We start from the raw sequence: 57,671 nt of genomic DNA, 5'->3' as shown, positions 1-57,671 counted from the left end.
ATTCTCCAATATATTTAGCTACAGCTACTACTTTATCTTCTCCTTCAATTCTCATCAAAGTTACACCTTGGGTATTTCTCCCCATTTCTGAAACACCTTCAACGCTAAGTCTTATAATTATCCCTGCCATTGATATAAGCATTATTTCATCACTCATATCTACTACTTTTGCAGAAACTAATGGACCAGTTTTATCTTTTACATGATAAGTCTTAATTCCTTTTCCACCTCTGGTTTGAGTTTTGTATTCTTCAAGGGAAGTCCTCTTTCCATATCCATTTTCACTTATTACCAATAGATATTTGCCTTCTTCTACCAAATCCATTCCCACTACTTGATCCTTTTCATTTAAATTTATAGCTTTAACTCCAGCAGCTGTTCTTCCCATTTCACGAACATCTTTTTCATGGAACCTTATTGACATTCCATCTTTAGTCACAAGTATGAATTCTCTATTTCCATGAGTTTTTCTCACACTAATAAGCTCATCATCTTCTTTTAAAGTAATTGCTATAAGACCATTTTTCCTAATATTCTTGAATTGTTCAAATCTTGTCTTTTTAACAATTCCTTTTTTAGTGACAAATACTAAATTACTTTCTGGATCATATTCTCTTATTGGTATGACTGCATTTATTTTTTCACTTCCACTTAAATTTAATAAATTAATTATAGCCATACCTTTAGATTGTCTTTTGCCTTCCGGTATCTCATATGCTTTCAGAGCAAATACCCTTCCTTCATTGGTAAAGAAAAGAATAGTATCATGAGTTGAAGTTATAAATAAATGTTCAACAAAATCTTCTTCTCTTGTAGTTATAGCCGTGATTCCACGTCCACCTCTTTTTTGGGTCTTATAGGTATCTTCAGGCAATCTCTTTATATATCCAAGATGAGTTAATGTAATAACTACATCTTCTTCTTCAATCATATCTTCAATATCAATCTCATCTTGGGATGGCATGATAGCTGTTCTTCTTTTATCCCCATATTTATCCTTTATATCCAATAATTCTTCTCTTATTATCTGATATATCAATCTGTCATTGGCAAGGATTTCTCTATATTTATTTATTTCTTTTATTAGTTCTTCATATTCTTCCTCAATTTTTTCTCTTTCTAATCCAGTAAGTCTTCTAAGTCTCATATCAAGAATAGCTTGGGCTTGTTTTTCTGAAAGTCCGAAACTAGTCATAAGTTTTTCTCTTGCAATACTTTCTTCTTTTGAACTCCTTATGATATTTATCACTTCATCTATATGATCAAGAGCAATTTTAAGTCCTTCTAATATGTGTGCTCTTTCTTCTGCTTTATTTAAATCATATTGAGTCCTTTTTATAATTATCTCTTTTTGATAATCCAAATAATGTCTTAGAACTTGCCTTAAATTAAGTATCTTAGGTTCATCATTTACTAAAGCAAGCATTATCACACCAAAAGTTTCTTGCATTTGAGTATGCTTATATAAATTGTTTAATACTACATTGGGATTTGCATCTCTTTTTAGCTCAATTACTATTCTCATACCTTCTCTATCAGATTCATCTCTTAAATCAGATATTCCTTCAAGCCTTTTATCCCTAACTAATTCTGCTATTTTTACAATTAATTTAGCTTTATTTACCTGATATGGAATTTCTGTAACTATTATTTTGTTTTTCCCTTTTTCATTGGTTTCTATTTCTGCTTTAGCTCTTATGATTATTTTGCCTCTTCCTGTTCTATAAGCAGATTTTATTCCTTCTTTTCCCATGATCATAGCTCCAGTTGGAAAATCAGGTCCCTTTATAATTTTCATAAGACTTTCTATATCTATATCAGGATTATCTATCATGGCAACAATTCCATCTATCACTTCTCTTAAATTGTGAGGAGGAATATTTGTAGCCATACCAACAGCAATACCAGAAGAACCATTGACCAATAAATTTGGAAATCTACTTGGAAGTACTACAGGTTCTTTTAAAGATTCATCAAAATTTGGTCTATAATCTACTGTTTCTTTGTTTATATCTCTAAGCATTTCTACAGCAAGTTTTGTCATTTTTACTTCCGTATAACGCATAGCAGCAGCACTGTCGCCATCTACAGAACCAAAGTTTCCATGACCATCCACAAGAGTGTATCTTATATTAAAATCTTGGGCAAGTCTCACCATAGCATCATATACTGATGTATCTGAATGTGGATGATACTTACCTAAAACATCACCGACAACTCTGGCAGATTTTCTATACTGCTTATCTGGAGAAAGCCCAAGTTCATTCATAGCATAAAGTATTCTTCTATGAACAGGCTTAAGTCCATCTCTAACGTCAGGAAGTGCCCTACTGACTATAACACTCATTGCATAGTCTAAATAGGACTTTTTCATTTCTTCTTCAATATCTACTGATATAATCTTACTTTCTTCCTTGTCCATCATAAACCTCCTTAAAATCCAGTAAACAAATAATTTTTTTAACTACTATATGTCTAAATTCTTTACATATTTTGCATTAGTTTGTATAAATTCTCTTCTAGGTTTTACTTTATCTCCCATAAGCATTGTGAAAATTTCATCTGCTGCTATAGCATCCTCTAAATTTACTTTAAGTATGGTCCTAGTCTCCGGATCCATAGTAGTTTCCCAAAGTTGTTCTGGATTCATTTCACCAAGACCCTTATATCTCTGAACAGGATATTTTTTATCTCTTCCTATTTCATTCATTATATTATCTAATTGATTATCACTATAAGCATAATATATTTGTTTTCCCTTATTTACTTTGTATAGTGGTGGTTGTGCAATATAAATATGTCCTTCTTCAAGAAGTGGTCTCATATATCTGAAGAAAAATGTAAGCAGCAATGTTCTGATATGAGCACCATCTACATCCGCATCTGTCATGATAATTATTTTCCCGTATCTTAACTTTTCAATATTGAATTCACTTCCAATTCCACATCCAAAAGCAGTGATCATAGCTTTTATTTCTTCAAAACCAAGTATTCTGTCAAGTCTAGCCTTTTCAACATTCATTATTTTACCTTTAAGTGGAAGTATGGCTTGGTATTTTTTATCTCTTCCTTGCTTAGCACTTCCTCCAGCCGAATCCCCTTCGACTATAAAAATTTCAGTTTTATTTATATCATTTTCTTGACAATCTGCCAATTTTCCAGGAAGAGTTGTATTATCTAATATACTTCTCTTTCTAGTTAATTCCCTAGCCTTTCTTGCAGCTTCTCTCGCATGAGATGCTTTAAGGGCTTTTTCTATGATTATTTTCGCATCTTTTGGATTTTCTTCTAAAAATCTTTCTAGATTCTCAGAAACCAAACCATCTACTATCCCTCTTATTTCACTATTTCCAAGCTTAGTTTTGGTTTGACCTTCAAATTGTGGATTCATAAGTTTTACTGAAAGAACAGCTGAAAGTCCTTCTCTTGCATCTTCACCTTGAAGATTTTCATCTTTTTCTTTTAAAAATCCATACTTTCTTCCATAGTCATTTATGGCTCTTGTAAGAGCAGACTTAAAACCACTTAAGTGAGTTCCACCTTCTTGAGTATTTATATTGTTGGCAAAAGTAAATGTGTTTTCTGAATAGCTATCTGTATATTGCATAGCTAACTCTACGGTACAAGAATCTCTTTCACCTTCAAAATAAATTATATTTTCATGAATAGGAGTTTTATTTCTATTTACATACTCTACAAAGGCTTTTATTCCACCTTCATAGTGAAATACTCTTTTTTTATTATCTCTTTTATCTTCTAATTGAATTTTTATACCCTTATTTAAAAAAGCCATTTCTCTAAGTCTAAATTCTAGAGTATCAAAACTAAAATTAACTTCATCAAATATTTCATCATCTGGTTTAAAAGAAATAGTAGTTCCAGTTTCATCTTCGTCTACTTCTCCTATGATTTCTAGTTCAGTAGTAGCTATTCCTCTTGAAAATCTTTGTCTATATATTTTCCCATTTCTTTTAACTCTTACTTCAAGCCATTCAGAAAGAGCATTTACTACAGATATACCTACACCATGAAGTCCTCCAGATACTTTATAAGCTCCATTGTTGAACTTTCCTCCAGCATGAAGTATGGTGAGAACTGTTTCTACGGTAGATTTTCCAGTTTGCGGATGAGTTTCAACAGGAATACCACTTCCATTATCTTCTACAGTTACAGAAAGATCTTCATTTATGGAAACTAGAATAGTATCACATACACCAGCCAACGCCTCATCTATACTATTATCTACTACTTCATAAACCAAATGATGAAGACCTTTAGGACCGGTACTTCCTATATACATTCCTGGCCTAAGTCTTACTGGTTCTAATCCTGTAAGTACTTGAATCTGGTCTGCTGTATATTTTCTTCCGTTGTTTTCTTTGGCCATCAATTTGTACCCCCAATCTGTGTTTTAAAATTCATATTATTGTTATTTCTTTTAAATAGAGTGGATGAAGATATACTTGATGTATAAATTATATCTTTTTCTTCTCTATGAATTAAAATATAGGTTTTTACTTCTTTATCATCAGTTTTATATAAATATCCTTTTTTCCTTATGTTTTCAATATATATTTTAGTATCTTCTGATTCTAAAACAGATTTGCTATCTATTATTGCAACAATTTCTTTAACAGGTATAGTTAAATTTTTCCCTATATGAAGAAACATCGTATCTAGCTCCTTTTTTTAAATTACTTTTCCATTTTCTATATAAAATATTCTTTTATCGAGTCCTTCAAATTCCTTTAAGTCAATAGTATCAGTAGAAGTGATTATAATTTGCAATTCTTTAAAAGTATCTAACAAATATTTTCTTCTATTGCTATCAAGCTCCGAAAGTACATCATCTAATAACAATACTGGAGAATCTCCTTTTTCTTCTTGTATAAGATCTATCTCTGCCAATTTCATAGATAATATAGCTGTTCTTTGTTGTCCTTGAGAAGCAAATATTTTAGAATCTATATCATTTATATATATTTCTATATCATCTCTATGAGGTCCCGTTTCTGTGTTTCCTCTAAACACATCACTTTTTAAATCTTTTTTTAGTTTTTCCTTAAAACTCTTTTCAATCAATTTTTTATTTTTAGAAGATATATCTACATTGGATATATATTTTAAGAACAATTGTTCTTCTCCATTGGTTATACTTTCATGAATTCTATTAGCTATAATAGATAACTTTTCTGTGAATTTTATCTTTTCCATTAAAATATCTGTACCTATCTTGGCCAATTGGAAATCAAATATTTCTATCAATTGCCTATTTTCTTCAATATTTTTAGTGTTTTTAAGAAGATTATTTCTTTGGAGAAGAATTTTATTGTATCTATTTAAATTGTATTTATATACAGGTTTTAATTGTGATATTTCTCTATCTAAAAAATTTCTTCTCTCATAAGGGCCATCTTTTATTATTTTCAAGTCTTCAGGAGAAAATATAACTACATTCAATCCACTGAAAAGTTCTCTGTTTTTTTCAAGTTCTATTTTATTTATTCTTATCCTTTTAGGTTTATCTGTTTCCATTTTTATTTCTATAAATTTATCTACATCTTTTCCTATTATTTTAGCTCCTACATAGCATTTATCTTTTTTAAAATTTATCATATCTTTGTCTCTATTGGTACGAAAAGATTTTCCGAAAGAACAAATATATATAGATTCCAATAAATTTGTCTTTCCCTGTGCATTTTTCCCTAAAAATATATTGACTCTGCTGTTAAAATCTACATCTACTTTCATATAATTTCTAAAATTTATAAGACTAATACCCTCTACATACAATTATAACACTCCTTAAGCAAGGCCCATAATATTATATCACAACAAAATCATCTACATCTTTTATTTTTATTTTATCTCCCCTTCTTATTTTTTTTCCTCTTTCCGTAACCACTTCTCCATTTATTTCAACTTTTTTCTCTTCTATCAATATCTTTCCTTGGCCTCCTGTTTGCACTACACCTATATATTTTAAAAATTGATCAAGTTTTATATATTCAGTATCAATTTTAATTTTTTTCATATTTTATACCTCTTCTTTCTAATAGTCATCCTTGGCAAGTCTTACTGGCAATACCAAATAAGTATAGTTTTCTTCTCCTAGCGGTTTTATTATACAAGGATTTAAACTTCCCATAAAAGACATTTCTACTTCTTCCACATCTATGGCTTTTATTCCATCTATTATATATTTTGAATTAAAGGCAATTTTTACATCTTCTCCGTTTATCTCCACTGGCAATTGTTCATTTACATTTCCTATTTCAGAATTAGATTTTATTATAATTTTATCTTCGATTACATTTAACTTTACAAGATTAGCTTTTTCTTCTTTAGCTAAAAGCGAAGCTCTTTCCAAACTATCTTGAAGTTCTTTTCTATTTACTTTAACTTTAGTTTTATGTTCTTTCCTTATAATGTCCTTATAATTTAAAAATTGACCTTCCAACAATCTTGAAAATACCACAGTGTCACCTAAGTTAAAAACTATATGTCCAGGAGTTAAAATAATTTTTACATCATCTTCTTCATCTTCAAGTATTTTGTTTAACTCATTTAAAGTTCTTCCTGGAACTACTACTTTCATATTTTCATTTGAATTTACTTTAATATTTTTTAAAGCTAATCTATATCCATCAAGAGCTACAAAAGATGCATCATTGCCATTTACTTCAAATAATACACCTGTAAGAATTGGTCTTGTCTCATCTTGAGTTGTAGCAAAAACTGTTTGTCTTATAGTATTTTTTAACAAATCTTTAGGTACGTTTATTGTTAATTGGTCTATTAATGTAGGCAATTCAGGATATTCTACAGATGAGTTTCCTATTAAATTAAATTCTGAACTTCTACAACTTATATTCATCTTATTTTCATCCGTACTTATTTCTATTAAATCACTTGGCAGCTTTCTTACTATATCTCCAAATAATCTAGAATTTATAACTATAGAACCTTCTTCATAGATATTTGCATCTATATAAGATTCTATTCCTATTTCTAAATCCGTACCTGTAAGTTTAAGCTTTCCATCATTTGCTTCCAATAAAATTCCATCTAATATTGGTAAAGTTGTTTTACTAGAAATACCTTTTTGAACTATATTTACATATTTAACTAATTTGTTTTGTTCTATTTGTATTCTCAATTGAAAATTCCTCCTTTTTTAGATGTTTACATAGAGATAGAATGATTAAAATACATTAGTAATAGTAGTAGGGGCTGTTTATATGTGGATAAGTGTGTTTAAAACTTATAATTTACAAATTTAAATGATTTAATAACATGTTGATAAGTTTTTTATTTAGATAAGATTTATCCACAGTAAAAAAACTAATTAAAAAACAATAAATATACACATTCTATTAACAGCTTATCTACATTTTATTGTTGATTATTCTCCCTTTATTTGACTTATTACACTTTCTACTTTTCTTTTGAAGTTTGGATCATCTTCCATATCAGTTGATATTTTGTCACAAGCATGAATAACAGTAGTATGATCTCTTCCCCCAAATTCGTCCCCTATTTTTGGAAGTGATAAGTCTGTGAGTTCTCTACACAAATACATGGCTACTTGTCTAGGATGTGCAATAGATCTAGTTCTTTTTTTGGAATTGAAGTCTTCTATTTTTATATTGAATTCTTTAGAAACTGTTTCTTTTATTAAATCTACAGTTATTTCTCTGGGTTTGGAACTTGAAATAATGTCTTTTAGTGCTTCTTCTGCTAGTTCTACTGTTACTTCTTTGTTAGTCAAGGAAGAATATGCGACAATTCTTATAAGTGCTCCTTCAAGTTCTCTTATATTTGATTGAATTTTTGTAGCTATGTATAGCATTACATCATTTTCAACATTTATATTTTCTACTTTTGCTTTTTTCTTTAAAATTGCTATTCTAGTTTCTAAATCCGGTGGTTGTATATCTGCTATAAGTCCCCATTCAAAACGTGATCTCAGTCTATCTTCTAATGTAGGTATTTCTTTTGGAGGTCTATCACTAGATATTATTATTTGTTTATTTGCTTCATGGAGAGCATTAAATGTATGGAAAAATTCTTCTTGAGTTCTCTCTTTTCCAGCTATAAATTGAATATCATCGATTAAAAGCACATCTACATTTCTATATCTGTTTCTAAATTCATCATTTCTATCATCTCTAATTGAGTTTATAAGTTCATTGGTAAATTTTTCGCTAGATACATATACGACTTTGGATTGGGGATCTTGATTTAATATATAATGTCCAATGGCATGCATTAAATGGGTTTTTCCAAGACCTACGCCTCCATATATAAATAATGGATTGTATGCTTGGGCAGGAGCTTCAGCTACTGCTAAACTAGCTGCATGGGCAAATCTGTTGCTATTGCCGATAACAAAAGTGTCAAAGGTATATTTAGGATTTAGTTGTCCTCTGTTGGAGTTATCATTATTTTCTATAACAGAAGTTTGTCCTATATTTGTAGATATTTCTTCTCCTGGAATGATAAATTGTATATTATAGTCTTCGTTTGTTACTTGTTTTATTGCATTTTTTATGAGATTTAAATACCTTCCTTCTAATATACTTTTTGTAAATTCGTTTGGAGCAGCTAGAACGATATTGTCTTCTGAAATAGAGACAGGTTCAGTTGATTTAAGCCAAGTATTAAAACTAACTTCTGTAAGTTCTACTTTTATTATTTTTAAAGTAGCATTCCAAATACTCTCTAAATTAGAATTCATTTCAAACCTCCTATTTATTAAGAAATTATTGCCAATTATAAAATGTTTATAACTAAAATAAAAAGAAATAAAAAAATTATCAACAAAATTATCCACAGATAGTATGTGTTTGAAATTATTTTTTACAAAGAATCATAAAAAAAATTTTTGTGGATAAGCTATTGATAAAATGTGAATAATAAATGAATAGTATATATTTCTTATTTATCCACATGGTGTTGAAATAAAAATATGTGGATAAAGATTTTGAAAATAGCATGTTTTAAGAGATTCAAACTTATAAAAGATATGAATTATCCACATATTATCCACAAATTGTGAATAAGTGTGGAAAAGTTAATAAAAATTTATTTAATTCACATCCTCTTTTAATGATATCAAAAAAGTGGATAAGTATCAATGAAAAATATAAAGTTATCCACAATAAAAACAAGTTGTTAATTTTTATTTTGTTATTTATTATATGAACTAAAATTCTTGACATTAATTGTAGCTACAACTATAATCAATAGTAGTATTTACGTTTTCTATATAGAGAAAACACTTGACTTTCACATATTTCTATTTAGATAGATGAAGGAGGGGTGTAGATTATGAAAATGACTTATCAACCAAAAAAGAGACAAAGAAGTAAAGAACATGGTTTTAGGAAAAGAATGAGCACTAAACAAGGTAGAGAAGTTATAAGAAGAAGAAGAAGAAGAGGCAGAAAAAGATTGACAGCATAAGGCCGCAGATAGGTGGCCTTTTATTTACATGTGGCATTTAAACTGATTTAAGGAGCATTGCAATGGATAAGAAGTACAAATTAAGAACTAATATTCAATTTAAAAGAGTTTATAGCAAGGGAAAAAGTTATGGAAATCGGTTAATGGTTCTCTACATTTGCAAAAATGGATTGGAATACAATAGGATTGGTTTTTCTGTGACGAAGAAAATTGGAAATAGTGTAGAGAGAAATAGAGTGAAAAGAAGAATGAGAGAAGTTTATAGATTGAACTATTATAAAATAAAGACAGGTTATGATTTGATATATTTACCAAAAAATATGGCTAAAGAGTCTAGTTATGATGAAATTGAAAGTGCAATGCTTCATCTTTTAAAGATTGCTCATTTGTTGAAGGAATAGGTGAAAAAAGTGAAGAAATTGGCGATAATGCTAATAAAGATTTATCAAAAAACTATTTCAAGATATCTTATTCCATATAGAAGTTGTCGATTTTATCCAACTTGTTCAGATTATACTATTGAAGCTATTGAAAAATATGGTTTTTTTAAAGGCGGATTTATGGGTTTTAAAAGAATATTAAGATGCAATCCGTTTAATCCTGGAGGATATGATCCGGTAAAGTGATAGGGGGTTAATGAATGTCAAAATTTTTTGCAAAACCTTTAGGTGCACTTTTGAAACTTGTATATGATTTAGTTTCCAAAGCTGGTGCTGAACCTAAGTACATTTCTTTTTATGCTGTTGCCATAATACTAACTACTATTATATTTAAGTTTATATTACTTCCTATTGGACTTAGTCAAACAAAGTCCATGAAAAAAATGCAAGATATTCAACCGAAATTGAAAGAAATGCAAGATAAATATAAAAATGACCCACAGACCATGCAAGCAAAAACTATGCAGGTGTATAAAGAAAACAAAGTAAATCCATTTTCTGGTTGTCTAATACTGATAATTCAATTGCCAATAATATTGGGATTTTTTAATGCACTAAGAGATCCTGTAACTTATGTATTTAAGAGTAAAGAAGTTTATGCAGCTTTAAGCAAGACATTTTTATGGATTACTGATTTAGAACAACCTGATCCATATTTATGGGGGTTGCCATTGATAGCCGCATTGACAACTTATATATCAAGTTTAACTATGAATACTGGTCAAAATATTGATCCTCAGGCTCAAGCTACTCAGAAAACTATGAATATTATTCTTCCATTTATGATATGGTGGGCAGCTAGATCTTTTCCAGCTGGTTTAGCTTTGTATTGGGTGGTAAGCAACATATTCCAAATAGTACAACAAATAATTTCTAATAGGTCTTTGGGTAAGATTAAGGAGGAATAAAACTGACATGAGGTCTGTTGTTAAAGTATCTAAAACGATAGAAGATGCTATTGAAGAAGCTGTGAGAGAGTTAGGTGTTGATAGGGAAGATGTATATACTGAGATTGTCGAAGAACCAAGTAAAGGTTTGTTTGGACTTATTGGAGCTAAGGATGCCAAAGTAAAAGTTACTGTTGTAAGCGATCCTGTAGAAATTGCAGAAAACTTTATAGATATGCTTATGAATAGTATGGGAATTAGTGCAAGAAGTAGTGTTAAGAGAAAGAATTCTACATTATATGTTGATATAGATGATATAAGTTCTACAGATATGGGTATTCTAATAGGTAGGAGAGGAAATACCTTGGATGCAGTTCAATATTTATTGAGTTTAATAATCAATAAAGATAGAGAGAATTATATTAAGGTATTGGTAGATACTAAAGGTTATAGAAAGAAAAGAGAAGAAACATTGATTAGACTTGCTCATAAAATGGCTGACAAAGCTAAATACAGCAAAAGACCTGTGAGACTTGAACCTATGAATCCTTATGAGAGAAGAATTATTCATTCGGCACTTCAAAATGTTGAAGGTGTAACAACTCACAGTGAAGGTGAAGAACCTTATAGAAGAGTCGTAATAGAATCTAACTAAACCCAGTATTATACTGGGTTTCTATTATATTAGAGGCAGGTGAAATAAATTGGATACTATTGCTGCTATTTCAACAGCTATGGGAGAAGCGGGAATTGGCATAGTTAGAATGAGTGGAAAAGAATCATTAAGTATAGCAAGTAGTGTTTTTAAAGGAAAAACCATAGAAAATCTCAAAGAAGCAGTAAATAGAAGACTTACTTATGGCCAAATATATGATCCAGAAGATGAAACTGTTGTAGATGAAGTTTTGATAGTTTATATGAAAAAACCTCAGACTTATACAAGGGAAGATATTGTTGAAATATATTGTCATGGTGGAGTAATTGCTGTAAAAAAGATATTAGAAATTTTGCTTAAGAATGGTGCTAGATTAGCTGAACCTGGAGAATTTACAAAGAGGGCTTTTTTGAATGGTAGATTAGATTTATCTCAAGCAGAGGCTGTAATAGATTTAATAAAAGCTAAAACTGATAAAAGCTATAGTGTTTCTTTAAATCAACTTGAAGGTAGTCTTTCAATTAAAGTAAATGAAATAAGAAATATATTGCTTAATATGTTGGCTCATATTGAGGTCTCTATTGATTTTCCAGAAGAAGATGTTGAAGAAGTAACATATGATGAATTGCTTAAAGATTCTCAAAAGGTGTTAGAAGAAATAGATAAACTTTTAAGTACAGCTGAAAGAGGTAAAATTCTTAGGGAAGGTTTAAATACTGTAATACTTGGAAAACCTAATGTTGGGAAATCGTCTCTTCTTAATGCAATACTTAGAGAAAACAGAGCTATAGTGACAGATATACCTGGTACTACAAGGGATATAATTGAAGAATATGTGAATATAGAAGGAATACCTTTGAAAATTATTGATACGGCTGGAATTAGGGATACAGAAGACTTGGTTGAAAAATTAGGGGTTGATAGGGCTAAAAATGTAGTAGAAAAAGCCGATCTTATAATAGCGGTATTTGATGCTTCAAGAAGTTTGACTAAGGAAGATGAAGATATTATAAATATAGTTAAAGAAAAAAGATCAATTGTACTTTTAAATAAAACTGATTTGCCTAATGAATATGATGTGGAGGAGCTATCTAACTATATTCCAGATAAAAAAATAATTTCTACATCTATAGCTAATGGTGAAGGAATTGAAGAATTAGAAAAAACTATTGTAGATATGTTTTATAGTGGAGAAGTAGAATTATCTGGAGAAGCTATTGTGACTAATATGAGACATACAGATATGTTAAATAGAGCGAGAAAGAATATAATAGATGTAATATCTGGGATTGAGATGAATGTTCCCCTTGATTGTATAGAAGTAGATGTGAAGAATTGTTGGAATTACTTAGGAGAAATATCAGGAGAAACAGTTTCAGAAGATATATTGGATAAGATTTTTTCGGAGTTTTGTATAGGTAAATAGTTGAGATGGGAGGAATTTTTTGAAAGATGGAGGAGCTTAAAAAATACGTAGGAGGAGACTATGATGTCATTGTCATAGGAGCAGGACATGCAGGATGTGAAGCAGCACTAGCAAGTGCACGAATGGGTATGAAAACATTGATGCTAACTATGAGTTTGGATTCCATTGCTCTTATGCCTTGCAATCCCAATATTGGCGGAACAGGAAAAGGCCATTTAGTCAGAGAAATAGATGCATTGGGTGGAGAAATGGCAATTAATATAGATAAATCATTTATACAAAGCAGGATGCTCAATACCTCAAAAGGACCGGCAGTACATTCTTTGAGGGTTCAAGCTGATAAAAATAAATATCATAGAGAAATGAAACGAGTTCTTGAAGATGAGAAAAATTTGACATTGCAACAAGGAGAAGTAGTAGAGATAATTGTAGAAGACAATGTAGTAAAGGGTGTAGAAACTAGAACAGGAGCTATTTATAATGGAAAGGCTGTAATCCTTTGTACGGGAACATATTTAAGAGGAAGAATATATATGGGGGAAGTAAATTTTGAGGGTGGACCAAATGGTTTGTTTCCCTCAAATATATTGTCAGAGGCCTTGAAAAAAATAGGGATAAAGCTTAGAAGATTCAAAACCGGTACTCCAGCAAGAGTTCATAGAGATAGTATAAATTTTGACGTCATGGAAGTTCAACCGGGAGATGAAGAAATAATACCTTTTTCATTTTTAAATATAGATAAAAAATTTGATATAGAGCAAGTACCTTGCTATTTAACTTATACAACGGCAGAGACTCATGAAATAATAAGAAAAAATTTAGATAGATCTCCTATGTATGCAGGAGTAATTGAAGGTGTTGGACCTAGATATTGTCCATCTATAGAAGATAAAGTTGTAAGATTTAGTGATAAAGAAAAACATCAGATATTTATAGAACCAGAGGGATTAGATACAAAAGAAATGTATGTTCAAGGGATGAGCAGTGCACTTCCTGAAGAAGTACAAAAGGAAATGTATAGAACTGTGATAGGTCTTGAAAATGTACAATTTATGAGGGATGCTTATGCTATTGAATATGATTGTATAGATCCAACCATACTTAAAAGTACATTAGAGTACAAAAATATATCAAATTTATTTTTTGCAGGACAAATAAATGGTTCTTCAGGTTATGAAGAAGCAGCAGCTCAAGGACTTATAGCTGGAATAAATGCAGTACAAAATATAAAAGGGAAAGAACCATTTACGTTAGATAGATCAGAAGCCTATATAGGAGTTTTAATAGATGATTTAGTGACAAAAGGGACCAATGAACCCTATAGAATGATGACTTCAAGAGCTGAATATAGACTTATACTTAGGCAAGACAATGCAGATTTGAGATTGACTGAAAAAGGATATAAAGTAGGATTAGCTAGTGAGGATAGATACAAAAAAGTATTATATAAAAGAGAAATGATAGAAAAAGAATTGAATAGGCTGAAAAAAACTAAAGTAACTCCTATAGTTACAGTAAATAATATTTTAGCAAATTTGGGTAGTGCAGAATTAAAGACTCCTATTAGTTTATATGATTTAATAAAAAGACCTGAATTAGGATATGAAACTATAAGTAAATTAGATGAAGAAAGAGTAGAATTGCCAAGAGAGATACGAATTCAAGTAGAGATTCAAATAAAGTACGAAGGCTATATAAAAAAGCAAATGGCTCAAATAGATCAGTTTAAAAAGCTTGAAGAAAAGAAATTACCTGAAGATATAGATTATGTTGATGTAAAAGGATTAAGTAATGAAGCCAAACAAAAGTTAAATGATATAAGACCAGATTCTGTAGGTCAGGCTTCTAGAATATCTGGGGTTTCACCAGCAGATATAAATGTACTTTTAATTTATCTTGAACAAAAAAGAAGAATTAGGAGTGGCAAAAATGACTAATGTAAAAACATTAATTGAAGGATCAAAAGAACTGAATATAGATATAAATAAAGAAAATATAAATAAGTTTATACTTTATAAAGAATTGCTTTTAGATTGGAATCAAAAGATAAATATAACGGCCATAGAAGATGATGAAGAAATAGATATAAAGCATTTTTTAGATAGCTTAACTCCTCTAAAGACGAAATTATTTGAGAGAAATGTAAAAGTAATTGATATAGGTACTGGTGGAGGATTTCCTGGTATCCCAATAAAAATAGTTAAAAAAAATGTGGACATGGTATTGCTTGATAGTTTAAATAAAAGAATTATGTTTTTAAATGAAGTCATAGACAAATTAGAACTTAAAAACATAGGAACTATTCACGGAAGAGCTGAAGATTTTGGCAAAAATAAAATATATAGAGAAGTTTTTGATGTAGCTATTTCAAGAGCTGTAGCACCACTAAATATTTTATGTGAATATTGTTTGCCTTTTGTGAAAGTAGGAGGTTTTTTTGTATCTATGAAAGGAAAAGATGTAGAAGAGGAGATAGAAAGTTCAAAAAAAGCTTTAAAGATATTAGGAGGAGAAGTAAAAGATAAAGTATTAGTTGAAATTCCAAATAGCAATATAACACATAGTTTGATAATTATAGAAAAGATAAGCAAAACTCCGACAAAATACCCTAGACAAGCTGGTAAGCCTAAGAAAAATCCGTTGTAATCTACATAATAATGTTGAACGATTTATTGAAAAATAAGAAGGAAGATTTAAAATTCTATAGAATATTAATAGTAAGTCAAAGTCCAAGAGGAGAGGGATGAAAGATGAAAGACATACAAACAGAAATTAAATATATACCTATAAAATCTATAAAGCCTAATCCTTATCAACCAAGAAAAGATTTTAATAGACGAGCGTTAGAAGAACTAAGTCAATCTATAAAAACATACGGTCTCATACAACCAATAAGTGTTAGAAAATTGTGCAATGAAAGTTATGAACTTATAGCGGGGGAAAGAAGGCTTAGAGCTTCTGAAATAGCTGAGTTAGATGAAATACCTGCAATTATAGTAGATTATAAAGATAAAGACTCAGCCATGATTGCTTTAATAGAAAATCTACAAAGGGAAAATTTGAGCTATATAGAAGAAGCTGAGGGATATTACAATTTGATAAATGATCATGGATTTACACAACAAGAATTGGCAGAAAAACTTGGGAAAAGCCAATCTACTATTGCAAATAAATTGAGAATATTGAAATTGCCTGAAGATGTGAAAAAGACTTTGATAGAAAATAAATTGTCAGAAAGGCATGCTAGAGCTCTTCTGAAGCTTCCAGATGATGAAATGAAAAGAAAAACATTAGAAAAGATTATAAATAATGATTTTACAGTCAAGAAGACGGAAAAACTGATAGATGATATTTTAGATGATTTAATAAAAAAGGATGAGCCTGAAGTTAGTCAAAATATAAAAGGACATATAAATTTTAAAATTTATTTAAATACATTGAAGAATGCTTACAATGCTATATTAGATAGTGGTGTTGAAGCAAAATATGCAGAGAAAGATATGGGAGAGTATGTAGAAGTAGTTGTTAAAATTCCAAAAAGATAGTCATTTTCTCACTTCATATTTTTAGTAGGTAATATTACCTACTATTTTTTTGTTCTACTATATTATTTATTTAATGTATAATAGAAATATAAAAAGTATTTGGGAGTGAGAAAAATGACTAAAGTAATTTCAGTATTTAATCAAAAAGGTGGTGTGGGAAAAACTACAACAGTTGTAAATTTAAGTGCTGCCTTAGGCAAAAAAGGTAAAAGAGTTTTAATAGTGGATATAGATCCTCAAGGAAATACTACTAGTGGATTAGGGGTAGATAAAAGGCAACTAAATTCTTCAATATATGATATACTTATAAATGAATTATCTATTGCAGATATATTGGTGGAAACTAGTTCTACAAATGTATTTTTAGTTCCATCAAATGTGGAGTTGGCAGGAGCTGAAGTAGAGCTTATAGGACTTAATAATAGAGAAACTAGATTGAAAAATGCATTAGAAAACATAAAAGACAAATATGATTATATTTTTGTTGATTGTCCACCTTCTTTAGGAATACTTAGTATCAATGCTCTTACAGCTTCGGATAGTGTTTTAATACCTATTCAGTGTGAGTACTATGCACTTGAAGGAGTAAGTCAATTAATGGATACAATAAAATTAGTTAAGAAAAGTTTAAACAAAGATTTAGAAGTTGAGGGTGTTGTTTTAAGTATGTTTGATGGAAGGACAAACTTATCTATTCAGGTAGTAGATGAAGTAAAAAGGTATTTTAAAGGAAAAGTATATGGAACTATAATTCCTAGAAATGTAAGACTGGCAGAAGCTCCAAGTCATGGACTTTCAGTTATGGATTATGATCCAAAATCAAAAGGAGCTGAAGCCTATGAAGAATTGGCAGAGGAGTTTTTAGAGTGGTCTGAGGAGGAATTTTAAATGGTGGTTAAGAAAAAAGGACTTGGAAAGGGATTATCTGCACTAATACCAGATGAACCTATAGAAGATTTTATCAATTTTGATGAAGAAAAAGACAATATATTAAATATTGAGATCTCTCAAATAAAAGCTAACAAAAATCAACCTAGAAAAGAATTTGATGAAAAATCCTTAAAAGAATTGTCTGATTCCATAAAAACTTATGGTGTCATACAACCTATTATAGTTAGAAAAGTTGGGAAGAATTATGAAATTATAGCGGGAGAGAGAAGATGGAGAGCATCTAAATTAGCTGGATTAGAAGAAGTTCCATGTTTAGTAAAAAATGTAGAAGAATTTGAATCTATAAAAATGGCTTTGATAGAAAATATTCAAAGAGAAGATTTAAATTCCATAGAAGAAGCAAAAGCTTTTAGAGAATTGATGGATAATTACAATTTAACACAAGAAGAAGTATCCCAAATAGTTGGAAAGAGTAGATCATATATTGCAAATTCTATAAGATTGTTAAATTTAGATAAAAAAACTTTATATTATATAGAGGAAGGGAGTCTTTCTAGTGGACATGGCAGAGCACTTTTGTCTATAGAAGATGAAAATGAGAGATCAAAGATTGCAAATGAAATAATAAATAAAAAGCTCAATGTTAGAGATACAGAAGAATTAGCTAAAAATACAAAGAATAATAAAAAGCATGCTAAAAATGAAAAGGAAGAAATATATAGAGATCCTATAATTTTAAATTTAGAAGAAGAACTCATGACATATTTAGGGACGAAAGTTCAAATTGCCGAAGGTAAAAATAAGGGGAAAATTGAAATAGAGTATTATGGCGATGAGGACTTGGAGAGAATTTTGGAAACTATAATGAACAAATAATGTTTAACAAAAATGTTTCACGTGAAACATTTTTGTTTTAGATAAAAACAGAGGTGGAAGATGGAACTTAATATATACCAAGTAGATGCTTTTACTGAAAACCTTTTTGGGGGTAACCCTGCAGGAGTGGTTCCTGATGCTAAAAATTTAACTGATATTGATATGCAAAATATTGCAAGAGAAATGAATCTTTCTGAAACCGCTTTTATTGAAGAGTTGGACAAGGACAATTTTAAGGTCAGATTTTTCACTCCAAGATGCGAAGTGGATCTTTGTGGACATGCAACAATAGCTTCATTTTATCTGTTAGCTCAAAAACAATATATAATACCTATAGATAGCGGAATAAGAAAGTTATATCAGGAAACTAAAGCAGGTAAACTTTCAGTGGAGATTTATTACAAAAATTGTCAAGTAGATAAAGTATTTATGGAACAAGGTGAACCTAAATCTTTGGGTAGAATTGAAAACATAAAACCAATTCTTGAATCTTTCAGGATAGGAGAAGAAGATTTAGGGATAGGAACGGAATTTATATACCCAGAAATAATATCTACAGGACTACCAGATATAATACTTCCAATAAAAGATAAAGATATTCTTTATAATCTTTCCGTTGATTTTGAGAAACTAGAAAAGGTTTCAAAAAAATTAAGTGTAATAGGGGTTCATGCCTTTTATCTTCCAAAAGATGATTCGGATGTAGTTTATACTAGAAATTTTGCACCTGCTGTAGGAATAAATGAAGAAGCAGCTACAGGAACATCTAATGGAGCACTTATATATTATTTAAAGAAAAATAGATTGCTAAAAAAAGATGAAATAATATCTATGCAAGGTGAAACTATGAATAGACCAAGTGCTATTTATTGTAGCATTAAAAATATAAATAATAAATACATTGTGAAAGTGGGCGGGAAATCTAAAATTGTTCTGGAGGCAATAGTTAATATATGACCCTATCTGAAAGATAGGGTTTTTTTGTGTCTTTTTTTAACACAATGAATATTATATATATATCTATATGGAATTTAAAAAGGATGTGTTTATATGCTAGAATCGTTGTTTATAGTTGTAGCTATTTGTATAGATTCATTGGCAATAGGAATTGCTTATGGAATGAAAAAAATAAAAATACCTATAAAATCTCTTTTTATGATAAATATTATTTGTACAGGAATATTAGCTATAGCTATGTTTTTGGGGGATGTAGCTAAAAAATTTCTTCCTGGTCAATTGCCAACTATTATTAGTTTTTTAATTTTATTATTTATAGGGATATATTTTTTAGTAGAAGGTCTTATAAATTTTTTTGCTAACAAGAGCAAGGAATCGAAAAAGAAATTTGAAATAAAGTTTTCAAATGTGAAAATAATTATTGATGTAGTTGTGGATTGTACAAAAGCTGATATGAATCAATCTGGAGATATAGATTTAAAAGAGGCATTTTATTTAGGAATGGCATTGTCATTAGATGCTCTAGGAATAGGGTTTGGAAGTGCCTTGGGAAATATAAATTATATACAAGTATTAGTTCTATCTTTTATATTCAATATGGCAATTATTTTGATAGGATTGTTTCTAGGAGAAAAGATTGTTTCTAAATCTAAGATGGAATTTTCCTGGATTTCAGGACTCATACTTATTTTCTTGGCTTTATGCAAATTAAAAGCATAAAGCTTTTTTTGTCCCAAAATGTCGAAAGTTTTTTGGTAAAAGTTTTGAGAATAAGTGTAAGATTTCAAGTTTAAAGACATTAGTATATATGAAGGGAATAAGTAATAAAAGGAGGGATATCGTGGATTGTGATACATAAAAATATATAAGGAAAGGAGAAATTTTAAATGGCAATTATAATGAGGAGAATTATAACTTTATTATTGATTGGGATGATAAGTTCACTATCTATTCCTAAAACAGTTATAGCAGACAATATTGATGTAGTGGTGCCACTTTCAAGTGACTATTTTGTTTCAACAAATTTGAAAATAAAAGCAGAAACTAATGGAAAAATTCAAGTAAATGCGGAATTAACAGCTACAAAAAAAATGAAAAAACTTGGTTTTGAATATATAAAAATTCAAAAATATGAAAATGGAAGATGGAGTACAGTAGACACGTTGGATAGAGATGTATATGCATATGATTCTTCAATGAGTAATTATTTATTCACATATAAAGGGAAAGTTGGAGAACAGTATAGGGCTTTAGTGAAATTTTATGCTCAAGATAGCAATGGTTCAGATACTAAAATAGCAGTTTCAAACACTGTTACTGCAAAAAAATAAAACATATTGAAGGGAGTTGCTTATAATGAAAAAATATTTATTAATGCTTATGATTTTTATAATGGTGTTTACTTTTACCGGATGTAAATCTAGTACCTCAAGAGATAATAGTATTGAAACTTCTAAAGATTATATTCAATATGAGAATGACACATATAATTTTAGCCTTCAGTTGCCTAAATCATGGGAAGGGAAATACTATATAGAAGAGGTAAATAATGAGTTATATTTTTATCACAAGAATGATTTAGATGATGGAAGAAAAATTGAATTATTTACGCTGCATATTTCTAATACAAAAGAAGAATGGGAAGAACTACAAAAGCAATATGAAGATATATGTTTAATAGATAAAATATATGAAGATGAGCAAGGTATAATATCTATAACTTATCCTACTGATGTTCCTTATGGTGACGATGAGAAGGAATATTGTGAAGAGTACAACAAAATGGAAGATGATATTTCAAACATTCAAAAAAGTATAGATAGAATTAAATAAATTGAGGGATTTTTAAAAACATGACAAAATAAGAGCTAAATATAAAGCTCTTTTTTTGTCTCAATATGTAGAAAAAACTTTGATAAAAGGTTTAAAAATGAGTGTAAGATTTTAAGGTTGAAGATATTAGTATATATGAAGGGGATAGTTAATAAAGAGCTTGGAGGATTATGCAATGAGCTAAGTAATAGAAAAAATAGGGGGTATGATAGTATGAAAGTTTAAGATTAAAATAATTAGAAGGTATTGGTAATATAAAAAAATTTATGGGGGAGATCATATTATGAAAGTAAAAAAAATGTGGAGCATATTATTAATTATGATTTTTACTTTAATTTCATGTACAAATATAAGTTTTTCACAAGGAATTGGTAATGGTCTAGAAAAGAGCAACTGCGAAGAAATTCTGAAAAATTATATCGAAGATTTTTTAGTTGAAGGATATTCAGAATACTACGATATAAATGATGTAAAAGTTATATTTGATGAAGTAGATGTAGATGAAAGTAGTAATGTTGAGTTTATAGCAAAGGCGACTATGAATAGTGTATTGAAAGCTAAATGTGTTGAAGAATTACCATATGTAAAAGGTATGCTAGAAAGAGTTAATTTGAATACATTTTCATATGAATCGGATGATAATACTATAAATATGGTTTCAGCTGCTAATAAGAGCAATTTAAGCGATAGACAAATAGAAGTTGCTTCAAAAATCATTATTGATAAAATTAAAGATTTAGAGCAATATATTGGACAAGCAGATGATACAAATTTTATATTTAAAATAACTGCAAGTGTAAAGGATGGAGAAATTGATATATCTACCCTAAAAATGTTTGCAGAGAATATAGATGAATTCATACCTGCTGAAGAAATATTACCTAAAAATTCACAAGAACTTGAAAAGGAAGGGTTTGAATATTTAGAAACTGAAATTTCCGAGTCAGTCATTATTTGTAACGAAGAAATTTTACCTAATCTGTATTCTGGTTATGACAGAATAGCGGCAAGAGATTATGCTAATAAGTATACATCTAATACAACCAAACAATGTCCTCATGGTAAAGCATTAATGGATACTTCAAAATATAATTCGAATTATAATTGGTATTGCCACAATGATTGCGCTAATTATGTATCTCAATCACTAAAAGCTGGAGGATTGCCTACAGATAGCACTTGGAAGGCTGGTTCAACAGCATGGGTGAATTGTGAAAGTTTGACAAATTATATGGTGAGTACGAAAAAGTATTGGAAGAAATCTGATTATGAAAATGCTAATGCAGGTGGTGTTATAATGATGAAGAACAGTGATGGACATAGATACCACACTGTAATGATTGTTAAAAATGATACTGTTACACGACAATTTAGTGGACATACGAATGATAGGTTAAAGACAGCATATTCCAAAAATTCCAATTGGGAATATTATGTTCTTCAATAATCTTGTTAAAGTTTACTTCAGTATGATTTAAAAAGAGTATTATCTAAAATAGAATTTATGGATTTTAGTATTGAACAAAAAAAGGCCTTATGTGTTCGGTTTACATAAAGCCTTTTTTGTCTTGATATGTAAAAAAACCTGATAAAAGTTTTAAGAATAAAGGAAAGTTAAATTGCTTTAACATGTATTTTTTGGTATTATAAAATTGATATAGAAATATTTTACAAAGTAAAATTTACATTTATTTATGTGGAGTGGAAAGCTTATGAATAAAAATGTCCAGAGCCATGATGATTTTTATAATGAAATATGTAATAAGTATTTTAAGGATGTTTATGAATTCTGTGTATATCTAACTAAAGGAGATAAAAACCTTAATGATATGGTAGAAGAATGTACACAGGAGACATTTTTAGAGGCAAAAAAACAAATAGAAAAGTTGAGAAAGCATCCTAATATTAAAGGTTGGTTGTATGTAACAGCTAAAAACTTAATAAACAATTCCTTTAGAAAATATTACATTAAAAATAAGTATGAAATCACAGTACCAGATGAAATTATTTGTTCTTCCAAAATTGTTTTAGATGAATTAGAAAAAGTTATTGATGATGAAATTGACGTGGATAAGCTAAAAATAGATGTTTTAAAACGGTTAAAAGAAGAAGAGTATCAATTTTATATGGATTATTTTGTTGAAAAAAAGCCTGTTAAAGAAATGGCTGAAAAACATAATATTTCTGTTTCTGCTATATATACAAGAATTTATAGATTAAAATTGAAAATTAAGAAAATAGCAGTAAAAGAAATTAATCAATATATAGGAAAAAATATGTAAGATTTTATATTTAGAGATATTAGTATACATGGAGGGATTATTTATGGGAAACGATGAATTTTTGAAAATTATTTCATCAGAAGAAAGTGATGATAATATTAAAAATAGAATGTATTGTATTACTTATAAAGCACTTGAAATTGATGCTATAAATGTAGATACGGATTTAATTGATGAATGTATAAAAACTGTAGCAATGATTGATGATATAGAAACTGTTTCGGATAAAAAAATACTAGAAATGCGAAAGAATGTCGATCAAAGATACAAACAGTGGGAAAAATCAAAGAAGAAGTCAAGATTTTCCGGTAAAACCTTTAGTCAAATTGCAGCATGTATGTTTTTCATATTTACAATAACAGGTTTTATTGCAAATGCAAATGGATACAATATCTTTAAAATAATATCGGAATGGAGTAGTGAAGCTTTTTATTTAACTATAGAAGGAGAAGAGAAGAGTGAAGAAAAAAACAAAACAAATGTAAATGGGCTTGCTGAAAGTAATATTTATGATAGTATAGATGAAGCTTTAAAAGACATTGTTCCTGAACCTAAAATTCCTCTGTGGATACCTGATAATTTTATTTTTGAATATGCTGAAAAAACCAATCTTCCTAAAAAAACTATTCTTGCATTAAATTATAGTTGTGATGATAAAGAACTACTTATTTACATGAATATTTATAAAGAAAACAATGGAGACATAAATGATAGTGCTTTGATTGAAAAAGATAATACAAAAGTAGTTGTCTATACAAAAAACAATATAAATCATTATATTATGAAGAATAATTTAAAAACTCAAGGAGTTTGGGCATATAAAAATGCAATATATACAACTTGTGGAGATATATCTATAGAAGAAACAAAGAAAATTATTGATTCAATGTATAACAATTAGTTATAGAATGATAAAACTCTCACTTATCATATATGTTAAGTGGGAGTTTTTAGTTTATAGTAATATATCAAAAGATTTAATTATATACATATATTATAATTTATGAAATGGTTGGTGGATTAGATGGATACTTTTTTAGTATTTGTTGTTTTTTTTATAGGGCTTTTAACTATAGTTAAAGGAGGAGATTTTTTTGTAGATGCTGCAATTTGGATAGCTAAAAAAACTGGAATATCTCCCATGATAATAGGGGCTACTATTGTGAGCATAGCTACTACACTACCAGAATTTTTTGTGTCTACAGTTGCAAGCAATGAAGGACATTCGGATATGGCGGTAGGAAATGCCATAGGTTCAACTATTTGTAATATTGCATTCATTATTGGATTGTGTGCATGTATAAAGCCTATAAAGATAAAGAAAAAGTCTTTTACTGTAAAAGGAATAATAATGATAGTATATTTGCTTATATTTTATGCATTTGCTAGCGATGGAGTTGTACAATTTAAAGAGGGTTTTTATCTCATACTTATGTTTGCACTATTTATATTGATAAATGTACTAGAGGCAAAAAGTACCGATGCAGGCTTTGAAGAAACTAAAAACTATTCTAATGGAACTAAAAAAGATACAATCATAAATATAATAAAATTTGGATTAGGTGCCTGGTTTATAATTATTGGAGCACATATGTTAGTAGATAGTGGAGTTAAAATTGCTCAGATATTTAAAGTACCTCAACAAATAGTTAGTCTTACACTACTGGCAGTAGGAACATCATTGCCAGAATTAGTTACAGCTGTAGTTGCAATTGCCAAAGGAGAAGAAAATATATCTATTGGGAATATATTGGGAGCAAATATTTTGAATTTGACTGTAGTGTTAGGTGGTTCAACTCTTGTCAGTGACAATGGGCTTCTTATTTTACCTCAAACAATTTTTTTAGATGTTCCTTATTCTTTATTGATAATGACAATATTTATTCTTTCCGGAATTTTGAAGGAAGAGATAAGTAGGAAGGTTGGAATATTACTTTTTTCAATCTATATATTATATCTTATAATACTATTTTAAATTTTCTAAAAAAATTTCTATTAAAAATTTAATAAATAAAGCTTTTTTAAAATTATTTCAGAAAGTTTTATATTAGGGAAAATTAAGGCTTTTCCATGGATTATATAATATAAAAATGAAATTTGATTTTATGTTGACATAAAGTAGTAAAAAACGATATAATACATATAATTGAAAAGATTTCGAATATTCCAAATAGGCAAAATATAGGCTGCATTTTTGAGAGTGCTGCCTATTTTGAAGTTTAATAAAAAGGAGGCTAGAAAATGGGGTTAAATTTTGATTGGGAAAAAAATAAAGAAAAAATTCATGAATTAGAATTATTTATCGAAGAAAATAAAGATAAAAAAGGTGCACTTATGCCAGTTCTTCATGAAGCCCAGGATATTTTTGGCTATCTCCCACTTGAAGTTCAAAATATTATTTCTGAAGGATTAAACACGCCCTTGTCAGAAGTATATGGAGTAGCTACTTTTTATTCTAAGTTTTCACTAATACCTAAAGGCGAGTATACTATAGGAGTTTGTCTAGGTACTGCTTGTTATGTAAAAGGTTCCCAGGAAATATTGGACAAGGTTCAAGAACTTTTAAACATTAAAGTTGGAGAAACTACTGCTGATGGTAAGTTTTCATTGCAAGCTACTCGTTGTTTAGGAGCTTGTGGTTTGGCTCCTGTCATGGTTATAAATGATGAAGTTTATGGAAGATTAACTCCTGATGCTGTAGAAGGTATTCTTGAGAAGTATAAATAAATTGGGGGTGAATTGTTTGAAAAGTATTGAGGAATTAAACAAGATAAGAGAAGAGTCTCTAGCAAAGATGAATTTAAGAACGGATAAAGAGAGAATAAGAATAGTTGTAGGTATGGCAACTTGTGGTATTTCAGCAGGAGCAAGACCTGTTTTGACTGCGCTATTAGAAGAAGTTTCCAAAAGGAAGCTAGAGAATGTTGTAGTAAGTCAGACAGGATGTATTGGCTTATGTAGGCTAGAACCAATAGTTGAAGTGTATGAACCAGGAAAGGAAAAAGTAACTTATATAGAGATGACTCCTGAAAAGGCTAGAAGAGTAGTAGCCCAGCATATAGTAAATGGAAACGTTGTCAATGAGTACACTATAGGTTCATATAAAAGTGAATAAGAGCTGAGACAATAATTTGTAAAGGGGGATTTCAGGATGAATTTATATAGAGCTCATGTTCTAGTCTGTGGAGGAACTGGTTGTCACTCTTCGAATTCAGATAAGATAAAACAAAAAATGGAAGATAGAATAAAAGAAAAAGGACTAGAAAACGAAGTAAAAGTTGTTATGACAGGTTGTTTTGGATTGTGTGAATCTGGACCCAATGTGGTAGTTTATCCAGAAGGGGTTTTTTATAGTCATGTGAAACTTAGTGATGTAGATGAAATAGTAGATGAACATTTGCTAAAAGGTAGAATTGTAAAGAGATTGTTGTTTAAAGAAGCTGTTGAAGAAAATGTTATAAAATCTGTCAATGAAGTTGATTTTTATAAAAAGCAAACTAGAGTAGCATTAAGAAACTGCGGAATTATTGACCCGGAAAATATTGATGAATATATTGCTTATGATGGATATCAAGCCTTGGCTAAGGCTCTAACTAAGATGACTAGGGATGAAGTGATTCAAGTAGTTAAGGATTCAGGACTTAGAGGAAGAGGGGGAGCTGGATTTCCAACAGGGCTTAAGTGGGATTTTACAAAGAAAGCTGATGGAGATAAAAAATATGTAGTATGTAATGCAGATGAAGGGGATCCTGGAGCATTTATGGATAGAAGTATTCTTGAAGGCGATCCTCATTCAATATTGGAAGCTATGACTATTGCGGGATATGCTATTGGTTCAGATCAGGGATTTGTCTATATTAGAGCTGAATACCCTATAGCTGTTAAGAGACTTCAAATAGCTATAAATCAGGCTAGAGAATATGGACTTCTTGGGGAAAATATTTTGAATTCTGGATTTAACTTTGATATAGAATTGAGGCTTGGAGCGGGAGCATTTGTATGTGGAGAAGAAACTGCTCTTATAGAATCTATAGAAGGTAAAAGGGGTATGCCAAGGAATAAGCCACCATTTCCAGCTAATGAAGGACTTTGGGGAAAACCAACTTTAATCAATAATGTAGAGACTTATGCAAATATTCCTGTTATTTTCCAAAGAGGCGTAGATTGGTTTAGAAGTATTGGCACAGAAAAATCCCCAGGAACTAAAGTATTTGCGTTGGGAGGTAAAATAGAAAATACTGGTTTGGTAGAAATCCCGATGGGCACTACTTTAAGGGATATAATATATGGAATAGGCGGAGGAATACCAAAAGGAAAAGAGTTTAAAGCTGTTCAAACTGGAGGCCCTTCAGGAGGATGTATTCCTAAAAAATATTTAGATACACCTGTTGATTATGAATCATTGACAAAGCTTGGCTCTATAATGGGTTCTGGTGGAATGATAGTTATGGATGAAGACAATTGTATGGTAGATATAGCTAGATTTTTCTTGGATTTCACTGTGGATGAATCTTGTGGAAAGTGTACGGCTTGTAGAATTGGCACGAGAAGGATGCTAGAAATACTTGAGAAAATTACCTCAGGGAAAGGGGAACCTGGAGATATTGAGAAACTTGAAGAATTGGCAAATAATATAAAAGATTCTGCTCTTTGCGGACTAGGTCAGACAGCACCAAATCCAGTTATATCTACATTGAAATATTTTAGAGATGAATATGAAGCTCATGTATATGAAAAGAGATGTCCTTCAGGTCACTGTAGAAAATTGCTTACCTTTGTCATTAGAGAAGATTTATGTAAAGGTTGTGGATTATGTAAGAGAAATTGTCCAAATGATGCTATAACGGGAGAAGTCAGAGAAACTCATGTTATTGATCCGGAGAAATGTATTAAATGTGGTACATGTATAGAAAAATGTCCATTTGGAGCTATAGAAAAGAGATAAGAGTGGAGGTGGAAAAAGTGAATATGATTACTGTAAATATAGATGGAAAAGATCTACAAGTACCAGAGAATTATACAGTTCTTAAAGCTTGTAGAGAAGCGGGTATAAATATACCTACATTATGTTTTCTGGAAGGAATAAATGAAGTAGGAGCTTGTAGGCTTTGTTTAGTTGAAGTTGAAGGTCAAAGAACTCTTAAAGCTTCATGTGTTCTACCCACAAGTGAAGGCATGGTTATCAAGACTAATACTAAGAGAGTAAGAGATGCAAGAAAGTTAAATTTGGAATTGATTTTATCAAATCACAATAGAGAATGTACAACTTGTGATAGAAATCATAAATGTGAACTTCAACGACTTGCTGAAGAACTAGGTATAAGAGATATTAGATTTGAAGGGGCAAAAACTATAAGATCTGTTGATACTTCTTCTCCTTCTATAGTAAGAGATCCTACAAAGTGTATACTTTGTGGCAGATGCGTAAGTGTTTGCGAAAAAGTTCAAGGAGTAAGTGTCATAGGTTTTAGAGATAGAGGTTTTGATACTACAGTAGGGCCTATATTTGATAAAGGATTAGCCGAAGTAGCTTGTATAAATTGTGGTCAATGTGTAGTTAATTGCCCTGTAGGAGCATTAAAGGAAAAGGAAAATATAGATTTGGTTTGGGAAGCATTGGATAACCCTAAAAAGCATGTAGTAGTTCAAACAGCTCCAGCAGTTAGAGCTGCACTAGGGGAAGAATTTGATTTTCCAATAGGGACTAGAGTGACAGGGAAAATGGCCGCTGCTTTAAGACGTCTTGGATTTGACAAGGTATTTGACACAGATTTTGCTGCAGACTTGACTATAATGGAAGAAGGATACGAGCTTCTTAATAGACTTAAAAATAACGGAAAACTTCCTATGATTACTTCATGCTCACCAGGATGGATTAAATACTGTGAGCACTATCATCCTGAATTTTTAGACAATCTATCTACTTGTAAATCTCCTCATGAAATGTTAGGTGCTGTAATAAAGACTTATTATGCTGAGAAAAATGGAATAGATCCAAAAGATATATTTGTAGTTTCAATAATGCCATGTACTGCTAAAAAGTTTGAAGCTAAAAGAGAAGAATTGAGTGCTTCTGGATATCAAGATGTAGATGTAGTTCTTACAACTAGAGAACTAGGAAAGATGATTAAACAAGCTGGAATAGATTTTATGAGACTTCCAGATGAAGATTTTGACGAAGTATTAGGAGAATCTACTGGAGCCAGTGTTATATTTGGAGTTACAGGTGGGGTCATGGAGGCAGCTCTAAGAACTGTAGCAGAAGTAGTTACGGGAAAGAAACTTGAGAAAATAGAATTTGAGGAAGTTAGAGGATTAGAAGGAATAAAAGAAGCAGAAATACCTCTAGGTGATATAAACGTGAAATTGGCAGTAGCAAATAGTACTGGTTGTGCGAATGCTTTGCTTGAAAAGGTAAAGAAAGGGGAAGCAGAATATCATTTTATTGAAATAATGGGTTGCCCTGGCGGCTGTGTAAATGGTGGAGGGCAGCCATTTGTCAGTGATTTAGTGAGAACTAATGAAAATTATATTTTAAAGAGAGCTAATGCATTGTATGAAGAAGATGAAGCAAAAGTCATAAGAAAATCTCATGAAAATCCTATGATACAAAAAATTTATGAAGAATATTTTGGAGAACCAAATAGTCACAAAGCTCATGAAATTCTCCATACTCATTATGTAAAAAGACCTAAGTATATAGATTAAAAATAGACCCCATTTTGGGGTCTATTTTTAACAAAAATTTAATTTGATTTTGAATATAAAATTTGATAAAAATATAGGTACTATTTAAAAAAAATAATAATAAATGACAAAAAAATAAAAGTGGTGGAGGAATTAAAAATGGTTTTTGAAAAAATCATAGGAATAACTAACAAAATTTTATGGGATTATCTTTTGATTTTCTTATTGGTTGGAGTAGGGGTATACTATACTTTTAAACTCAAATTTGTTCAAGTAAGAAAACTACATCCTGCCATGAAGCAAGTATTTGGTGGAATTTTTAAAAAAAGTGAAAAAGCAGATAATGATGGTATGACTTCTTTTCAAGCTTTAGCTACAGCTATAGCTGCCCAAGTTGGGACAGGAAACTTGGCAGGTGTAGCTACAGCCATAATATCAGGTGGTCCAGGAGCTATATTCTGGATGTGGGTAAGTGCTTTCTTTGGCATGGCGACAATTTTTGCAGAGGCTGTGTTGGCGCAAACGTACAAAGAAAAAGTTGATGGTGAGATAACAGGAGGACCTGCTTATTACATAAGCAAAGGATTAAAAAATAGGGGACTAGCAGTATTTTTTTCTATAGCAATTATAATTGCTTTAGGATTTGTGGGGAATATGGTTCAATCAAATTCCATAGCTGCAGCTATGAACAATGCTTTTGATGTTTCAAAAGTTTTGATTGGTGTAATAATTGCCTTCCTAACATTTTTGATATTTACTGGTGGAATGTCCAGAATAGCTTCATTTACTGAAAAGGTAGTACCATTTATGGCTTTATTGTATATAGTTGGAAGTATAATAATTGTTTTAATGAATTATAAAAATATTGGACCAGCTTTTGGAATGATATTTAAAGGAGCTTTTAGCCCTAAAGCAGTTGCGGGAGGAGTCTTTGGTGTTTCAATGAAGCAAGCTGTAAGATTTGGTGTTTCAAAAGGACTATTTTCAAATGAAGCTGGAATGGGTTCTACACCTCATGCTCATGCAGTAGCAAAGGTAAATCATCCAGCAGAACAAGGTCTTGTTGCAATAGCTGGAGTTGTCATTGATACTTTGGTTATTTGTACTTTGACTGCGTTGGTTATACTTACAACAGGAGTTTATATTTCTGGAGCTACAGGTCCAGTACTTACGCAAATGGCTTTCACTGCAGCATTTGGGAAATATGGGAATCCATTTATAGCTATAAGTTTATTTTTCTTTGCTTTTTCTACTATTATTGGTTGGTATTTTTTTGGAGAGGCAAATGTAAAGTTTTTATTTGGAGAAAGTGGAATTAAATATTATAGATTTCTGGTTATTATATTTTTAGTATTAGGTTCAACATTAGAAGTACAACTTGTATGGGATATGGCAGATACATTTAATGGACTTATGGTTATTCCAAATGTCATTGCCTTATTTGCTTTAGGTTCAAAAGTAAAAGATTCTTTATCTAATTATGAAAAAATTAAAAATTAGAAATTTAAAAAATAACAAATCTCCAGTTTACTGGAGATTTGTTATTTTTTGTCCAATATATTTTTTTAATTAATGAAAATACTAAAAATAAGTATATAGGAAAGGAGAGAAAAAAATGACTTTTGAAGGTATTATAAAAACGGTTAATGACTATTTATGGGGATATATACTTATTTTTTTACTTGTTGGAACAGGAATATATTTTTCTATAAAACTTAGGTTTCCTCAAATAAGACAAATAAATAGAGGTATGAAGCAAGTATTTGGTGGGATTTTTAAAAAAGGTGAAAAAGCAGATAAAGATGGTATGACGTCTTTTCAGGCTCTAGCCACAGCTATAGCTGCCCAAGTTGGGACAGGAAACTTGGCAGGTGTAGCTACAGCCATAGCTTCAGGAGGGCCAGGAGCCATATTTTGGATGTGGATAAGTGCTTTTTTTGGTATGTCAACAATTTTTGCTGAGGCTGTGCTGGCTCAAATTTATAAGGAAAAAATTGATGGTGAAATAACAGGAGGGCCAGCTTATTATATAAGTAAAGGAGCAAAGAGTAAAGGATTGGCGGTGTTTTTCTCTATAGCAATCATAATTGCTCTAGGATTTGTAGGGAATATGGTTCAGTCAAATTCCATAGCTGCAGCTGCTAATAGAGCTTTTGGAATAAATAAAATATGGATAGGAATATTTACAGCAATTGTAGCTGGAATGATTTTAATTGGAGGGATAACTAGAATAGCTTCTTTTACTGAATTGGTAGTACCATTTATGGCAGTATTATATATTGTAGGTAGTTTAATAATAATAATAATAAATTATAGACAAATAATACCCGCATTTAGATCAATTTTTGTAGGAGCTTTTAGTCCCCAAGCAATTGCAGGAGGGGTTTTGGGCGTGACAATAAAAGAGGCTATTAGGTATGGAGTTTCGAGAGGACTATTTTCAAATGAAGCTGGAATGGGTTCCACACCTCATGCTCATGCAGTAGCAAAGGTGAATCATCCTGGAGAACAAGGTCTTGTTGCTATGGTAGGTGTTTTTATAGATACTGTAGTCATTTGTACAATGACGGCTCTTGTAATAATAACTACGGGAGTTTATACTTCTGGAGCTACAGGGCCAGAACTTACTCAAATGGCTTTCACAGCAGGGTTTGGGAAATATGGGAATCCATTTATAGCTATAAGTTTATTTTTCTTTGCTTTTTCTACTATTATTGGTTGGTATTTTTTTGGAGAAGCAAATATAAGATTTTTATTTGGAAAAGGCGGAATAAAATATTATAGAATAATAGTGCTTTTGTTTGTAGTATTTGGTTCGATTTTGGAAGTGGAACTTGTTTGGAGTATTGCTGATATGTTTAATGGATTGATGATCATTCCAAACCTCATTGCATTGTTTATTTTAAGTTCAAAAGTTTCAGAATCCCTTAAAGATTTTGAATCCAAGATATGATATAATAGTACAATAATGTAAGTTTAGATAAAAGGGGGGCCTTTAATGCTTACGCCAAGAGAAATAGCACTAAAAACTATTGAATCAGGAGTTAAAAAAGGAAAATTATCAATTTTTGAAAAACTTTTATTGAGTATATTTGCAGGAATGTTTATAGGTTTTGGTGCCTATGGAAGTTTAACTGTCATGCAGTCTTTGGGTAATTTAGATTTGGGACTTATGAAATTTTTGGGGGCTGTAGTTTTTCCAGTAGGTCTTATGTTTGTTATAATTGCTGGTGGCGAATTGTTTACAGGAAATAATCTTATGACAATGGCACTATTAGATAAGAAAATTACATTTAAAGAGATGTTCTCAAATTGGATAATAGTTTATGTAGGCAATTTCATAGGTTCTGTATTTTTAGCATTTTTGATTTCTAAAACTGGATTGGCAAATGAAAATATAAGTGAATTAGCTGTATCTACAGCTATAGGTAAAGCCAATTTGTCAATCAGTCAAGCTTTAATAAGGGGATTTTTGTGTAATATCTTAGTTGTATTAGCTGTATGGATGGCTACAGGAGCTAAAGATATTGGCTCAAAAATACTTGCCATATGGTTTCCTATAATGCTCTTTGTACTTATGGGATATGAACATAGTGTAGCAAATATGTTTTATATTCCTTTGGGGAAATTTTTAGGAGCAAATATTTCGTGGCCCAAAATGTGGACAGGAAATTTAATTCCTGTGACATTAGGGAATATTTTAGGTGGAGGAATTTTTATACCTTTTGTATACTATATAGTCTATGTTTATTTAGACAAGTAGACAATAATTTTCCAATATGCTATAATTTTTTAAGCAATATTTATAGGAGGTGTTTTTATGTTAATTGAAAAAAATGTAAAGGATTTTGTAAGCCAAGTTGCAAGCAATGAACCCGCTCCAGGAGGCGGCAGTGTTTCTGCATTGGTTGGTAGCCTAGGTGCCGCTTTGACTAGTATGGTTGGAAATTTAACTGTTGGTAGAAAAGCTTATGAAAAATTAGATGGAGATAAAAAAAATGAATTAAATGAAAATTTAGTTAAAGTTCAAGCTTCTATTGAGAGACTTAACAATTATGTTGATGAAGATACCTTATCTTTCAATAAAGTCATGGTTGCATTTAAGATGCCAAAGGAAACAGAAGAAGAAAAAAATGCAAGAAAAGAAGCCATTGAAAATGCTACTAAGGAAGCCTTAGAAGTACCTTTAGGGTGTGCAAAAGAGTGTTTGGAAGTATTAAAACTTCAGAAAACCTTTGCATTGTATGGAAATCAAAATGCAATAACTGATGTAGGCGTAGGAGCGTTACTTGCTTATGCAGGATTAGAGGGAGCGTTGCTCAATGTAAAAATAAATCTTGGTGGATTGAAAGATGAGAAATATGTAGATAATATACAAAATGAAATAGATAGGATATTGGGAGAAGGAAAAGAATTAAAAGAAGAACTACTGAAAATTGTCTATGAAAAATTAGGCTAAAGAGGGTATTTATAAGGGGTAGATATATATGTCTAGGCAAAATGGCATCACTGTTGAAGATATGCTTAAACTAGAAGTAATGGAAGATTGCAAAATAGTGGCTGGATTTAAAGGTATTAGAAATACTATTTCTAAAGTCAATATCATGGCAGATCCAGATATAATTGACTGGGTTCAGGAGGGAGAGTTTTTGCTGACTACTGCTTATTCTTTTAAAAAGGATGATGCAGAAGAACAAAAGAGACTTATAAAAGAATGTTCCAGAAAAAAGCTAGCGGGAATTGGTATTAAAATTTATCCTTATCTTGACAGCCTTCCTGAAGAGGTCATAAATTTGGCAGACCATTTGGATTTTCCTATAATAGATATTTATTATTCTATACCGCTATCTAATATAATGACAGAAGCACTGAAAGAAATATTTAACAAACAAGCTTCTCTTTTGGAGAGAATTGAAAAAGTTCACGAAGAATATATGAATGCTATGCTTGAAGGAAACGGTATAGGGGAATTAGCTTTAATAGTTTCCGAAAACATAAAGAATCCTGTTTATTTGTCTCTAGATTTTTGCAATGAGAATGTAGAGATATTTGATGGAGTAGATGAAGATATAAAAGAATTTTTTAGAAAAGATATAAAAAAATTTTATGAGCCAATTTCTACAAGAAGTAGTTTGAAAAGACTTGAGGAGAGCAAAGTACTTATAAATGGGAAGTATATAAAGCGAATGATTATGCCAATTATAGTTAAAGATAATATATATGGTCATATATTCACTTGGGCTATAAACACACCTTTGGGTGGTTTTGATTTATCTATACTTGAAAGTGCTTCTACTGCCATTGCCTTAGGAGTATTGCAAGAATTGTCAGTAAAAGAAGTAGAAATTAGATACAGATCAGAATTTTTTGAAGACCTTATTTCAACAGATTTAAAGAGAAAGAAAAAAGCATTGGAAAGGGCTCATTTTTTCAATTTAAATTATAATGATATATATATTATAGAAGTAATGAGTTTTAAATTTATTTTAAATAAGGGAGAAGAATTTTTTGTTGATTATGTTCAAGATTATGTGAACAAAGTTGTTTCTATTATTGAAGATATTATTTCAAATTTGGAATTACACGGAATAGTAGCTAGTAAAATGAGTGGTATACAGATTTTATTGGGATTTGAAAAACAAGGTACAGAACAAGATAAACTAAAGGAATTTAACGATTTATTGGAACGGGAATTGTCTAAAAAATTTGAAAATATGGAATTTAAGATTGGAGTGGGACGAGCTTATAAAGGACTGGAAGATGTAAATAAAAGTTTTTCAGATGCTTTAAAGACTATTAGAACAGGAAAAGTATTGACAGATAAAAGAGTTGTTACTTATGATGAATTGGGGATATTCAAGATTCTTTGTCAAGATTTTTTGACTGAAGAATTGGAGGATTTCTACAATGGCACATTAAAATCTTTGGCTGATTATGATAAGAAAAAATCTACAGAACTTGTAAAGACTTTAGAATCTTATTTTGAACATAATGGGAATTTAAAGAAAATGTCAGATGCATTATATACTCACTACAATACTATTCTCTATAGAATAAACAGAATAAATGAAATCACTGGAATGAATTTAGATGATCCAAATGATAGATTGAATCTTGAAATTGCACTGAAGATAAAAGAACTACTTGTGAAATAAAAAGGCTTCCATTGGAAGCCTTTTTATTCTTCTACCAATGCTACAGATCTTATAGGTGAACCAGAACCGTCTCTTATTTTTAAAGGGAGTCCAATATATAAAAATCTTTTATTAACTACTTTGTCGAGGTTGCACAAATTTTCTGTATTGGTTATATTATATTCTCCACAAACTAAATGGCCTGAAAAGTTTATATCATCTGGAGTTTGATCTATAGCTGGTGCATCTACGCCTATATTCATGACTCCACGTTCAGCCAACCATTTTGCTCCTTCATAACTAAGACCTGTATAATCTGTTTGAAATGCCTTAGTACCATAGGTTCTGTTATGATGGCCAGTGTATAGCAAAATTATATCTCCCTTTTTTATTTCTTGACCAGATTTTCTTACAGCTTCTTCCAAATCTTTTGGTTCAATATAAGCTGGATATCTGACATGACTTAAGTCAATACATAGGGCACTACCCCAAAAATGTTCCAAAGGCATTTTGTCAATAGTTGGGCCACCAGGTTTAAATTCTGCTACTCCATCACTATGGGTACCACAGTGTTCACTTAAAAGCAAATTTCTTGCAGAGAAGCCTAAAGTGGTGCTTCCTGTCATTTCCATATTTTCTTCATAAGTCATATTTCTCATAATGAAAGTTTTCTGATGCATAGGGAAGACAGACATACCTTCATAAATTTCTTGAGAGAGATCTATTAACTTTAAAGTCATATTTTCACTCCTTTCATATTTTAATTAAATCTTATAATAGCTTGACTTAAAAATCATTATTAAAAACATACAAAATGTTTAGTGAATTTTCACAAAAATTAGTCTATTCAAAAGATATAATTGAAAAATTTTTATAGTAAAATAACAAGGAATATTTTATACTACTATGTTATCATAATTTAAAAGTTGGCTAAAGCCTAAATACAAAGGGGGATTTGTCATGTATGATGTAATTGTTAAAAATGCCAGGATACCTCAAGGCCATGATACCGTTCTAACAAATATTTTAGTCAAAGATGGAAAAATAGCTGGATTTGTAGAATCAATAGAAGGTTTGGAAGGAAGAGAAATAATAGATGCTAAAGGAAATCTTACAATACCTGGATGTATAGATTCTCATACTCACTTTATGGATCCTGGATTTACTCACAGAGAAAACTTTTTAACAGGAACTTCAGGTGCAGCAGCAGGGGGAGTTACAACTATTATTGATATGCCTTGTTGTTCAGTTCCTTCAGTAAGAAGTGTTGCACAGCTTGAAAATAAAATAGAAAAAATTAAAGATAAAGCTATAGTGGATTTTGCCTTATGGGGTGGAGTTACAGGAGAGGATGTAAGGGAAGGCTGGCTTCACAATGTACAAGAACAAGCAGATTATGGAGTTACAGGATTTAAGGTTTATATGACCCCATCAGTTCCAACTTATCCAAGAGTTACAGATCCTGAAATGTATGAATGTTTTAAAGCTGTAGCTAAAACAGGCTTACCTGTTGGAGTTCATGCTGAAAATTTTGCTATGTGTGATTTCTATGTAAATCGTTTTCAAGAAGAAGGAAGAATGGATGGACCAGCTTGGGCAGAAGCAAGAATGATTTTGGCTGAAAAGGTAGCTATTCAATTGGCAATAAGTTTTGCAGAGGATACAGGGGTAAGACTTCATATCGTACACATGAGTACAGGAATAGGGGCAGATTTAGTTAAGGAAGCTAAGATGAGAGGATTAGATGTAACAGCTGAAACTTGTCCTCACTATTTAACTTTGAATTATGAAGAAACTATGAGCAAATACGTACAACTTGCAAAGATTGCACCACCAATTAGAACGACTGAAGACAATGAACGTCTATGGAAAGGGATACAAGAAGGAAGTGTTGACTTTATAGCAACGGACCATGCTCCATATAGTCTTGAAACTGAAAAATTAAAAGAAGGATTCAATATATGGACTGCATTCCCAGGAATTCCTGGAGTAGAAACTATGGCTCCAATCATCATAAGTGAAGGATATAACAAGGGAAGAATTTCTCTATCAAGATTAGTTGAAATACTAAGTACAAATGCAGCTAAACATTATGGCTTGTATCCAAAGAAAGGCATTATGAATATAGGTTCGGATGCAGATTTCACAATTGTAGATATTGACAAAGAATGGACCATTGAAAAAGATAAAATGTATTGTCTAAACAAATATACACCATTTGATGGATTTAAGCTAAAAGGCAAAATTTATAAGACAATAGTTCGTGGAAAAGTCGTATATGAAGATGGTGAAGGAATTGTAGGAGAAGAAGGATATGGTCAATTTGTTAAGAGACAAAGCATACAAAAACTTGATCATATAATAAAATTTTAAGGAGGAATAAAAAATGGCAAGACATGCAATCTTAGTTATAGATATGTTAAATGATTTTGTTGGAGAAAAGGCTCCTCTTAGATGTCCAGGTGGAGAGACAATCATTCCAGATTTACAAAGACTTTTCAAATGGGCTAGAGGTAGAGAAGGGGACGATGTACAATTAGTATTTATTGAGGAAGCTCATAGAGAAAATGATGCTGATTTTAGAGTTAGACCAGTGCATGCTGTAAAGGGAACTTGGGGTTCAGATTTCATACCTGAACTTTACCCAGAAAAAGGTGAATATATAGTTCAAAAGAGAAGACATAGTGGATTTGCATATACAGATTTAGATTTATATTTGAGAGAAGAAAATATAGATACTGTAGTAATGACAGGTGTATGGACCAATGTATGCGTTAGAAGTACAGCTACAGATGCATTGGCTAGAGCATATAAAGTAATCACGTTAAGTGATGGCTGTGCATCAAAAACTGAAGAAATGCATGAATATGGTTTAAATGACTTGAGTATATTTTCAAAGATAATGACTATTGATGAATATATAGATGCTTGGGAAAAAGGTTTGGATCCATGGGAAGGCGGAGGAGACAAGGAAAACAAAGTCAAATAATCTATGAGGGCATTAGCCCTCTGGATTGTTGAAAGTGAGGAAGAAATATGAAAATAGTTGTTGGAATATCTGGAGGAAGTGGTGCCATATATAGCTTAGCTCTACTTAAAGTATTACAAGAACTAAAAATAGAAACTCATCTAGTAGTATCTACTATGGGAGAATATGTTATGGATCATGAATGTGGTGTGAAATTAGATGAGCTAAAGAGTATGGCCACCTATTTTCATGACAATAAAGATTTTACCGCTCCTATTGCCAGTGGTTCATTTAAAGTAAATGGAATGGTTATAGTGCCTTGCTCCATGAAGACTTTGTCAAGTGTATCCAATGGGTTTTCAGAAAGTCTTTTGACTAGAGCTGCTGATGTAAATATAAAAGAAGGTAGAAAACTTGTATTAGTTCCTAGAGAAACACCTTTAAGTCCAATACATCTTGAAAATATGCTTAAACTTTCAAAAATAGGTGTGACTATACTTCCAGCTTGTCCTGGGTTTTACAATCATCCTGAGAGAATAGATGATATAGTTTATAACATAGTTGGAAGAATATTAGACCAAATAGGAGTTGACAATGACCTATTTGGGAGATGGCAAGGTGTTTAGAAGGGGGTAGGATGTTTGGAAAGACAAATGCTCAGATCTACTTTAGATAGACTTAGTAGTATGGGAAAACTTTTGGTCTGTGAAACTAGAGTAGATTCTAAATATGAATTGGGTGGAGTATTAAAATATTTTGACAATAAAAGACCCATACTTTTTAAAAATATAAAGGGCAGCAATGTAAAAGTTGCTGGTGGTCTTTATGGAGATAGGGAAACTTTATATAATCTTTTAGGCATGACCCATAAAGACAGAATTTTTAGATTTATGGAAGCAATTGCAAATCCAAAACCTTATAATATAGTTAATAATGGTCCTGTTAAAGAAAATGTCATAAAAAGAAACATTGATTTGCCTAGAATGTTTCCCATACCAACTCTTCAAGAAAAAGATTCTTCAAGTTTCATAACAGCAGGCATGATGGTAGTAAAAGACCCTGAAACGGGAAAGTACTATACTTCAGTTAGAAGGTTTCAAGTCAATGGAGGAAATGAATTAAGTGCTCTTATTGTATCGCCAAAGCTTACCAGTGATTTTCTCGAATTGGAAAAATTGAATAAACCGCTTGAGATAGCCATAGTATTGGGTTATGATGCAGAACTTTTAATGGCTAGTCAAGTAAGTAGTTCTACTTATGGCGTAGATAAATATGAGATAGATAGTGCCTTAAGAGGAGAACCAATAGAACTTGTTTCTTGTGAGACCGTAGATATTTTAGTTCCTGCACATAGTGAAATAGTACTTGAAGGTAGAATGGTTCCCAATAAGAGAAAAATTGAAGGACCTTTTGGAGAATTGATGGGATACTATGGTGAAGCAAATTATCATCCTATTATAGAAATAGATGCAGTCATGCATAGGAATGATCCTATATTTCAAGTAGCATTTCCTTGTAGGGAAGAACATTTATCTAATGGACTTATAAGGGAGGTTGAACTTTACAATTATGTAAAAAATCAAGTAGATGTAGTAGATGTAAATGTAACAGAAGGTGGAGGATATAGATTCAATGCTTTTGTATCTATAGACAAGAAAAATTCTGGGGATGGGAAAAGTGCTATAATTGCAGCCTTAGGTAGCAGCAAGGATTTAAAACATGTAGTGGTTGTGGACAGAGATGTAGACATATTTGATTTGAGGGATATAGAGTGGGCTATTACTACAAGAGCTCAAGCTTCACAAGATTTAGTGATTGTTCAAGGCGGACTTGGATCATCCTTGGAACCATCTCATGGTTTGAGGGGAGTTACTGACAAAATAGGTATAGATGCAACAAAGCCTCTTGGAGAAGCAGGGGAAAAATTTGAAAGAGCCAGAATTCCGGGTTTTGAGGAAATAGATATAAAAAAATATTTTCCAAATATTAAGTAAAAAAGAGGTGAAGAGTTTTGAGGGAAGCTATAGGAATGGTTGAAACTAGAAGTTTAGTTGCTGCAATAGAAGCAGCTGATACAATGGTGAAGTCTGCCAATGTAAAAATATTAGATTATCAAATTGTTGGTTCAGGTCTTGTTTCCATAACAGTCACAGGAGAAGTGGCAGCAGTTCAAGCTGCAGTGCAAAACGGAAAAGAGAAGGCAGCACAAATAGCAGAAGTAGTTTCAGCTAATGTAATTCCAAGACCTCATGATGAAGTTGATAAAATTTTTTAACTATATAATATGGTGGTGATATAATGGTGAATCCACTAGCTAGAGTAGCTATGAATAATCAAGTGAAAAAAGACCAAAAAGATATAGGAACAAATAGAGAAATGGTAAAAGCAGAGAATATTACATCTCATGAGGAAAAAATTATATCAGAAATAATACATGGGGAAAAGAAAATGGAAAGTAAAGGGACTAATGCTACTATGGTCACATTAGATGAAGTAGCTCGAAAGCTTAAAGGAAATCGTTAAAGGAAGGTGGGAGGCAAATCATGGATAAGGCATTAGGGCTTATTGAAACTGTAGGATTTGCTACGACTGTTACAGCATTAGATGCAGCAAGTAAGGCGGCAGATGTAAATTTGATTGGCGTTGAAAAAGTCATAGGTGTAGATAAAGCTGTAAGTGTGACTATTCAATTTGCAGGAGAAGTGGCAGCGGTTCAAGCAGCAGTAGACGCAGGTGTTGAGGCGGGAAATAGAGTAGGGAAAATTGTATCTGGTCATGTGATTCCAAGACCTCATGACGAAGTAGATAAACTTATAGAACAGTTTTCTAAAAATTTAAATGAAAAAAAGCAAAAAGAAGAACAAAAAGCAAATGGTACCAAAGAAAAAAATAAGAAATAAAATTTATAAATGAGGAGGAGAAAAGTATGAGTCAAGCATTGGGCATGGTTGAAACTAAAGGGTTGGTAGGTGCAATAGAAGCTGCAGATGCTATGGTTAAAGCTGCAAATGTTACTATAGTAGGATATGAAAAAATAGGTTTTGGTCTTGTTACAGTTATGGTTAGGGGAGATGTTGGTGCAGTTAAAGCAGCAGTAGACGCAGGAGCAGAAGCTGCAAGAAATGTTGGAGAATTATATTCTGTTCATGTAATTCCAAGACCACATTCAGAAGTTGAAAGGGTTATTTTGAAAACTATTGAATAATTAAAGTGGAGTGTTTTGAATGGATAAATATGAGTTTACTTTAAATATACTTGAGGGTATCACATCAAAAGTAAATAATGAGGACTGTATTTTGGCTCTTTTTACGGGATCAAATTGGGCTATAAATGAAAAAATAGAGGATTTAAGAAAAGTTAAGGCTCAAAATGTTCCTATGGACATAGGCTTCTCTTTTATGGGAGGGAAAATATTAGATGTAGAAAAGATAAAAAGAGAACTGGATCCTAAAAAAATATATATTGAAAAAGATATTTATGAGCTAAATAATATTTTTCATGGATACTCTCAAGTTGTAGTTCCAAATATAACTATGAATACCCTTTCTAAAGTTAGTTTAGGGGTGATTGACACTTTTGTTCCAAATGTCATATGGGGGTTTTTGTACAAAAACAAAAAAGTCTTTTTAGACTTTGGTTGTGTAAGAAAGTTCAATGGGGAAGAGTGCAAAAACAGTGTTATAAACAATCAAGTTGAAAAACATATTGAAAATTTGTTAAAAATGGGAGCAGTAGAAATAGAAACAAAGAAATATGTAGACAAAATATTGCCTATATCAAATGGCATAGAAAGCTTAGAAAAAGCAGAGAAAACTGTTATTACTGAAAAGGATTTAATGAATTTGTCTCACACAAATAGAGAATTGCATATTCGTAGAAATACAATATTTACGCCATTAGCCAAGGATAGGGCTAGGGAGTTAGGAATTAAAATAATAAAAGAAAATTGAGAGGAGAGGTAATATGTATATTGGTAGAGTGATAGGAACAGTTGTAGCTACTAGAAAAGATGAGAAACTTGTGGGCAGTAAACTATTGATTACTCAGCCTCTCAATATAGAGTTGAAGCCTATAGGGGAACCTCTAATTGGAGTAGATACAGTAGGTGCTGGCATAGGCGAATTGGTTATTTATGTAAAAGGTACAGCTTCAAGGATTGCAGCAAGAAAAATGGATTCTCCTATAGATATATCTATAGTAGGAATCATAGATAGTATGGATGTCCACAAGGAAACATTAGGAGGAAACTAGAAGGGGGGTTAATTTTAAGTTGAACAACCCATTATATTATAAAAGAGCAATGGAATATAGAAATTTAATAGATACTTTAATGGGTGATAAATATTTTGCGGATACCATATTGTATGGCGGTGAAGTGGTAAATGTTATCACAAGAGAAATTTATACAGCAGATATTGCTATAAAAGGTAAGTATATATTGTTGGTAGGGGATTCAAAGGACCTTACGGGGTCTGATACATTGGTTATTGATGTTAGAGGGAAATATTTATCACCAGGTTTTATAGATTCTCATATGCATTTTGAAAGTAGTATGCTTACAATAACGGAATTTTCAAGGCTTTCCATACCGTCTGGAACTACTACATTGATTGCTGATCCTCATGAGATAGGCAATGCACTAGGCCCTATAGGTATAAAGGCTATGGCTGATGAAATAGGAAATGTACCCAATCATATCAAATTGGTGGTGCCAGCACTTACACCTGATTGTCCAGATTTAGAGACAGCAGGAGTTGATGTGACATCTGATGATATGGAAGAACTTTTAAATTATAAGAATATAGTAGGTATTGGTGAATTGCAAGGATATAGCAATGCAAAACATGTGTATAAAAATACCCCTGAGATAATAACAGATTTGCTTGCATCTACTATTTATGCAAGAAGCAAGGGAATGGTTGTAGATGGGAATGCTCCGGAATTATATGGAAAAGAATTGGCTTCTCATATAATAGCTACTGGTGGCAGCTGCTCTTGTCATGAAACCACTAGTAAGAAAGAAGCTATGGAAAAATTGAGGCAAGGAGTTTATCTATTTATGAGAGAAGGTTCAACTCAAAGAAATATGGCTGAATGTATTAGGGCAGTCACGGAAGAAGGATTTGATTCTAGAAGATGCATATTAGCTACGGATGATATGGTGGCAGCTGATCTAGAAAAGCTAGGTCATATGAATGAAATAATTAGAAGAACTATAAGAGAAGGAGTAGATCCAATAGAAGCTATTCAAATGGCTACCATAAATTCTGCAAGTTATTTTGGATTGGAAGATGTGGGAGTATTAGCTCCTGGAAAATTAGCAGATATAGCTGTAATCAGTGATTTAAATGAGATGAAAGTAGAAGGGGTATTTATAGAAGGAAAACTAGTGGCTTTACATGGTGAACTTTTAATAGATCTTCCTAAATATACTTATCCGGCAGAAGTGAAGAATTCAGTAAAACGTGGACCTATTTCTGAAAAAGATTTAGAAATCAGTGCAGCTGGAAATACTGCAAAGGTTAGATGTATAAAGCTTATTCCAGATCAAAATTTGTCAAGATGCTTGGAAGAAGAAGTTAGAGTTTCAAATAAGGTGGTTCTTCCAGATGTAAATAAAGATGTGCTGGAAATAGCTTGTATAGAGAGATATGGCAGAAATGGCAATATAGGAAAGGCTTTTGTTAAAGGATTTGGGATGAGGGAAGGAGCTTTTGCTGAATCTGTGGCTCATGATACTCACAATATCATAGTAGTAGGTACAAATTTGAGGGATATGGTATTGGCTGTAAATAGAGTTATAGAAATAGGTGGGGGACTTACAATAGCTAACAAAGGAAAGATACTATCTGAATTGAGGCTTCCAGTAGGAGGACTTATAACAGATGAACTTTCAGGTCACGAAGTAAGCGAAAAGATTGCTGAATTGGAAGCTATAGCCACAAGGGAATTGGGAACCAGTGTACATGCACCATTTATGCATCTTTCATTTTTAGCTCTTTCAACAAGTCCAGTATGGAAAATAACAGATAAAGGATTGGTTGATGTAAACAACTTTAAAATTCTTCCTCCTATTGTTGGGGAATGATTATTTGGATTATTTATAATATATGAAACATAGGCAAATAAAAACTATGTAATGTTCACTACATAATAAACATTTAAATTCGACATTTCATTCTTCCATTGACTATTGCAAATGACATTGATATTATATTTATAGATAATTTAAATTCACATAAAGGTTATGGCATTTTGTAAATGTCTAAAATTATATATAAAAGAAAGGGGGATAGTTTTTTTAAATAAAAAGAAAAAGGAGGAGTACAATGACGACTAATTCACAAGCCAGTGGTGGGTTTTTTGAAAAAAAATTCAAACTCAAAGAAAATAATACTGATACTAAAACCGAGGTATTAGCTGGTATTACTACGTTTATGACTATGGCTTATATTTTAGTGGTAAATCCAATTACATTGGCTGAGGCAGGAATGGATAAAGGAGGAGTATTTACTGCCACAGCACTTTCAGCAGTTATAGCAACTTTAGTTATGGCTTTTTATGCAAATTATCCATTTGCATTAGCACCAGGTATGGGATTAAATGCATTTTTTGCTTATTCAGTAGTATTGGGAATGGGACATTCTTGGCAATTTGCACTTACAGCAGTATTTCTTGAAGGTATAATTTTCATAATCTTGTCGACTTTTAAAGTAAGAGAAGCTATATTTGATGCCATACCAACCAATCTTAAAAAAGCAGTTTCTGTGGGAATTGGATTGTTTATTGCATTTATAGGACTTTCTTCAGCGGGAATAGTAGAGCAAGGTGGAGCAATTCTTACATTGGGGAATATACACAGCAGTGAAGCTATATTAGCACTTATAGGTCTTGTAATAATGGGAATATTACTTGCAAAACAAGTTAAGGGAGCACTTCTAATAGGTATCATTGTTACAACAATTATAGGTATTCCTATGGGAGTTACTCATCCAAGTGGAGTGTTTTCTCTTCCTCCATCACTTAAACCTGTAGCATTTAAGTTTGTTTGGGATGAGATATTTACAAAGGATATGTTTGTTGTAATGTTTACTTTCTTGTTTGTTGACGTATTTGATACTATTGGAACTTTGGTTGGAGTATCTTCAAAGGCCAATATGTTAGATGAAGATGGAAAACTTCCAAAGGTTAGTCAGGCTCTTATGGCTGATGCTATAGGAACTGTTGCAGGTGCTTGTTTAGGGACTAGTACTGTTACAACTTATGTGGAAAGTGCATCAGGAGTAGCGGAAGGTGGAAGAACAGGACTTACAGCTTTTACAACAGCTTGTCTTTTTGCGTTGTCATTATTGTTTGCACCAATATTTATAATGGTTCCAGCAGCAGCGACAGCTCCAGCATTGATATTGGTAGGATTGTTTATGATGAGTCCAATAAAAGATATAAATCTTGATGATTTCACAGAAGCAATTCCAGCATTTTTAGCTATCATAATGATGCCTTTAGCATATAGTATTGCTGAAGGAATAGTTTTTGGAATGGTTTCTTATGTAGTACTTAAGTTACTTACTGGTAAATGGAAAGATGTATCTCCAATTATGTATGTATTAGCTATACTATTTGTATTAAAAGGTTTTATTTAAAACAAAGTATGTATACCGCCTTCCATATGGAGGGCGGTATTTCTAAAAGGGGGGATAGGTATGAAGAAAGCTTACAAGCCTAAAACACTTGATGAAGTCCTATATTTGTTGGATAAATATAGTGAAAATTCTGAAATAATTGCAGGAGGCACGGATATAGTTATAGATTTGAGAAACAACAAAATTGTATCTGACATAATGATAGATATTACAAATATTCCCTATATATCTCATATAGTTAAAAAAGATGGATATATTGAAATAGGTGGGGGAACTACTTTTACACAAATAGCAGAATCAAAAATTTTGGGGAGAAAATTGATGGGTTTAAAAAAGGCTTGTAGTATGGTAGGCTCTCCTCAAATCAGGAATAGAGGTACAGTTGGAGGAAATATAATCAATGGCAGTCCGGCTGCAGATTCTGTTCCTCCTCTTATAGCTCTTGATAGTGAAATAACTTTAGCTTCAATAAATGGGGAAAGAACTATGAAAATTGAGGATTATTATCTTTATAAAGATGAATTAGGTATAAAAAATAATGAAATTTTGACTAATATTAAATTTAAAGCTTTAAAAAATGATGAGGCAATTACTTTTTCTAAGCTAGGACTTAGAAAAGCTTTAGCTATATCTAGAATTTCCATGAGTATATTTTTATCTTTGAACGAAGAAAAAAGATGTAAAGATATTAGAATTGTCAGTGGAGCATTGGGGAAGTTCCCAATGAGAGAAAGAGAAGTAGAAAAAGTTTTTGTAGATAAAAAGATAGATGAAGATTTAGTATGTGAAGGTTTAAAAGTACTTGAAGGAGTACTTGACAATAGATTGAAGGGAAGACCTACACTAGAGTATAAAAGACAAGCAGTGAAGGGATTGTTCATAGAGGCCATGGAAGACGGGGAAAGGTATTTTGAAGAGGTGATTTTATGAAAAAAATATCACTTATGGTGAATGGAGAAAATAAAACTTTGGATGTAGAGGAAGATAAAAGATTGTTAGATTTCCTTAGAGATGATTTAGGACTTATAGGAGTAAAAGAAGGCTGTGGAGAAGGTGAATGCGGCGCTTGTACAGTTATAATGGACGGTCAAGCGGTTGTTTCTTGTTTAGTCATGGCTTTTCAAGCTGATGGAAGTCACATAACTACCATAGAAGGCTTGGCTAAAAATGGAGAGCTTCATCCAATTCAAAAGGCTTTTATTGATAGTGGTGCTGTTCAATGTGGATTTTGTACTCCTGGAATGATTCTTTCTGCAAAGGCATTATTAGATAAAAATCCTCATCCTACTAGAGAAGAAATAAGAGAAGGTCTATCAGGGAATTTATGTAGGTGTACAGGATACAACAAGATAGTAGATGCAGTGGAAAGGGCCATATTATATATGGAGGGGGAGAATAGCTATGAGTTTTGATATTGTAGGGAAAAACATTATTAGAAGAGATGCTTTGGGGAAGGTTACAGGAAAAGCTATGTATCCTCAGGATATTTATATGGAAAATATGCTTTATGGAAAGACTTTAAGATCAGATAAACCACATGCATATATAAAAGTAGATACAAGTGAAGCGGAGAAGGTAGATGGAGTAGTCAAGATATTTACTTCTAAAGATGTGCCAAACAATTGTCATGGAGTAGTGCTTAAGGATCAAGAAGTTTTTTGTAGTGAAAAGGTTAGAAGGATAGGAGATCCTATTGCATTTGTAGTAGGAGTTAGTGAAAAGGCTTGTATAGAAGGGCTTAAAAAAGTTAAGGTGGAATATGAGGATTTGGAAGGGGTATTTGATCCAATATTGGGAATGGGAAAAAATTCTCCAAAAGTTCATGGGGATTCAAATATAATTTATCATTATAAATTGAGAAAAGGTGATATAGAAGAAGGATTTAAAAATAGTTATATTGTAGTGGAAGAAACTTATAAAGTTAATTCAGTAGAACATGCTTTTTTGCAAACAGAAGCAGGGGTAGGTATGATTGATGAGAATGGAGTTATAACCATATATGTAGCTACTCAATACCCTCATTATGACAAAGAAGAGGTTGTAAGTACACTAAATCTTTCTGAAGAAAAGGTAAGAATTGTAAATACAAATGTTGGAGGGGCTTTTGGGGGAAGGGAAGATATTTCACTTCAAATACATCTTGCATTGGCTGCCATGACATTGAAAAGGCCTGTAAAAGCAGTATATTCAAGAGAAGAATCTTTTGTTGCTCATTCAAAACGTCATGCAATGGTTATGAAATACAAGACAGGGGCAGATAAAAATGGGTATTTGCAAGCTATGGAGGCGGAAATCATAGGAGATACTGGAGCCTATGCATCTTGGGCTTTTAATGTACTACGGAAAGCAGGAGTTCATGCTACTGGACCTTATTATATACCAAATGTAAAAGTTGATAGCATTGCTGTGTATACCAACAATCCTTTTGCTGGAGCTATGAGAGGATTTGGTGCTACACAAGTTCCCGTTGCCCATGAACAACAAATGGATATGTTGGCAGAAAAATTGGGATTTGATCCTGTGGATATAAGAATGAAAAATATAATTAGAAAGGGTTCTGAAATTGCTACAGGGCAAATACTCACAGAAAGTGTACCACTAGATATTTGCTTAAATGAAGTTGTAGAAAAGTTCAATTTCATGAAGAGATTTGAGGGGGGATTAAAGTGAAAAAAAGAGGTGTAGGACTTGGTCTATCTATTTATGGAACTGGATATGGCAATGGTTTTCCAGATGTGTCTAAAGCTAAAGTTAGACTTATGGAAGATGGGAAAGTAGGAATATTTGTAGTAGCCACTGAGGTAGGACAAGGAGCAAAGACTGTTATGACGCAAATTGCCGCAGAAACTTTGGGATTAGAGATTGAGGACATACTTCTTTTTAGTGAAGATACAAACATTTCTCCTGATTCAGGTACTGCAGCGGCTAGTAGACAGACTTACAATACGGGAAATGCAATAAAAATTGCATGTGAAAATTTCAAGGAAAAAATATTTAAATGTGCTAAAATTGAATTGGAACTAAATTCTACAATAGGTTTAGATATAAAAAAAGGAAAAGTATTTATGAAAACTTTTCCTAGAAAGCAGGTTTTCCTTAAAGAATTAGGCAAAATTTATAAGGACAATATTGTTGAAGCTGAAGGCACTTTTATTGCTCAAACAGTACAAATGGATCCAGATACTGGACTGGGGGCACCATATTGGCCTTACACTTTCAATGCTTGTGCAGTTGAAGTTGAAGTAGATACACTAACTGGCAAAGTTGAAGTATTAGATAGTGTTTTTGCTCAGGATGTGGGGAAAGCTATAAATCCAAAATTGATAGAAGGTCAAATGGATGGAGGATTTGCCATGGCTTTAGGATATGCGCTATTGGAAGACTTGAAACTTAAAAATGGGAGAATTATGAACAACAAGTTTTCTAGATATCTTATACCAACTGCTATGGATATGATAGATTTTGAAAAGATTATAATAGAAGATCCAGAAACAACTGCTCCTTATGGAGCTAAGGGTATAGGGGAGCCAGTTATGATACCTATTGCACCAGCTATATTAAATGCTATTTATAATGCTATAGGAGTGAGGTTTACTGAACTGCCTGTTACACCAGAAAAGATTGTCAAGGCACTTAATACTAAAGTAAAAGAGGAGGATTAGAAATGGAGAAGGAAGAGCTAAAAAAGATGATAAATATAGCTAATGGGAATGAAAAGGCAGAATTAGTTTTAAAAAATTGTTCAATAGTGAATGTATTCACCAGTGAAATAGTTAAAGGAGATGTAGCTGTAGATAATGGCAAAATTGTTGGGATTGGCGAATATGACGGAATGGAAGAAATGAATTTGAAAGGTGCATACCTATGTCCAGGCTTTATAGATGGTCATGTTCACATTGAATCTTCTATGGTGAGTCCTGGTGAATTTGCTAAGGCTATTGTACCAAGGGGAACAACTACAATAATAGCAGATCCCCATGAGATAGCTAATGTAAAGGGAATAGACGGAATAAAATATATTTTAAATGATAGCGAAAATTTACCTCTAGATGTATATATAATGTTGCCTAGCTGTGTTCCTGCTACTCCTTTTGAGAATTCTGGAGCTAATCTTTCGCACAAAGAGTTAAGTGAAATGATAGATGAGAAAAGGGTATTAGGATTGGGAGAGATGATGAATTATCCAGGAGTTATAAATGGAGATGAAGAAATAATTGAAAAGATACTCATAGCAGAAAATAAAAAAATAGATGGGCATGGACCAATGATTAGCGACAAAGAGTTAAATGCTTATGTAGTAGCAGGAGTATCTACAGAACATGAATGTTCTACTTTAAAGGAAATAGAGGATAGACTTAGGCTTGGAATGTATGTACTCATAAGAGAAGGGTCAGCAGCCAGAAATTTAAGTGAACTGATAAAAGCAGTAAATAAGGACAATTTGAGAAGATGTTTATTCTGTACTGATGATAAGCATCCAGAAGACATTCTTAAAGATGGACATATAGATCACAATATTAGACTTGCAATTAAAAATGGGATAGACCCAATAGATGCTATAAAAATGGCTACATTAAATGGAGCAGAATGTTATGGCTTAAGAGATAGAGGAGCTATAGCACCAGGATATGTGGCAGATCTAGTAGTTGTTGACAATTTAAGAGATCTTAATATATTAAAAGTATTTAAAAATGGTAATATAGTGGGGGAAAATAAAAAGCCATTATTTAAAGTTATACCATCAAGTATTAGTACAGTTGAAAACTCAATCAATGTAAAAGGTGTTTCTTTAAAAGATTTTGAGATAGAACTTAAATCAAATAAAGTGAATGTCATAAAGTTAAATCCTCATAGTTTATTTACTGAAAAAGAAGAAAAAATAGTTCAAGTTAAAGATGGAAAATTTGAATATGGCAATGAGGATATTTTAAAAGTTGCTGTTATAGAAAGACACAAGGCAACTGGAAATATTGGCTTAGGTTTAGTTGAAAATTTTGGACTAAAAGGAGGTGCCATTGCCTCTACCATAGCTCATGATTCACACAATATAATAGTCATAGGTGATAGTGATTTTGATATGATTGTGGCTATAGAGGAAATTGAAAGAATAGGTGGAGGGATAACTATAGTTTCTAATGGGGAGGTACTTAAAAGTCTTCCACTGTCCATTGCTGGACTCATGTCAAAAGAACCTCTTGAGGTTGTAAATAATTCATTAAAAGAAATGCTAGATATTGCTTATGATAAATTTAAAGTTAATAGAGAAATGGATCCATTTATGACATTAGCTTTTATTGCACTTCCAGTTATACCAGAGCTAAAAGTTACAGATTTAGGACTGTTTCATGTAAATGAATTTAAATTCATAGATATTTCTATTTAGAATTAATCTTGGGGGGATTGGAATGAAAAAAAAGTATAAATTATTTTTGTATTTAACAATATTTATTTTTATGGGTATAGGTTATGTAATAAATATTTTTGTTAAAAATATCTACTTAAATATAATTTGTATAGGATTTATATCATTATTTTTATCTTATTTGATTGAAACTATAAATAAGAAAAAAGAAAAAGGAAATATAAATGAACTAAAAAACTATTTAGAAAAAGACAATAAAGAAAATATAAAGACCCAAATTGAGGCTTCTACCGAAATATTTTGTCTATGTGAAACCTTAGATAAAGTATCAGAAGAGAGTTTATCTTCCACAGAAAATATTTCTTCTTTCATAGAAATAGCTGATACAAATGCTTTAAATCAGTTCAATATGCTTAAAGAAACCAGTGATATTTCAAACAAAGTTTGTTCAACTTTAAATGATATAAATACTAATATAAATGAAAAAATTAAATTTATTTCAAATTCAATAACTGCAGTTCAAGAAGGGTTAGAATCAATGAACTATATTGAAAAGAGAATTAATTCATCAAAGGGATTAGCTCAAAATTCTTCTCAGCAAGTAGGGAAACTAAAAAAATATTCTGATGAAATTGTAGAATTTACTGATATGATAAATAGTATTTCCAAAGAAATAAATATGCTTTCATTAAATGCTTCCATAGAAGCAGCAAGAGCTGGAGAATACGGAAAAGGGTTTAGTGTAGTTGCAACAGAAGTAGGAAAACTTGCAAAGAGTACAGAGGAAGTATCTTCGAAGATTGAAGAGGTTATTTATACTTTGAGAGATGAAATAAATACAATAGTTAGTTCCATAGAGGAAGAAGAAAAATATATAGAAGAAAGTTGTACTGTAGTTGAAAACTCTAATGAGAGTTTAGGAAATATAGTTGAAAATTTGAATATAGGTAAAGATAGTTTAGAAGATATAAAAGATGTTTCTAGGGAAAATAATGAATATATTATAGACATAGCTAAAAACATAGAAAGTATCACTGAATTTTCTAAGGAAATATCAAATCATATGGATGAAACCAACAGTCAAATATTAGAACAAAATAGTAGAGCAAGCTATTTATCTCAGATAATCGACAAGCTTAAAGAGGATGTAAATAAGATGCAACAATATGTTGCTGGGGATATTATGGAAGATAAGATGTACAAAGAAGCTATTTATATAAGGGATAAAATAAAAAATGTAGATAATATAGATGATCGATTTATAAACAGTTTATTAGAAGAAAGAGGAATAGATGCTATTTATATCACAGATTCTAATGGAGTTGTAGTTTATACAAATGAAGAACAAGGCCTTGGACTAAATTTATATGAAGCAGATAGATCGCTTAAATCTGTGGGAGAGGGAACTAATGAACATGTGGTGACCCCTATAAAGAGAAGAGTAGAAGATGGGAAAATGTTTAAATTTTTGGCTATTGGAGATGAAAAAGGCGGATTATATGAAATAGGATTGTCACTAGAAACTCTCATGAATAGGATGTAAATGGAGGAGTTTCGCATGATTACAGGTATAATACTTGCTTCAGGTTTTTCTTTTAGAATGAAAAAAGATAAGCTTTTATTAAAAGTGGATAAAGAATATATAATTGAAAAATTAATTAAAGAAGTAAAAAAATCTGAATTAGATGAGGTCCTACTTATATTTAGAAGTGAAGAAGTGGGTAAAATAGGAGAAAAACATGGAATTAAAACTGTCTATAATGAAAAAGCTTATCTTGGACAAAGTGAATCGTTAAAATTGGGAATTATGCATTCAAATATAAATTCGGAAGCGTTTATGTTTTTAGTTGGAGATCAACCATTTTTAGATAGTTCAACTATAAATAAATTGTTGTTTGAATACAGGAATACACCTCAAAATATCATTGTACCTTGTTATGGAAACAATAGGGGAAATCCTACTATATTTCCTTCTGTATTTAAAGGGGATTTGTTAAAAATAGAAGGAGATATAGGTGGACGATTGGTTATGGAAAAGTATCCATATTTGATAAGGCAAATATATATTGAAAATGAAAGAATTGGACTAGATATAGATACCTCCATGAGTTACGAAAATATGAAGAATATAATTAAAAAGGTTTTTAATGAAGACAGCTAAAATTTATTTTTAGCTGTTTTTTATCTTTAAAATTAAAGTTTCAATAGCATATAATATGGTATAATAAAAATGATTATTCATCTTGGGGGTGAAAAAATGATTTATTTTGACAATGCAGCTACTTCTTTTCCTAAGCCAGAAACAGTATATGAAAGTGTTTTTAACGTTATGAAAAATTATGGTGCTAACCCAGGAAGATCAGGACACAAGTTGGCTTTAAAAGCTGGTAGAGGAATTTATGAGACTAGAGAAGCAATTTCAAATTTGTTTAATATAAAAAATCCAATGGATATAATATTTACCTACAATTGTACTGATAGCTTAAATTTAGGGATAAAGGGACTATTAATTCCAGGGGACCATGTCATAACAACTTCAATGGAACACAATTCAGTACTTCGACCACTCAAGGCTTTGGAAAAAAACGGGGTTGAAACTACTATTATAAAAGGTGATTCAAAAGGTAGAATAAATCCTTTAGAAATAGAAAATTCTATCAAGAAAAATACTAAAATGATAATTACAACGCATGTTTCTAATCTTACAGGAACTATTATGCCTATAAGAGAAATTGGGGAAATAGCCAAAAAACATGGAATTATATATATGGTAGATGGTGCTCAATCAGCTGGAGTATATGATATTGATGTGGAGGAAATGAATATTGATTTGTTAGCTTTTCCAGGGCATAAGGGATTGTTAGGGCCACAAGGTACAGGCGGACTTTATATAAGAGAAGGAATTGAGCTTAAAGAATTAAAGGAAGGTGGTACTGGCAGTAGTTCAGATTCATTGTATCAACCAGATATATTGCCAGATAAATATGAAAGTGGAACCCCAAATGCTCCTGGAATCATAGGTTTGGGCGAAGGGGTTAGGTATATTTTAGATAGAGACATTGCAAATATTAGGAGACATGAAGAAGAATTGACACGGCATTTTATAGAAGAGCTTTTAAAAATAGATGGTGTTAAAATTTATGGTCCCTTAGATATAAATGAGCAAGGAGCTGTGGTTCCTATAAATATAAGGTATGAAGATTCATCTGAAATAAGTTATATATTAGATGAAGAATATGATATTTGTGTGAGGTCAGGACTTCATTGTGCTCCATTGGCTCATAAGACTATAGGAACATTTGAACAAGGTGTAATACGTTTTAGTTTTGGATTATTTAATACTCATGAAGAGATAGAACAAGGTATAAAAGCTATTAAATGTATTTCGGAAGATATCTAAAAGGAAGGGAAATATATGCAAGAAATGAGAGAAATTATAATTAACTATAATATAGAAATAATCATTGGGATGGCGGTTGCTTTTTTTGTTCTTTTGATACTTTATATTGTTGAACAATTTAGAATGAATCGCATTACTGAAAAATACAATGCACTGGTGAAAGATGTAGATGGAGTGAATTTAGAGCAGCTTATTTTAGAAACTCTCAAAGAAGTTGATGAAATAAAATTAGATTGTGATAAATTAGAAAAACAATATTTAGAGTTAGATAGTAGACTTAGATTTTCAATTCAAAGGGTGGGAGTTGTAAGATATAATGCCTTTGCAGACTTAGGGAGTGAACTCAGTTATTCAATTGCTCTTCTTGACGATGAATTGAATGGGCTTATTTTGACTAGTATTTATGGAAGAGAAAATTCCACATCTTATACTAAACCAATTGTCAAAGGGAAATCTAAATATGCTCTTTCTGTAGAAGAAATGCAAGCTATAGATAGGGCAATTAGAAGAGAATAGAATTCATATGCATAAAAAATCTCCTAGAGTAGACAATATTATTTAAAGAATCTCAAGGAGGTTTTTTATGGGTAAAAAAATAGCAATAGAAGAGAGTTTGATAGATTTAAAAAATGAATTAGAGAACATGGGATATGATATAGTAGATATGGACAATGGTGATGTAGAAGCTATAGTATATATGAGTGCTCTTGTAAACATGAATATGGGATTTGATATATCAAATGGGAAAGGAGCTATTCTTATAAATGCCCATGGGAGAACTGCTGATGAAATAGATGAGATAATTAGAAATAGAAAATACAGTTCTTTATTTTAAAACAAACAAAAACCTCAGGCATTTGCCTGAGGTCAATCATTATATTTTGTTTATTTAAAAGGGACAGGTCTTTGATTAATTTCATTATAACACAATTAGTTCAAAATTTCGATTTTTTTTCTTTTTCTTCCCTAGTATATCTATGTAATGCTATATGAGTACTCTTAGAGATGACCTCTGCCATATTCATGACTAAACTAAGACGAGTGTTTTGAAGAACCACATATTCCATCATACCGCTTATATTCACAACTCCTGTAATGCTTATATGCCCTATATCGGGAAGCTTTTTATTTACACCAAGGCCAGGTTTTAGTGGACCATTTTTTATATTTAAATATCCCACTTTATCAAATCTCCCAAGGGATGCATCTATGGCCAACACAAAAGGTTCCATATATTCTGTATGTATAAAATCAATTTTTTCTTCTAAGTTTTTTGCATGAACAGGTTTATTTAAAGTTCCTAAAACACGTATATTATCATATGTAGATAAAATAGGTTCTAGTTTATATCCGACCAAAGGTCCAAGAGAATCTCCTGTAGAACGATCTGAACCTATGCAAAGTATTATTATATTTTCATAATTTTCTATTTCTGCTTTTACAAAATATCTATAAATAAGATTGCTAAAATCATAGATTGCTAGTGGAGAATAGGAATCTACTGAAGAAATGTCAATATTAGAAATTAAATTCATAACCATCCTCCTGATAGATTTATTAATAATATTTTTATTAAAGGGGATTCTATATTAGAAGTATTACCTAAAGTTTAAATATAAATACTTTAAACTTTGAAATACATTTCGAAAAGTTTTTATTGAAACGTTTTAAAATTAAGGAAACTTTTCTTGAAACTTATTAACGGAAAGCTGTGTATTTGAAGTATTGAAGTAGAATTTTTCTATTCGTTATAAAAAATGTGTTGACAAAAGATATTAAAGATGATAGTATGAATAATGTTCTCAGCAAAAGACAAAGAAAAAACTATTGACAAAGTCGAAGAAATGATATATACTAATAAAGCAACTCAAAAGAACCATGATAATTGAACAGCGTGAAACAATCCTTGAGTTTAATTAAAAATTATTAAGACAGGTAAAACTTTTTTATGAGAGTTTGATCCTGGCTCAGGACGAACGCTGGCGGCGTGCCTAACACATGCAAGTCGAGCGAAGAATATATAAAGAAATCTTCGGATGGAAATATATATTTCTTAGCGGCGGACGGGTGAGTAACGCGTGAGGAACCTGCCTTGTACTAGGGGATAGCCTCGGGAAACCGGGATTAATACCCTATGATACTTGAGGATCGCATGATTTTCAAGTCAAAGCGATTAAGCGGTATAAGATGGACTCGCGTCCCATTAGCTAGTTGGTG

At 31.4% G+C, this 57,671-nt stretch carries 59 protein-coding genes and 1 rRNA gene (1 of these 60 running past the window's edge); 51 read left to right on the top strand and 9 right to left on the bottom strand.

Annotation, left to right across the window (positions count from 1 at the left end; genetic code table 11):
• The 7 genes from gyrA to dnaA form a co-directional block, all read right to left on the bottom strand.
• Positions 1-2,422, bottom strand: the 5' portion of a protein-coding gene (gene gyrA / locus BUA21_RS12065; RefSeq protein ID WP_084604287.1) for a DNA gyrase subunit A. 2 nt of this gene lie to the left of the window's left edge; only the first 2,422 of its 2,424 coding nucleotides appear in the window; the start codon lies at positions 2,420-2,422; only part of the stop codon is in view: it crosses the left edge, with 1 base visible at position 1.
• Between the two features lie 45 nt (positions 2,423-2,467).
• Positions 2,468-4,387 carry a DNA topoisomerase (ATP-hydrolyzing) subunit B gene (gene gyrB / locus BUA21_RS12060; RefSeq protein ID WP_072745088.1) on the bottom strand — a complete coding sequence of 640 codons (1,920 nt, stop codon included), beginning with the start codon at positions 4,385-4,387 and terminating at the stop codon, positions 2,468-2,470.
• Positions 4,387-4,671, bottom strand: coding sequence for an extracellular matrix regulator RemB (gene remB, locus BUA21_RS12055; protein WP_072745087.1), 285 nt, complete (start codon positions 4,669-4,671; stop codon positions 4,387-4,389). The genes gyrB and remB overlap by 1 nt, the downstream gene beginning before the upstream one ends.
• 18 nt (positions 4,672-4,689) lie before the next feature.
• Entirely contained in the window at positions 4,690-5,793 is a 1,104-nt protein-coding gene (gene recF, locus BUA21_RS12050) for a DNA replication/repair protein RecF (protein WP_072745086.1), read from the bottom strand.
• Positions 5,794-5,824: 31 nt separating this feature from the next.
• Entirely contained in the window at positions 5,825-6,034 is a 210-nt protein-coding gene (locus BUA21_RS12045; RefSeq protein WP_072745085.1) for an RNA-binding S4 domain-containing protein, read from the bottom strand.
• Positions 6,035-6,052: 18 nt separating this feature from the next.
• On the bottom strand, positions 6,053-7,159 hold the full coding sequence (gene dnaN, locus BUA21_RS12040) for a DNA polymerase III subunit beta (protein ID WP_072745084.1): 1,107 nt from the start codon (positions 7,157-7,159) through the stop codon (positions 6,053-6,055).
• A gap of 246 nt (positions 7,160-7,405) precedes the next feature.
• Positions 7,406-8,740 carry a chromosomal replication initiator protein DnaA gene (gene dnaA, locus BUA21_RS12035; RefSeq protein ID WP_072745083.1) on the bottom strand — a complete coding sequence of 445 codons (1,335 nt, stop codon included), beginning with the start codon at positions 8,738-8,740 and terminating at the stop codon, positions 7,406-7,408.
• 593 nt (positions 8,741-9,333) lie between these two features.
• On the opposite strand from dnaA, the gene rpmH reads away from it, so the two are divergent.
• From rpmH to BUA21_RS11895, 28 genes are all read left to right on the top strand, one after another.
• Positions 9,334-9,468, top strand: coding sequence for a 50S ribosomal protein L34 (gene rpmH / locus BUA21_RS12030; RefSeq protein ID WP_072745082.1), 135 nt, complete (start codon positions 9,334-9,336; stop codon positions 9,466-9,468).
• 62 nt (positions 9,469-9,530) lie between these two features.
• Complete coding sequence (rnpA, locus tag BUA21_RS12025) at positions 9,531-9,869, top strand: ribonuclease P protein component (protein WP_072745081.1); 339 nt, start codon at positions 9,531-9,533, stop codon at positions 9,867-9,869.
• Positions 9,870-10,094: a membrane protein insertion efficiency factor YidD gene (gene yidD / locus BUA21_RS12020; RefSeq protein ID WP_408641335.1), complete on the top strand. Its 225-nt coding sequence runs from the start codon at positions 9,870-9,872 to the stop codon at positions 10,092-10,094. It abuts the gene before it with no gap.
• Between the two features lie 14 nt (positions 10,095-10,108).
• A complete protein-coding gene (locus tag BUA21_RS12015; RefSeq protein WP_072745079.1) occupies positions 10,109-10,816 on the top strand; it encodes a YidC/Oxa1 family membrane protein insertase in 708 nt (235 codons plus the stop codon).
• A 7-nt stretch (positions 10,817-10,823) separates the two neighbouring features.
• Positions 10,824-11,450, top strand: a complete 627-nt coding sequence (gene jag, locus BUA21_RS12010; RefSeq protein ID WP_072745078.1) for an RNA-binding cell elongation regulator Jag/EloR — start codon at positions 10,824-10,826, stop codon at positions 11,448-11,450.
• Positions 11,451-11,499: 49 nt separating this feature from the next.
• On the top strand, positions 11,500-12,876 hold the full coding sequence (gene mnmE, locus BUA21_RS12005; protein WP_268801917.1) for a tRNA uridine-5-carboxymethylaminomethyl(34) synthesis GTPase MnmE: 1,377 nt from the start codon (positions 11,500-11,502) through the stop codon (positions 12,874-12,876).
• 26 nt (positions 12,877-12,902) lie between these two features.
• Positions 12,903-14,813 carry a tRNA uridine-5-carboxymethylaminomethyl(34) synthesis enzyme MnmG gene (gene mnmG, locus BUA21_RS12000; protein ID WP_072745077.1) on the top strand — a complete coding sequence of 637 codons (1,911 nt, stop codon included), beginning with the start codon at positions 12,903-12,905 and terminating at the stop codon, positions 14,811-14,813.
• A complete protein-coding gene (gene rsmG, locus BUA21_RS11995) occupies positions 14,806-15,522 on the top strand; it encodes a 16S rRNA (guanine(527)-N(7))-methyltransferase RsmG (protein WP_072745076.1) in 717 nt (238 codons plus the stop codon). The genes mnmG and rsmG overlap by 8 nt, the downstream gene beginning before the upstream one ends.
• Before the next feature lie 104 nt (positions 15,523-15,626).
• Entirely contained in the window at positions 15,627-16,421 is a 795-nt protein-coding gene (gene noc / locus BUA21_RS11990; RefSeq protein WP_072745075.1) for a nucleoid occlusion protein, read from the top strand.
• Positions 16,422-16,535: 114 nt separating this feature from the next.
• A complete protein-coding gene (locus BUA21_RS11985) occupies positions 16,536-17,309 on the top strand; it encodes a ParA family protein (RefSeq protein WP_072745074.1) in 774 nt (257 codons plus the stop codon).
• Positions 17,310-18,188 carry a ParB/RepB/Spo0J family partition protein gene (locus BUA21_RS11980; RefSeq protein ID WP_072745073.1) on the top strand — a complete coding sequence of 293 codons (879 nt, stop codon included), beginning with the start codon at positions 17,310-17,312 and terminating at the stop codon, positions 18,186-18,188. It begins immediately after the preceding gene.
• Between the two features lie 60 nt (positions 18,189-18,248).
• Complete coding sequence (locus tag BUA21_RS11975; protein WP_072745072.1) at positions 18,249-19,145, top strand: PhzF family phenazine biosynthesis protein; 897 nt, start codon at positions 18,249-18,251, stop codon at positions 19,143-19,145.
• Positions 19,146-19,238: 93 nt separating this feature from the next.
• Positions 19,239-19,865, top strand: a complete 627-nt coding sequence (gene ytaF / locus BUA21_RS11970; protein ID WP_072745071.1) for a sporulation membrane protein YtaF — start codon at positions 19,239-19,241, stop codon at positions 19,863-19,865.
• A 167-nt stretch (positions 19,866-20,032) separates the two neighbouring features.
• Positions 20,033-20,476, top strand: a complete 444-nt coding sequence (locus tag BUA21_RS11965) for a hypothetical protein (protein ID WP_072745070.1) — start codon at positions 20,033-20,035, stop codon at positions 20,474-20,476.
• A 25-nt stretch (positions 20,477-20,501) separates the two neighbouring features.
• Complete coding sequence (locus BUA21_RS11960; RefSeq protein ID WP_072745069.1) at positions 20,502-20,978, top strand: hypothetical protein; 477 nt, start codon at positions 20,502-20,504, stop codon at positions 20,976-20,978.
• 283 nt (positions 20,979-21,261) lie between these two features.
• The gene (locus tag BUA21_RS11955; protein ID WP_072745068.1) at positions 21,262-22,425 is read left to right on the top strand and encodes an amidase domain-containing protein; all 1,164 of its coding nucleotides are present in this window, start codon (positions 21,262-21,264) and stop codon (positions 22,423-22,425) included.
• 265 nt (positions 22,426-22,690) lie between these two features.
• The gene (locus BUA21_RS11950) at positions 22,691-23,260 is read left to right on the top strand and encodes an RNA polymerase sigma factor (protein WP_072745067.1); all 570 of its coding nucleotides are present in this window, start codon (positions 22,691-22,693) and stop codon (positions 23,258-23,260) included.
• A 43-nt stretch (positions 23,261-23,303) separates the two neighbouring features.
• Positions 23,304-24,161, top strand: a complete 858-nt coding sequence (locus BUA21_RS11945) for a DUF4367 domain-containing protein (protein ID WP_072745066.1) — start codon at positions 23,304-23,306, stop codon at positions 24,159-24,161.
• A gap of 123 nt (positions 24,162-24,284) precedes the next feature.
• A complete protein-coding gene (locus tag BUA21_RS11940; protein WP_072745065.1) occupies positions 24,285-25,235 on the top strand; it encodes a calcium/sodium antiporter in 951 nt (316 codons plus the stop codon).
• A 266-nt stretch (positions 25,236-25,501) separates the two neighbouring features.
• Positions 25,502-25,987, top strand: coding sequence for an NADH-quinone oxidoreductase subunit NuoE (gene nuoE, locus BUA21_RS11935; RefSeq protein WP_072745064.1), 486 nt, complete (start codon positions 25,502-25,504; stop codon positions 25,985-25,987).
• A 16-nt stretch (positions 25,988-26,003) separates the two neighbouring features.
• Positions 26,004-26,375, top strand: coding sequence for a (2Fe-2S) ferredoxin domain-containing protein (locus BUA21_RS11930; protein ID WP_072745063.1), 372 nt, complete (start codon positions 26,004-26,006; stop codon positions 26,373-26,375).
• 36 nt (positions 26,376-26,411) lie between these two features.
• Positions 26,412-28,205, top strand: a complete 1,794-nt coding sequence (gene nuoF, locus BUA21_RS11925; RefSeq protein WP_072745062.1) for an NADH-quinone oxidoreductase subunit NuoF — start codon at positions 26,412-26,414, stop codon at positions 28,203-28,205.
• Positions 28,206-28,228: 23 nt separating this feature from the next.
• On the top strand, positions 28,229-29,968 hold the full coding sequence (locus BUA21_RS11920; protein WP_199229071.1) for an NADH-dependent [FeFe] hydrogenase, group A6: 1,740 nt from the start codon (positions 28,229-28,231) through the stop codon (positions 29,966-29,968).
• A 138-nt stretch (positions 29,969-30,106) separates the two neighbouring features.
• Positions 30,107-31,447 carry an alanine/glycine:cation symporter family protein gene (locus tag BUA21_RS11915; protein WP_072745061.1) on the top strand — a complete coding sequence of 447 codons (1,341 nt, stop codon included), beginning with the start codon at positions 30,107-30,109 and terminating at the stop codon, positions 31,445-31,447.
• A 115-nt stretch (positions 31,448-31,562) separates the two neighbouring features.
• Entirely contained in the window at positions 31,563-32,900 is a 1,338-nt protein-coding gene (locus tag BUA21_RS11910) for an alanine/glycine:cation symporter family protein (RefSeq protein WP_072745060.1), read from the top strand.
• Between the two features lie 45 nt (positions 32,901-32,945).
• Complete coding sequence (locus tag BUA21_RS11905) at positions 32,946-33,710, top strand: formate/nitrite transporter family protein (RefSeq protein WP_072745059.1); 765 nt, start codon at positions 32,946-32,948, stop codon at positions 33,708-33,710.
• Positions 33,711-33,767: 57 nt separating this feature from the next.
• Positions 33,768-34,406, top strand: a complete 639-nt coding sequence (locus BUA21_RS11900; RefSeq protein WP_072745058.1) for a cyclodeaminase/cyclohydrolase family protein — start codon at positions 33,768-33,770, stop codon at positions 34,404-34,406.
• 28 nt (positions 34,407-34,434) lie between these two features.
• A complete protein-coding gene (locus tag BUA21_RS11895) occupies positions 34,435-36,102 on the top strand; it encodes a PucR family transcriptional regulator (RefSeq protein ID WP_072745057.1) in 1,668 nt (555 codons plus the stop codon).
• A gap of 23 nt (positions 36,103-36,125) precedes the next feature.
• On the opposite strand, the gene BUA21_RS11890 is transcribed toward BUA21_RS11895, so the two are convergent.
• A complete protein-coding gene (locus BUA21_RS11890; RefSeq protein WP_072745056.1) occupies positions 36,126-36,821 on the bottom strand; it encodes a cyclase family protein in 696 nt (231 codons plus the stop codon).
• Between the two features lie 220 nt (positions 36,822-37,041).
• Between BUA21_RS11890 and allB the strand changes: the two genes are divergently transcribed.
• The 22 genes from allB to BUA21_RS11780 all read left to right on the top strand — a co-directional run bounded on the left by allB (position 37,042) and on the right by BUA21_RS11780 (position 56,289).
• Positions 37,042-38,454 carry an allantoinase AllB gene (gene allB, locus BUA21_RS11885; protein ID WP_072745055.1) on the top strand — a complete coding sequence of 471 codons (1,413 nt, stop codon included), beginning with the start codon at positions 37,042-37,044 and terminating at the stop codon, positions 38,452-38,454.
• A 13-nt stretch (positions 38,455-38,467) separates the two neighbouring features.
• Positions 38,468-39,070 (top strand): cysteine hydrolase family protein, encoded by a 603-nt coding sequence (locus BUA21_RS11880; RefSeq protein WP_072745054.1) that lies wholly within the window; start codon positions 38,468-38,470, stop codon positions 39,068-39,070.
• A 47-nt stretch (positions 39,071-39,117) separates the two neighbouring features.
• On the top strand, positions 39,118-39,675 hold the full coding sequence (locus BUA21_RS11875; protein ID WP_072745053.1) for a UbiX family flavin prenyltransferase: 558 nt from the start codon (positions 39,118-39,120) through the stop codon (positions 39,673-39,675).
• A gap of 15 nt (positions 39,676-39,690) precedes the next feature.
• On the top strand, positions 39,691-41,043 hold the full coding sequence (locus BUA21_RS11870; protein WP_233242622.1) for a UbiD family decarboxylase: 1,353 nt from the start codon (positions 39,691-39,693) through the stop codon (positions 41,041-41,043).
• Positions 41,044-41,060: 17 nt separating this feature from the next.
• Positions 41,061-41,324 (top strand): BMC domain-containing protein, encoded by a 264-nt coding sequence (locus BUA21_RS11865; protein ID WP_072745052.1) that lies wholly within the window; start codon positions 41,061-41,063, stop codon positions 41,322-41,324.
• A 23-nt stretch (positions 41,325-41,347) separates the two neighbouring features.
• Positions 41,348-41,572 (top strand): hypothetical protein, encoded by a 225-nt coding sequence (locus BUA21_RS11860; protein ID WP_072745051.1) that lies wholly within the window; start codon positions 41,348-41,350, stop codon positions 41,570-41,572.
• A 20-nt stretch (positions 41,573-41,592) separates the two neighbouring features.
• On the top strand, positions 41,593-41,949 hold the full coding sequence (locus BUA21_RS11855) for a BMC domain-containing protein (protein ID WP_072745050.1): 357 nt from the start codon (positions 41,593-41,595) through the stop codon (positions 41,947-41,949).
• A 26-nt stretch (positions 41,950-41,975) separates the two neighbouring features.
• The gene (locus BUA21_RS11850; RefSeq protein WP_072745049.1) at positions 41,976-42,254 is read left to right on the top strand and encodes a BMC domain-containing protein; all 279 of its coding nucleotides are present in this window, start codon (positions 41,976-41,978) and stop codon (positions 42,252-42,254) included.
• A 19-nt stretch (positions 42,255-42,273) separates the two neighbouring features.
• The gene (locus BUA21_RS11845; RefSeq protein WP_072745048.1) at positions 42,274-42,999 is read left to right on the top strand and encodes a flavoprotein; all 726 of its coding nucleotides are present in this window, start codon (positions 42,274-42,276) and stop codon (positions 42,997-42,999) included.
• Between the two features lie 13 nt (positions 43,000-43,012).
• A complete protein-coding gene (locus BUA21_RS11840) occupies positions 43,013-43,300 on the top strand; it encodes a EutN/CcmL family microcompartment protein (protein WP_072745047.1) in 288 nt (95 codons plus the stop codon).
• Between the two features lie 19 nt (positions 43,301-43,319).
• Entirely contained in the window at positions 43,320-45,137 is a 1,818-nt protein-coding gene (gene ade, locus BUA21_RS11835) for an adenine deaminase (protein ID WP_233242623.1), read from the top strand.
• A 241-nt stretch (positions 45,138-45,378) separates the two neighbouring features.
• Positions 45,379-46,692, top strand: a complete 1,314-nt coding sequence (locus BUA21_RS11830) for an NCS2 family permease (RefSeq protein ID WP_072745046.1) — start codon at positions 45,379-45,381, stop codon at positions 46,690-46,692.
• A 60-nt stretch (positions 46,693-46,752) separates the two neighbouring features.
• A complete protein-coding gene (locus BUA21_RS11825) occupies positions 46,753-47,622 on the top strand; it encodes an FAD binding domain-containing protein (protein WP_072745045.1) in 870 nt (289 codons plus the stop codon).
• Positions 47,619-48,104, top strand: a complete 486-nt coding sequence (locus tag BUA21_RS11820; RefSeq protein ID WP_072745044.1) for a (2Fe-2S)-binding protein — start codon at positions 47,619-47,621, stop codon at positions 48,102-48,104. The genes BUA21_RS11825 and BUA21_RS11820 overlap by 4 nt, the downstream gene beginning before the upstream one ends.
• On the top strand, positions 48,094-49,362 hold the full coding sequence (locus tag BUA21_RS15240; RefSeq protein ID WP_072745043.1) for a xanthine dehydrogenase family protein molybdopterin-binding subunit: 1,269 nt from the start codon (positions 48,094-48,096) through the stop codon (positions 49,360-49,362). The genes BUA21_RS11820 and BUA21_RS15240 overlap by 11 nt, the downstream gene beginning before the upstream one ends.
• Positions 49,359-50,354 (top strand): xanthine dehydrogenase family protein molybdopterin-binding subunit, encoded by a 996-nt coding sequence (locus BUA21_RS15235; RefSeq protein ID WP_072745042.1) that lies wholly within the window; start codon positions 49,359-49,361, stop codon positions 50,352-50,354. The genes BUA21_RS15240 and BUA21_RS15235 overlap by 4 nt, the downstream gene beginning before the upstream one ends.
• Before the next feature lie 2 nt (positions 50,355-50,356).
• Positions 50,357-52,075, top strand: coding sequence for an adenine deaminase (gene ade / locus BUA21_RS11805; RefSeq protein ID WP_072745041.1), 1,719 nt, complete (start codon positions 50,357-50,359; stop codon positions 52,073-52,075).
• 22 nt (positions 52,076-52,097) lie between these two features.
• A complete protein-coding gene (locus BUA21_RS11800) occupies positions 52,098-53,597 on the top strand; it encodes a methyl-accepting chemotaxis protein (RefSeq protein ID WP_072745040.1) in 1,500 nt (499 codons plus the stop codon).
• Positions 53,598-53,612: 15 nt separating this feature from the next.
• Positions 53,613-54,215, top strand: coding sequence for a nucleotidyltransferase family protein (locus BUA21_RS11795; protein ID WP_072745039.1), 603 nt, complete (start codon positions 53,613-53,615; stop codon positions 54,213-54,215).
• 96 nt (positions 54,216-54,311) lie between these two features.
• Positions 54,312-55,454 (top strand): aminotransferase class V-fold PLP-dependent enzyme, encoded by a 1,143-nt coding sequence (locus BUA21_RS11790; RefSeq protein WP_072745038.1) that lies wholly within the window; start codon positions 54,312-54,314, stop codon positions 55,452-55,454.
• Positions 55,455-55,469: 15 nt separating this feature from the next.
• Positions 55,470-55,970, top strand: coding sequence for a DUF4446 family protein (locus BUA21_RS11785; protein ID WP_072745037.1), 501 nt, complete (start codon positions 55,470-55,472; stop codon positions 55,968-55,970).
• Between the two features lie 67 nt (positions 55,971-56,037).
• Positions 56,038-56,289, top strand: coding sequence for a YkuS family protein (locus BUA21_RS11780; protein ID WP_072745036.1), 252 nt, complete (start codon positions 56,038-56,040; stop codon positions 56,287-56,289).
• Between the two features lie 100 nt (positions 56,290-56,389).
• Here the strand turns inward: BUA21_RS11780 and yyaC are convergent, their stop codons facing one another.
• A complete protein-coding gene (gene yyaC, locus BUA21_RS11775) occupies positions 56,390-56,989 on the bottom strand; it encodes a spore protease YyaC (RefSeq protein WP_072745035.1) in 600 nt (199 codons plus the stop codon).
• Positions 56,990-57,398: 409 nt separating this feature from the next.
• On the opposite strand from yyaC, the gene BUA21_RS11770 reads away from it, so the two are divergent.
• Positions 57,399-57,671: ribosomal RNA gene (locus BUA21_RS11770) — 16S ribosomal RNA — on the top strand; the annotation flags it as partial.

The organism is Sporanaerobacter acetigenes DSM 13106 (genome assembly GCF_900130025.1).
Lineage (GTDB): Bacteria > Bacillota > Clostridia > Tissierellales > Sporanaerobacteraceae > Sporanaerobacter > Sporanaerobacter acetigenes.
The sequence above is the reverse complement of the archived record's forward strand: the minus strand, read 5'-3'. Positions and strand labels throughout refer to the sequence as shown.

What these genes read in the sequence shown, in the direction of transcription:
- gyrB (WP_072745088.1), bottom strand. Translation starts at nt 4,387, where the DNA reads ATGGCCAAAGAAAACAACGGAAGAAAATATACAGCAGACCAGATTCAA.
- remB (WP_072745087.1), bottom strand. Translation starts at nt 4,671, where the DNA reads ATGTTTCTTCATATAGGGAAAAATTTAACTATACCTGTTAAAGAAATT.
- BUA21_RS12045 (WP_072745085.1), bottom strand. Translation starts at nt 6,034, where the DNA reads ATGAAAAAAATTAAAATTGATACTGAATATATAAAACTTGATCAATTT.
- dnaA (WP_072745083.1), bottom strand. Translation starts at nt 8,740, where the DNA reads ATGAATTCTAATTTAGAGAGTATTTGGAATGCTACTTTAAAAATAATA.
- rpmH (WP_072745082.1), top strand. Translation starts at nt 9,334, where the DNA reads ATGAAAATGACTTATCAACCAAAAAAGAGACAAAGAAGTAAAGAACAT.
- rnpA (WP_072745081.1), top strand. Translation starts at nt 9,531, where the DNA reads ATGGATAAGAAGTACAAATTAAGAACTAATATTCAATTTAAAAGAGTT.
- BUA21_RS12015 (WP_072745079.1), top strand. Translation starts at nt 10,109, where the DNA reads ATGTCAAAATTTTTTGCAAAACCTTTAGGTGCACTTTTGAAACTTGTA.
- jag (WP_072745078.1), top strand. Translation starts at nt 10,824, where the DNA reads ATGAGGTCTGTTGTTAAAGTATCTAAAACGATAGAAGATGCTATTGAA.
- mnmG (WP_072745077.1), top strand. Translation starts at nt 12,903, where the DNA reads ATGGAGGAGCTTAAAAAATACGTAGGAGGAGACTATGATGTCATTGTC.
- rsmG (WP_072745076.1), top strand. Translation starts at nt 14,806, where the DNA reads ATGACTAATGTAAAAACATTAATTGAAGGATCAAAAGAACTGAATATA.
- noc (WP_072745075.1), top strand. Translation starts at nt 15,627, where the DNA reads ATGAAAGACATACAAACAGAAATTAAATATATACCTATAAAATCTATA.
- BUA21_RS11985 (WP_072745074.1), top strand. Translation starts at nt 16,536, where the DNA reads ATGACTAAAGTAATTTCAGTATTTAATCAAAAAGGTGGTGTGGGAAAA.
- BUA21_RS11980 (WP_072745073.1), top strand. Translation starts at nt 17,310, where the DNA reads ATGGTGGTTAAGAAAAAAGGACTTGGAAAGGGATTATCTGCACTAATA.
- BUA21_RS11975 (WP_072745072.1), top strand. Translation starts at nt 18,249, where the DNA reads ATGGAACTTAATATATACCAAGTAGATGCTTTTACTGAAAACCTTTTT.
- ytaF (WP_072745071.1), top strand. Translation starts at nt 19,239, where the DNA reads ATGCTAGAATCGTTGTTTATAGTTGTAGCTATTTGTATAGATTCATTG.
- BUA21_RS11965 (WP_072745070.1), top strand. Translation starts at nt 20,033, where the DNA reads ATGGCAATTATAATGAGGAGAATTATAACTTTATTATTGATTGGGATG.
- BUA21_RS11960 (WP_072745069.1), top strand. Translation starts at nt 20,502, where the DNA reads ATGAAAAAATATTTATTAATGCTTATGATTTTTATAATGGTGTTTACT.
- BUA21_RS11955 (WP_072745068.1), top strand. Translation starts at nt 21,262, where the DNA reads ATGAAAGTAAAAAAAATGTGGAGCATATTATTAATTATGATTTTTACT.
- BUA21_RS11950 (WP_072745067.1), top strand. Translation starts at nt 22,691, where the DNA reads ATGAATAAAAATGTCCAGAGCCATGATGATTTTTATAATGAAATATGT.
- BUA21_RS11945 (WP_072745066.1), top strand. Translation starts at nt 23,304, where the DNA reads ATGGGAAACGATGAATTTTTGAAAATTATTTCATCAGAAGAAAGTGAT.
- BUA21_RS11940 (WP_072745065.1), top strand. Translation starts at nt 24,285, where the DNA reads ATGGATACTTTTTTAGTATTTGTTGTTTTTTTTATAGGGCTTTTAACT.
- nuoE (WP_072745064.1), top strand. Translation starts at nt 25,502, where the DNA reads ATGGGGTTAAATTTTGATTGGGAAAAAAATAAAGAAAAAATTCATGAA.
- nuoF (WP_072745062.1), top strand. Translation starts at nt 26,412, where the DNA reads ATGAATTTATATAGAGCTCATGTTCTAGTCTGTGGAGGAACTGGTTGT.
- BUA21_RS11920 (WP_199229071.1), top strand. Translation starts at nt 28,229, where the DNA reads ATGATTACTGTAAATATAGATGGAAAAGATCTACAAGTACCAGAGAAT.
- BUA21_RS11915 (WP_072745061.1), top strand. Translation starts at nt 30,107, where the DNA reads ATGGTTTTTGAAAAAATCATAGGAATAACTAACAAAATTTTATGGGAT.
- BUA21_RS11910 (WP_072745060.1), top strand. Translation starts at nt 31,563, where the DNA reads ATGACTTTTGAAGGTATTATAAAAACGGTTAATGACTATTTATGGGGA.
- BUA21_RS11905 (WP_072745059.1), top strand. Translation starts at nt 32,946, where the DNA reads ATGCTTACGCCAAGAGAAATAGCACTAAAAACTATTGAATCAGGAGTT.
- BUA21_RS11900 (WP_072745058.1), top strand. Translation starts at nt 33,768, where the DNA reads ATGTTAATTGAAAAAAATGTAAAGGATTTTGTAAGCCAAGTTGCAAGC.
- BUA21_RS11895 (WP_072745057.1), top strand. Translation starts at nt 34,435, where the DNA reads ATGTCTAGGCAAAATGGCATCACTGTTGAAGATATGCTTAAACTAGAA.
- BUA21_RS11890 (WP_072745056.1), bottom strand. Translation starts at nt 36,821, where the DNA reads ATGACTTTAAAGTTAATAGATCTCTCTCAAGAAATTTATGAAGGTATG.
- allB (WP_072745055.1), top strand. Translation starts at nt 37,042, where the DNA reads ATGTATGATGTAATTGTTAAAAATGCCAGGATACCTCAAGGCCATGAT.
- BUA21_RS11880 (WP_072745054.1), top strand. Translation starts at nt 38,468, where the DNA reads ATGGCAAGACATGCAATCTTAGTTATAGATATGTTAAATGATTTTGTT.
- BUA21_RS11875 (WP_072745053.1), top strand. Translation starts at nt 39,118, where the DNA reads ATGAAAATAGTTGTTGGAATATCTGGAGGAAGTGGTGCCATATATAGC.
- BUA21_RS11860 (WP_072745051.1), top strand. Translation starts at nt 41,348, where the DNA reads ATGGTGAATCCACTAGCTAGAGTAGCTATGAATAATCAAGTGAAAAAA.
- BUA21_RS11855 (WP_072745050.1), top strand. Translation starts at nt 41,593, where the DNA reads ATGGATAAGGCATTAGGGCTTATTGAAACTGTAGGATTTGCTACGACT.
- BUA21_RS11850 (WP_072745049.1), top strand. Translation starts at nt 41,976, where the DNA reads ATGAGTCAAGCATTGGGCATGGTTGAAACTAAAGGGTTGGTAGGTGCA.
- BUA21_RS11845 (WP_072745048.1), top strand. Translation starts at nt 42,274, where the DNA reads ATGGATAAATATGAGTTTACTTTAAATATACTTGAGGGTATCACATCA.
- BUA21_RS11840 (WP_072745047.1), top strand. Translation starts at nt 43,013, where the DNA reads ATGTATATTGGTAGAGTGATAGGAACAGTTGTAGCTACTAGAAAAGAT.
- BUA21_RS11830 (WP_072745046.1), top strand. Translation starts at nt 45,379, where the DNA reads ATGACGACTAATTCACAAGCCAGTGGTGGGTTTTTTGAAAAAAAATTC.
- BUA21_RS11825 (WP_072745045.1), top strand. Translation starts at nt 46,753, where the DNA reads ATGAAGAAAGCTTACAAGCCTAAAACACTTGATGAAGTCCTATATTTG.
- BUA21_RS11820 (WP_072745044.1), top strand. Translation starts at nt 47,619, where the DNA reads ATGAAAAAAATATCACTTATGGTGAATGGAGAAAATAAAACTTTGGAT.
- BUA21_RS15240 (WP_072745043.1), top strand. Translation starts at nt 48,094, where the DNA reads ATGAGTTTTGATATTGTAGGGAAAAACATTATTAGAAGAGATGCTTTG.
- ade (WP_072745041.1), top strand. Translation starts at nt 50,357, where the DNA reads ATGGAGAAGGAAGAGCTAAAAAAGATGATAAATATAGCTAATGGGAAT.
- BUA21_RS11800 (WP_072745040.1), top strand. Translation starts at nt 52,098, where the DNA reads ATGAAAAAAAAGTATAAATTATTTTTGTATTTAACAATATTTATTTTT.
- BUA21_RS11795 (WP_072745039.1), top strand. Translation starts at nt 53,613, where the DNA reads ATGATTACAGGTATAATACTTGCTTCAGGTTTTTCTTTTAGAATGAAA.
- BUA21_RS11790 (WP_072745038.1), top strand. Translation starts at nt 54,312, where the DNA reads ATGATTTATTTTGACAATGCAGCTACTTCTTTTCCTAAGCCAGAAACA.
- BUA21_RS11785 (WP_072745037.1), top strand. Translation starts at nt 55,470, where the DNA reads ATGCAAGAAATGAGAGAAATTATAATTAACTATAATATAGAAATAATC.
- BUA21_RS11780 (WP_072745036.1), top strand. Translation starts at nt 56,038, where the DNA reads ATGGGTAAAAAAATAGCAATAGAAGAGAGTTTGATAGATTTAAAAAAT.
- yyaC (WP_072745035.1), bottom strand. Translation starts at nt 56,989, where the DNA reads ATGAATTTAATTTCTAATATTGACATTTCTTCAGTAGATTCCTATTCT.